51 protein-coding genes and 1 tRNA gene (1 of these 52 running past the window's edge) are annotated in these 57,671 nt (G+C 72.6%); 34 read left to right on the top strand and 18 right to left on the bottom strand.

The genetic code is table 11. The features are described from left to right. Together CGE01nite_RS10360 and CGE01nite_RS10350 are read right to left on the bottom strand one after the other, a co-directional pair. A protein-coding gene (locus tag CGE01nite_RS10360) for a tyrosine-type recombinase/integrase (RefSeq protein ID WP_229747264.1) crosses the window boundary here: on the bottom strand, nt 1-416 show its 5' portion. It extends 67 nt beyond the left edge of the window; only the first 416 of its 483 coding nucleotides appear in the window; the start codon lies at nt 414-416; its stop codon lies beyond the left edge, outside the window. Between the two features lie 258 nt (nt 417-674). Next, entirely contained in the window at nt 675-1,001 is a 327-nt protein-coding gene (locus CGE01nite_RS10350) for a hypothetical protein (protein WP_174773437.1), read from the bottom strand. Nucleotides 1,002-1,335: 334 nt separating this feature from the next. Between CGE01nite_RS10350 and CGE01nite_RS10345 the strand changes: the two genes are divergently transcribed. The 3 genes from CGE01nite_RS10345 to CGE01nite_RS10335 are packed head-to-tail and all read left to right on the top strand — an operon-like array spanning nt 1,336 to nt 5,143. Beyond that, nucleotides 1,336-2,688: a dsDNA nuclease domain-containing protein gene (locus tag CGE01nite_RS10345; RefSeq protein ID WP_170210940.1), complete on the top strand. Its 1,353-nt coding sequence runs from the start codon at nt 1,336-1,338 to the stop codon at nt 2,686-2,688. After that, the gene (locus CGE01nite_RS10340; protein ID WP_141370726.1) at nt 2,685-3,233 is read left to right on the top strand and encodes a hypothetical protein; all 549 of its coding nucleotides are present in this window, start codon (nt 2,685-2,687) and stop codon (nt 3,231-3,233) included. Before CGE01nite_RS10345 ends, CGE01nite_RS10340 begins: the two co-directional genes overlap by 4 nt. 8 nt (nt 3,234-3,241) lie before the next feature. Continuing rightward, nucleotides 3,242-5,143 (top strand): AAA family ATPase, encoded by a 1,902-nt coding sequence (locus tag CGE01nite_RS10335; RefSeq protein ID WP_170210939.1) that lies wholly within the window; start codon nt 3,242-3,244, stop codon nt 5,141-5,143. Between the two features lie 228 nt (nt 5,144-5,371). Here CGE01nite_RS10335 and CGE01nite_RS10330 read toward each other — a convergent pair whose 3' ends face one another. Next, the gene (locus CGE01nite_RS10330; protein ID WP_229747263.1) at nt 5,372-6,601 is read right to left on the bottom strand and encodes a Fic family protein; all 1,230 of its coding nucleotides are present in this window, start codon (nt 6,599-6,601) and stop codon (nt 5,372-5,374) included. Nucleotides 6,602-6,760: 159 nt separating this feature from the next. On the opposite strand from CGE01nite_RS10330, the gene CGE01nite_RS10325 reads away from it, so the two are divergent. From CGE01nite_RS10325 to CGE01nite_RS10310, 4 genes are all read left to right on the top strand, one after another. Continuing rightward, entirely contained in the window at nt 6,761-7,303 is a 543-nt protein-coding gene (locus CGE01nite_RS10325) for a DUF6882 domain-containing protein (RefSeq protein ID WP_141370722.1), read from the top strand. A gap of 193 nt (nt 7,304-7,496) precedes the next feature. Then, complete coding sequence (locus CGE01nite_RS10320) at nt 7,497-7,991, top strand: WapI family immunity protein (protein WP_141370720.1); 495 nt, start codon at nt 7,497-7,499, stop codon at nt 7,989-7,991. A 444-nt stretch (nt 7,992-8,435) separates the two neighbouring features. Further along, on the top strand, nt 8,436-10,592 hold the full coding sequence (locus CGE01nite_RS10315; protein ID WP_141370718.1) for a DEAD/DEAH box helicase: 2,157 nt from the start codon (nt 8,436-8,438) through the stop codon (nt 10,590-10,592). Between the two features lie 71 nt (nt 10,593-10,663). Next, on the top strand, nt 10,664-11,143 hold the full coding sequence (locus CGE01nite_RS10310; protein ID WP_141370716.1) for a methyltransferase family protein: 480 nt from the start codon (nt 10,664-10,666) through the stop codon (nt 11,141-11,143). Between the two features lie 30 nt (nt 11,144-11,173). Here the strand turns inward: CGE01nite_RS10310 and CGE01nite_RS10305 are convergent, their stop codons facing one another. From CGE01nite_RS10305 to CGE01nite_RS10285, 5 genes are all read right to left on the bottom strand, one after another. Further along, complete coding sequence (locus tag CGE01nite_RS10305; RefSeq protein ID WP_141370714.1) at nt 11,174-12,436, bottom strand: type II toxin-antitoxin system HipA family toxin; 1,263 nt, start codon at nt 12,434-12,436, stop codon at nt 11,174-11,176. Next, nucleotides 12,433-12,672, bottom strand: coding sequence for a helix-turn-helix transcriptional regulator (locus CGE01nite_RS10300; RefSeq protein WP_048342494.1), 240 nt, complete (start codon nt 12,670-12,672; stop codon nt 12,433-12,435). Before CGE01nite_RS10300 ends, CGE01nite_RS10305 begins: the two co-directional genes overlap by 4 nt. 92 nt (nt 12,673-12,764) lie before the next feature. Then, entirely contained in the window at nt 12,765-14,114 is a 1,350-nt protein-coding gene (locus CGE01nite_RS10295) for a M20/M25/M40 family metallo-hydrolase (RefSeq protein WP_141370712.1), read from the bottom strand. Nucleotides 14,115-14,126: 12 nt separating this feature from the next. After that, a complete protein-coding gene (locus tag CGE01nite_RS10290) occupies nt 14,127-15,557 on the bottom strand; it encodes an anaerobic C4-dicarboxylate transporter family protein (protein ID WP_048342496.1) in 1,431 nt (476 codons plus the stop codon). Nucleotides 15,558-15,581: 24 nt separating this feature from the next. Then, the gene (locus CGE01nite_RS10285) at nt 15,582-16,040 is read right to left on the bottom strand and encodes a hypothetical protein (RefSeq protein WP_141370710.1); all 459 of its coding nucleotides are present in this window, start codon (nt 16,038-16,040) and stop codon (nt 15,582-15,584) included. Between the two features lie 254 nt (nt 16,041-16,294). Between CGE01nite_RS10285 and CGE01nite_RS10280 the strand changes: the two genes are divergently transcribed. The 9 genes from CGE01nite_RS10280 to CGE01nite_RS10240 all read left to right on the top strand — a co-directional run bounded on the left by CGE01nite_RS10280 (nt 16,295) and on the right by CGE01nite_RS10240 (nt 25,784). Continuing rightward, nucleotides 16,295-17,092, top strand: coding sequence for a DUF4184 family protein (locus CGE01nite_RS10280; RefSeq protein WP_141370708.1), 798 nt, complete (start codon nt 16,295-16,297; stop codon nt 17,090-17,092). A gap of 167 nt (nt 17,093-17,259) precedes the next feature. Further along, nucleotides 17,260-18,363 (top strand): LacI family DNA-binding transcriptional regulator, encoded by a 1,104-nt coding sequence (locus CGE01nite_RS10275; protein ID WP_141370706.1) that lies wholly within the window; start codon nt 17,260-17,262, stop codon nt 18,361-18,363. 173 nt (nt 18,364-18,536) lie between these two features. Then, complete coding sequence (locus CGE01nite_RS10270) at nt 18,537-19,286, top strand: cupin domain-containing protein (RefSeq protein ID WP_141370704.1); 750 nt, start codon at nt 18,537-18,539, stop codon at nt 19,284-19,286. A gap of 129 nt (nt 19,287-19,415) precedes the next feature. Further along, nucleotides 19,416-20,453: a substrate-binding domain-containing protein gene (locus CGE01nite_RS10265; RefSeq protein ID WP_048342499.1), complete on the top strand. Its 1,038-nt coding sequence runs from the start codon at nt 19,416-19,418 to the stop codon at nt 20,451-20,453. Nucleotides 20,454-20,518: 65 nt separating this feature from the next. Beyond that, complete coding sequence (locus tag CGE01nite_RS10260) at nt 20,519-22,033, top strand: sugar ABC transporter ATP-binding protein (RefSeq protein WP_141370702.1); 1,515 nt, start codon at nt 20,519-20,521, stop codon at nt 22,031-22,033. Beyond that, complete coding sequence (locus CGE01nite_RS10255; RefSeq protein WP_141370700.1) at nt 22,026-23,069, top strand: ABC transporter permease; 1,044 nt, start codon at nt 22,026-22,028, stop codon at nt 23,067-23,069. The genes CGE01nite_RS10260 and CGE01nite_RS10255 overlap by 8 nt, the downstream gene beginning before the upstream one ends. After that, on the top strand, nt 23,066-24,085 hold the full coding sequence (locus CGE01nite_RS10250; protein WP_141370698.1) for an ABC transporter permease: 1,020 nt from the start codon (nt 23,066-23,068) through the stop codon (nt 24,083-24,085). The genes CGE01nite_RS10255 and CGE01nite_RS10250 overlap by 4 nt, the downstream gene beginning before the upstream one ends. Then, the gene (locus tag CGE01nite_RS10245) at nt 24,085-25,095 is read left to right on the top strand and encodes a DUF4432 family protein (protein ID WP_141370696.1); all 1,011 of its coding nucleotides are present in this window, start codon (nt 24,085-24,087) and stop codon (nt 25,093-25,095) included. Before CGE01nite_RS10250 ends, CGE01nite_RS10245 begins: the two co-directional genes overlap by 1 nt. 65 nt (nt 25,096-25,160) lie before the next feature. Continuing rightward, complete coding sequence (locus CGE01nite_RS10240; protein WP_048342502.1) at nt 25,161-25,784, top strand: DUF1349 domain-containing protein; 624 nt, start codon at nt 25,161-25,163, stop codon at nt 25,782-25,784. Between the two features lie 32 nt (nt 25,785-25,816). Here the strand turns inward: CGE01nite_RS10240 and CGE01nite_RS10235 are convergent, their stop codons facing one another. Continuing rightward, entirely contained in the window at nt 25,817-26,773 is a 957-nt protein-coding gene (locus tag CGE01nite_RS10235) for an SGNH hydrolase domain-containing protein (protein WP_048342503.1), read from the bottom strand. 214 nt (nt 26,774-26,987) lie between these two features. Here CGE01nite_RS10235 and CGE01nite_RS10230 point away from each other — a divergent pair, with 214 nt between their 5' ends. The 3 genes from CGE01nite_RS10230 (at nt 26,988) to CGE01nite_RS16965 (ending at nt 29,352) form a co-directional block, all read left to right on the top strand. Then, on the top strand, nt 26,988-28,601 hold the full coding sequence (locus tag CGE01nite_RS10230; protein WP_229747262.1) for a DEAD/DEAH box helicase: 1,614 nt from the start codon (nt 26,988-26,990) through the stop codon (nt 28,599-28,601). Between the two features lie 60 nt (nt 28,602-28,661). Beyond that, entirely contained in the window at nt 28,662-29,060 is a 399-nt protein-coding gene (locus CGE01nite_RS10225) for a hypothetical protein (protein WP_141370694.1), read from the top strand. Between the two features lie 148 nt (nt 29,061-29,208). Then, on the top strand, nt 29,209-29,352 hold the full coding sequence (locus tag CGE01nite_RS16965; protein WP_156186494.1) for a hypothetical protein: 144 nt from the start codon (nt 29,209-29,211) through the stop codon (nt 29,350-29,352). Nucleotides 29,353-29,422: 70 nt separating this feature from the next. Here CGE01nite_RS16965 and CGE01nite_RS10220 read toward each other — a convergent pair whose 3' ends face one another. After that, the gene (locus CGE01nite_RS10220; RefSeq protein WP_141370692.1) at nt 29,423-30,007 is read right to left on the bottom strand and encodes a TetR family transcriptional regulator; all 585 of its coding nucleotides are present in this window, start codon (nt 30,005-30,007) and stop codon (nt 29,423-29,425) included. A 137-nt stretch (nt 30,008-30,144) separates the two neighbouring features. On the opposite strand from CGE01nite_RS10220, the gene CGE01nite_RS10215 reads away from it, so the two are divergent. Continuing rightward, nucleotides 30,145-30,354, top strand: a complete 210-nt coding sequence (locus CGE01nite_RS10215; RefSeq protein ID WP_141370690.1) for a BldC family transcriptional regulator — start codon at nt 30,145-30,147, stop codon at nt 30,352-30,354. An 85-nt stretch (nt 30,355-30,439) separates the two neighbouring features. Next, nucleotides 30,440-30,844, top strand: a complete 405-nt coding sequence (locus CGE01nite_RS10210) for a transferase (protein WP_048341187.1) — start codon at nt 30,440-30,442, stop codon at nt 30,842-30,844. A 44-nt stretch (nt 30,845-30,888) separates the two neighbouring features. Here CGE01nite_RS10210 and CGE01nite_RS10205 read toward each other — a convergent pair whose 3' ends face one another. The 4 genes from CGE01nite_RS10205 to CGE01nite_RS10190 form a co-directional block, all read right to left on the bottom strand. After that, a complete protein-coding gene (locus tag CGE01nite_RS10205) occupies nt 30,889-32,871 on the bottom strand; it encodes a hypothetical protein (RefSeq protein ID WP_048341188.1) in 1,983 nt (660 codons plus the stop codon). Then, entirely contained in the window at nt 32,849-33,544 is a 696-nt protein-coding gene (locus CGE01nite_RS10200; RefSeq protein WP_048341189.1) for an ABC transporter ATP-binding protein, read from the bottom strand. Before CGE01nite_RS10200 ends, CGE01nite_RS10205 begins: the two co-directional genes overlap by 23 nt. Continuing rightward, the gene (locus CGE01nite_RS10195) at nt 33,544-33,840 is read right to left on the bottom strand and encodes a hypothetical protein (protein WP_141370686.1); all 297 of its coding nucleotides are present in this window, start codon (nt 33,838-33,840) and stop codon (nt 33,544-33,546) included. The genes CGE01nite_RS10200 and CGE01nite_RS10195 overlap by 1 nt, the downstream gene beginning before the upstream one ends. A 344-nt stretch (nt 33,841-34,184) precedes the next feature. Beyond that, nucleotides 34,185-35,612: a basic amino acid/polyamine antiporter gene (locus CGE01nite_RS10190; RefSeq protein ID WP_307722639.1), complete on the bottom strand. Its 1,428-nt coding sequence runs from the start codon at nt 35,610-35,612 to the stop codon at nt 34,185-34,187. 443 nt (nt 35,613-36,055) lie between these two features. Between CGE01nite_RS10190 and CGE01nite_RS16960 the strand changes: the two genes are divergently transcribed. The 6 genes from CGE01nite_RS16960 (at nt 36,056) to CGE01nite_RS10160 (ending at nt 45,723) form a co-directional block, all read left to right on the top strand. Continuing rightward, nucleotides 36,056-40,777 carry a PDDEXK-like endonuclease domain-containing protein gene (locus CGE01nite_RS16960; RefSeq protein ID WP_229747260.1) on the top strand — a complete coding sequence of 1,574 codons (4,722 nt, stop codon included), beginning with the start codon at nt 36,056-36,058 and terminating at the stop codon, nt 40,775-40,777. A 116-nt stretch (nt 40,778-40,893) separates the two neighbouring features. After that, nucleotides 40,894-41,181: a hypothetical protein gene (locus CGE01nite_RS10180; protein WP_141370684.1), complete on the top strand. Its 288-nt coding sequence runs from the start codon at nt 40,894-40,896 to the stop codon at nt 41,179-41,181. Between the two features lie 96 nt (nt 41,182-41,277). Continuing rightward, on the top strand, nt 41,278-41,955 hold the full coding sequence (locus CGE01nite_RS10175) for an SAF domain-containing protein (RefSeq protein ID WP_229747259.1): 678 nt from the start codon (nt 41,278-41,280) through the stop codon (nt 41,953-41,955). A 46-nt stretch (nt 41,956-42,001) separates the two neighbouring features. Next, the gene (gene mscL, locus CGE01nite_RS10170; RefSeq protein WP_053071583.1) at nt 42,002-42,565 is read left to right on the top strand and encodes a large conductance mechanosensitive channel protein MscL; all 564 of its coding nucleotides are present in this window, start codon (nt 42,002-42,004) and stop codon (nt 42,563-42,565) included. 227 nt (nt 42,566-42,792) lie between these two features. Next, the gene (locus CGE01nite_RS10165; protein ID WP_141370682.1) at nt 42,793-43,131 is read left to right on the top strand and encodes an FmdB family zinc ribbon protein; all 339 of its coding nucleotides are present in this window, start codon (nt 42,793-42,795) and stop codon (nt 43,129-43,131) included. 36 nt (nt 43,132-43,167) lie between these two features. Next, nucleotides 43,168-45,723, top strand: coding sequence for a penicillin acylase family protein (locus tag CGE01nite_RS10160; RefSeq protein ID WP_255318495.1), 2,556 nt, complete (start codon nt 43,168-43,170; stop codon nt 45,721-45,723). Nucleotides 45,724-45,760: 37 nt separating this feature from the next. Here the strand turns inward: CGE01nite_RS10160 and CGE01nite_RS10155 are convergent, their stop codons facing one another. Further along, the gene (locus CGE01nite_RS10155; RefSeq protein WP_048342421.1) at nt 45,761-46,396 is read right to left on the bottom strand and encodes a 5-formyltetrahydrofolate cyclo-ligase; all 636 of its coding nucleotides are present in this window, start codon (nt 46,394-46,396) and stop codon (nt 45,761-45,763) included. A 196-nt stretch (nt 46,397-46,592) separates the two neighbouring features. Between CGE01nite_RS10155 and galU the strand changes: the two genes are divergently transcribed. The 6 genes from galU to CGE01nite_RS10125 all read left to right on the top strand — a co-directional run bounded on the left by galU (nt 46,593) and on the right by CGE01nite_RS10125 (nt 55,049). Then, nucleotides 46,593-47,495: a UTP--glucose-1-phosphate uridylyltransferase GalU gene (galU, locus tag CGE01nite_RS10150; RefSeq protein ID WP_141370680.1), complete on the top strand. Its 903-nt coding sequence runs from the start codon at nt 46,593-46,595 to the stop codon at nt 47,493-47,495. Between the two features lie 26 nt (nt 47,496-47,521). After that, a complete protein-coding gene (locus CGE01nite_RS10145) occupies nt 47,522-48,757 on the top strand; it encodes a molybdopterin molybdotransferase MoeA (protein ID WP_141370678.1) in 1,236 nt (411 codons plus the stop codon). Continuing rightward, nucleotides 48,757-49,359, top strand: coding sequence for a GNAT family N-acetyltransferase (locus CGE01nite_RS10140; RefSeq protein ID WP_141370676.1), 603 nt, complete (start codon nt 48,757-48,759; stop codon nt 49,357-49,359). The genes CGE01nite_RS10145 and CGE01nite_RS10140 overlap by 1 nt, the downstream gene beginning before the upstream one ends. A gap of 204 nt (nt 49,360-49,563) precedes the next feature. After that, nucleotides 49,564-50,541 carry a hypothetical protein gene (locus CGE01nite_RS10135; protein WP_141370674.1) on the top strand — a complete coding sequence of 326 codons (978 nt, stop codon included), beginning with the start codon at nt 49,564-49,566 and terminating at the stop codon, nt 50,539-50,541. Between the two features lie 81 nt (nt 50,542-50,622). Continuing rightward, a tRNA-Ala gene (locus tag CGE01nite_RS10130) sits at nt 50,623-50,695 on the top strand. Between the two features lie 385 nt (nt 50,696-51,080). Then, entirely contained in the window at nt 51,081-55,049 is a 3,969-nt protein-coding gene (locus tag CGE01nite_RS10125) for an Ig-like domain repeat protein (RefSeq protein WP_141370672.1), read from the top strand. 168 nt (nt 55,050-55,217) lie between these two features. On the opposite strand, the gene CGE01nite_RS10120 is transcribed toward CGE01nite_RS10125, so the two are convergent. From CGE01nite_RS10120 to CGE01nite_RS10110, 3 genes are all read right to left on the bottom strand, one after another. Continuing rightward, nucleotides 55,218-55,643, bottom strand: a complete 426-nt coding sequence (locus CGE01nite_RS10120) for a hypothetical protein (protein WP_170210937.1) — start codon at nt 55,641-55,643, stop codon at nt 55,218-55,220. Nucleotides 55,644-55,970: 327 nt separating this feature from the next. Further along, entirely contained in the window at nt 55,971-56,513 is a 543-nt protein-coding gene (locus tag CGE01nite_RS10115; RefSeq protein ID WP_141370668.1) for an HAAS signaling domain-containing protein, read from the bottom strand. A gap of 14 nt (nt 56,514-56,527) precedes the next feature. Next, nucleotides 56,528-56,869: a PadR family transcriptional regulator gene (locus tag CGE01nite_RS10110; protein WP_141370666.1), complete on the bottom strand. Its 342-nt coding sequence runs from the start codon at nt 56,867-56,869 to the stop codon at nt 56,528-56,530. Between the two features lie 114 nt (nt 56,870-56,983). Here CGE01nite_RS10110 and CGE01nite_RS10105 point away from each other — a divergent pair, with 114 nt between their 5' ends. After that, nucleotides 56,984-57,607, top strand: a complete 624-nt coding sequence (locus CGE01nite_RS10105; protein ID WP_048343633.1) for a hypothetical protein — start codon at nt 56,984-56,986, stop codon at nt 57,605-57,607. Nucleotides 57,608-57,671 lie beyond the last annotated feature (64 nt).

Raw genomic sequence — 57,671 nt, 5'->3', positions numbered from 1 at the left:
GTGTGCCGGAGGTCGTGGATCGTCGTCCCCTCGACGCCTGCCCTCCGCGTTGCCTCCATCCACCCGGACCGCGCGCGGAAGTTGGTGTTCGTCCAGACACTCCCGGCCGGGCTCGAGAACAGGTACCCGCCCGGCGCGGTGAAGGCGACCCGCGTCCGCACGTACTCGTCCAGCGCCGCGGGCACCGGCACGGTCCGGGCCTGGTGCGTCTTCGTCGGCCCGAACACCGCCCCACTCGTCCGCTTGGCTGGGTCGATCCACGAGCCGGCGTCCAACTCGGCGAGCTGGTCGGCCTCCCAGCGCTTGGCATCGACCCGGCGCCCTAGCGACCGCTGAGCGTTGACGCGACCCTCGAAGAACACCTTCGCACGCCAGGTCACGTTCCCCGTCGGGTACGCCCGCCTGGTGACGGACATCAGCGCCGATTGACCGGCGTCGTTGGCTCGCGCTCGACCCACGTCGCCGGGAGGAGGATCACCGTGCCGAGGCGCCGGAACGGGATCTGCTGGTGCTCGACAGGTGGCACAGCGTCCGGGGCGGTACTCCGAGCACCCGCGCCGTGTCCTTCACGCGGTAGTACTGCCCGGGCCGGGCCGGGCCGGGGTGGCGGGGACGGTGTGCTGTGCGGTGGTGGTCATGACCTTCTCCTTCTGTTGGGTTGGGTGTGGCGGTGGTCAGCGACCGAGCACCGGTCCATCGGCGTACGACGGCGGCGGTGCGGTCAAGGGGTGCGGCGTGGGCTGTGGAGGCCAGGGGTTCCACGGTTGCTGTGGACGCACGGGCGGCACGATTGGCGCGGCACGGCCGGGGTGGTAGGTGTCCGACGTTTCAGTGGCGCTGGGCTCGGCGTGGCTGGACGCGAGGACCTGCTCGAGTACCTCGCGGCCCGACGACGGCGCGTGTCCGGGCAGGCAGTCCGGGTCGCCCTGGTCGACGACGACGAAGGCGCGGTTGGTGTGGCGGCCGCGGCTCATCGCGCCGCAGAGGTCCTCGCGGCCCATGCCCGGGGTGGCGATGGTGTGGGTCTCATCGACGGCCGCCCCAGGGCCACTCCTCTTGCACCGATGCGACGAACGCGGGCACGCGCCGTCGCTTGGGCCGAGGCCGCCCCATGAATTACCAGCTATAGCGGCCGGCTGAGACGCGGAGACGGCCCACCCCTACCGCGCCGTGCTAGTCGCGACCGGAACGAGCATGCGAGGAGGCCCAGACTCAGAACGAGAAGCAAGCGAACCGGCCACGGCGGCCGAGCCGAGGAACGCCCCGGAACCAAGTCTCCTTCTCGAGCACGCCGAACGACTAGCCTCTGGCCAACACGTCTGGAGGGGGAACCGGGTGACCGCGATCGACACGCTCACCGCTGCGTCACCGCCGGACGATGCCGGAGCCGACACAGCGGACCGCTACGACTGGCAAGCGCTCACCGCTGCGGTCGACGCCCTGTCAATGATCCTCGGGGCCAAGCGCGCCGGTCGATCGATCGAGGATGTGCTCGTAGTCTGCGAGTATCACGAGGACTACGTGCTATGCGACGGCGACTCGGTGCTGCTGGTGAGCGTCAAGCACCGGGAATCCGGTGCCGGAAGCTGGACGTTCGCTCCGCTCTTCACTGACGGCGGTCTGGCTCACCTCTTCTTACGTTGGTGCGCTCTCAGCGAGGACTCCCGGTGCCGGCTCGTGACAAATGTCGGCCTTCGGAATGGAGAACCGGCGCGGCTGAGTCAGATCTGCGAGCGGCTCCGAACCGCCGGCCCGGGTCCTCGCACATTTGAAGAGTCCGAGATGATCAGAAGCGCCTGCGCGCGGATCCTAGATGCGATTCCCGCAGACAAAGTCGTACCAGAATGGGCCGCACGGCTGCCCGCTGGCGGACGCTGGTCCCAAGTGTTCGAGGACGCCGTAACGAGATTCCTCGGTATTCTATCCTTCGACTGCGACCGCGTGTCGCGCCATCACCTGCCGGCCGCAGCGGCCGCGATGTACATGCGCCCGGTGCTCCAGGAGCTCGGGATCGACGACTCACTTGCTGATGCTGCGTGGGAGACCGTCAGTGGGCTCTTTCGCGAACGAATGCGCGGACGTACCACACCCGCTCGCGAAGCGATGGAGATCCGTATTAGGAGTCTGGCCGACCTAACCCCGGAGGCGAGAGAGTGCCACCGGGCCGAGGACCGCGCAATCGCGGGTGAAGACATTCTAAGAGCTCTCGCTATCGCGCGCGATGTTGCGATCCTGCCCGTACCCCGCGGACGGAGCATGGCCCCCACGCGGCTTGCCATCAAGCTCGTGAACGCTGGGTGTCACGACACGACGGTTCACGCTGCCGAGGCCGCCGCGAGACAGTGGCGGGAGTACGAACTAGACATGAACCTGCAGCCGGGTACGGCACAGGACCTCGCCCGCCTTAAGGTCCGCACGCTCCTTGCGGTATCGGATCTGCATGAACGATGCGCAGAAGGTGCAGAACAGGCCGACTACGGTCCAGTGATGTGGCGCATGATGCGAGACGTCGTTAGGGAGCCGCGACTTCAAGATGGCGGAGGGTTGTTCGTCGATGACGAACTTATCCTTGGGTTGGTGTGTGACCTGACGAGCGAGTGCAAGGTCTGGTTCAGTGACTACTTCGACATTGACGCTGGCCGCGATGCATTCCCAAACCGTCTAGAGGGCGAAACTGTGACGTCATGACTGAATCTTCAGACCTCGCAGCACTGCTGGGTCAAGAGGACCTGCTGCATCAGCAGTTGCGAGTCCTTCTCCTGGTTACCGCGGTCGCAAAAGAGCCGGGCAATGCCGGAAAACTCGACGGGTTGACTAAGCTAGCGAAACTTGACTTCATAGCACGCTACCCAAACTTGGCGGGCAACGTCGCACGCGAACTCGGCATAGATTCGCCGGACGTCGGAGGCAGTCCTCCAACGGCGACGCCGATGATCCGATACAGGTACGGGCCGTGGGATGACCAGTACTATCCGGTTATCGGAGCTCTGGTCGGGCGAGGTCTGGTTCGATACGCGGCCGGCAGGAAGGGGAGCGTCGGATTGGCCCCCACCGCCGCGGGAATAGAGATTGCGGCGCGGATGCGCAAAGAGCCTTCATGGGCGCAGGTTGCGTCGCACTACGATCAAGTAGCGCGTGCATTCGGAGGTCTCACCGGCAACAAACTCAAGCAAGCGATCTACAGCGCCCTGCCGGAACTACACGACATGCCTTATCGAACGGAGTTGAGATGAGGGCTCGGATGCGGCTCAACGCGCTGACGCTACATACAGCGCCTGGTCCAGTTCGTTACGACTTCCGCGGACCGCTGACCGTACTAACCGGCCCCGTCGGCGTGGGGAAGAGCTCGCTCTTCGAGCTCATGAAGCATGCGCTCGGGGGAAGTGCGCGGGTCGCACCGGTTGCACGCGACTTCGTCGAGTTCGTGGAACTTGAGCTAGATGTGGGCGATGAGCGGTACCGCCTCAGCCGGAACGTGCAGGGCGACAGCTCACGAGTTGGAGTATTTGACATGAAGGAACGGCGCGAGGTCGGCTTACTCCCAGTCGCGGCCAGGCCGGACGCCGAGGGCACAACTGTGGGCGCGCTGCTGCTTCGAGCTTTGGGCCTTCCTGACGATACGCATACCACGTCGGCAAAGCGCACGGCCAGGGTCACCTTCAACAATGTTTGGTCTTTTCTCTATGTCGAGCAGCGTGAGATCGACCGAAGCATCGCTCGAAACAACGATTCTTGGTCCGAGCCTGCCCGCAAGACGACCTTTGAACTTCTGTTCGGCTTAACAAACCGGGAAGTCCTGCGCCTGCGAAAGTCTCAACTGGACTGGGAACAGAGGCGCGAAGAGGCTGCGCGCGAGGAGCGGGCCGTGATCAAGTTCCTGGAAGACAGCAAGACGCGTAGCAGGGCGGAGGCGGCGGCACTCGCCGCAGAGAACGAACGGCGTATTGTTGATGCGCGGAGAAGACTTGCTGGCATTATGGAAGAATCTGAGAGCGTGCGCGGAGAAGTGGGCGTCCTCCGTACGCTAGTTCTACACGCGCGCAGGGAGCAGTCCCTGCTCGCTGAGGCGCATGGTGCTACACAATTGGAGCTCGGCGAGCGCAGGCACCTGTTGCGTTCCCTTGAGACTCGTTCGGAGGAACTTGGTAGAGGCGAGGCGGCGGCCAGTCTCCTCGGACCCATCGACTTCGTTGTGTGCCCCAGGTGCTCGCAATCCGTCAAGGAACGGCGCCCTCCCACCGGCGCATGTGTGCTGTGCCTTCAACCCGAGCCCGAGCCGACGGGCCTGTTGGAGCGCCGCGCCGCAGACGATCGCGAGCGGTTGGCCAGCCAGCTCGCAGAAGCGCGCGTGCTGGTGCAGTCCGCCGAAGCAGACCTTGCCGAGTACGCCGAGCGAATCGAAGTTGCGCAGGCGAACCTCTCGAACCTCGAGTCCGCGCTGGATGAGCAGACGAAGAGTTTTGTTAGCCCACGGCTCGCAGCAGTCGCAGAAGCGTCTGTCGAACTCGCCCGCGCCGAGACGACGGTGGGCTCGCTAGAGCAGGTGTTGCGGCAATGGGATCGGGCCGCCGACTTGCAGCGCGCGACCGTCGCTGCCGGCGAGGAAGTAGGGCGCCTCATCGAGGTCCGTCAGTGGGAGGAGGATAAGCTGGCGCGTACGCGTGAGCGCCTTCTAGCTGTGCTCAGTGAGAACTACGACGAGATGGTTCGCGCGCTGGGCATCCCGTCGGTCCAGGAAGCCTATATTGACGTCCGCAACTACCTGCCCTACGTGAACGGTGACCGCTTTGATCGAATAAGTACCGGTGGGATCATGACCAGCCTGGTAACGGCTTACTGGCTGGCGGTCGTGGCCACAGCGCTTCGGGAAGGAGTTGAGACTTACCCGACGTTGCTTATTGTGGACACGCCGAGGAAGTCGATCGGTGCGCAGAACGCCGATCTTGCCGATGAACTGTATAGGCAGCTGGACATCCTTGCTGGTGTCTATGGCGATCGGATGCAGGTGATAGTTGCGGATAATGATATACCGAGGGACATCTCGAAGCGCTGGCAGGAGATGCGGTTCGACTACCCCAGCCCGACGGTCCCTACAGTGGCCCACCCCGGCCCGTCCCGAGTCAAGCCGATTGATCAAGACTAGGCCTGAGGTGCTTCTGAGGGTGGCGTGCAGCGTTGTGGTCAGCGTGTGGTCAGCGAGCACCGTGGAACGGGGTCACCACGCGAACTGCCGGCATGTATTTCCGCAGGCTAGAGCGTTTCCACAATGCAAGATCGAACTCCTAAAGCAGGTGTCGGCCGTTCGGATTCGCCCTGGCGTGCAGACTGTTGAGTGGGTCACGCACTTGCGACCATGGCCCGCCCAGTTCCGCTAGCGACGGGAGATGTGCTGTGCGTACTGGTCGAGCACGTCCAGGATCCCCGAGTGCTGCCAGATGCGATTGCGCTTCATCCCGGTGCGTTCGGTCAGGACCCCGGCGTCGGTGAGTTGCGCCAGCGCTCGCTGCGCGGCGACCTCGTTCGTCCCGAGGCGGTCGACCAGCAGTCGCGCGTTGACCACCGGGTTCGAGACGAGCAGGGGAACGACCCGCCAGGCGGAGGCCTGCGACCTCAGCCGTCGAGCCGTCAGGGCCTCGCGGGCTGCGTCGACCTGAGCGGCCAGGTCGTCGACGAGTCTCTCGCCGGTGAAGGCCGCGTACCGACTCGCGCGGGTGAACTGCTCGACGATGGGCCGGGCGTCGCCACGGCGATAGGCGCCGAGGGCGGAGAAGTACGCCTCGGTGTCCGTCAGGAGCCCGGCCGATACGGGCGCCGTCGTGCGGGTCATGACGCCCTTGCCGCGCAGGATCGCGTGGACCAGCGCCCGCCCCGTGCGGCCGTTGCCGTCAGCGAACGGGTGGATGGTCTCGAACTGCGCGTGCGCGATGGCGGCCTGGACGATGACGGGCACGTCGTCGCGAGCCAAGTAATGGACCAGGTCGTCCATCGCCTGGGGCACCTGCTCGGCCTGGGGCGCGACGTGCGACGCGCCCCGCGGGCTGATCCTGCTCCGGCCGACCCAGACCAGCTCGTCACGGTACCTGCCGGCGTGCTGCTCCCAGCCTCGCTGCCGGCCCAGCAAACGGTCGTGCATCGCGAGGATGGCGCTCTCGTCGAGGCGGTCGGCGAGGGCGAGCGCGGCCTCCATCGTGCGGACGTTGGCAACGACGAAATTCGCGTTCTCGCTGCCGGCCTGGTCGATCTCGGCCAGGGCGAGCTGGCGGGCGCCGACCGTGAGGTTCTCGATCTGCGACGACGAGGCCGACTCGGTGCGCAGCAGGATCGACGACATCGGGCCGAGCGTCGGGCTCTCGGCGCCGAGCTTTGTGCTCGCGTACAGGTCGAACCGTGCGAGCGCTGCGGTCGCCTCGTCGACATCGGCCCCCAGGTCCGAGGGGATCGTCACGGAGTGGTCGGCGATCCGCGCGGGCATGCTCGACTCGTACGGACCCGACGCGCTCGAGAGCTGGGCGCGCGAGCTCATGCCGTCGATCTGCGCGAGCCAGGTGTGCGACTCCTGCGCCATCGCGGGAACCGCGAGGGGCTCAGCTTCCGTTGCCACATCCGAACTGTACTTACATTTTCAGCAAAAGTGTTAGTAAGGACGGTCACTCTCTCACGTCGGGCTCAGGGCTCGCCGCTCGCTCGAGCTCTGGAGCCCGAACGGGTGGCTCGAACAACGGCACGCCAATCCGACGGGAGGACCTGCGACTCTTCATGGATGGCACTCTTCCGACGCTCGCCAAAGCCCGCAGCGGCGACGCCACCGGCGGCTGACGACCTCGCGACTCTGCTGCTGGAGGGCGAGGACATGCTCGACCGACTGGCGGCGGCACACAGAGATCGGTGGGGCGCCGGATCGGCTGACTCGTGGTCGGTCGACCTGGGCGCAGGCACCATCGCGTGGACGTTCGCCGACAAGCGCGTCGTCGCACCCGTGCAGATCCTGGGCAGCTACGTCCAGTCATCGGGCTCGTGGCGGTGGGCCTGGTCGAACGAGAGGATCCCCGCGCGGGTCCGGGCGGACGCGGACCGGCTCCGTTCGTGGGGCGAGGCCGGCGGTCATACGGCATTCACGGGAGCGGAGCTCCAGGTGGACGAGCAGACAGCGATGACCTTGGCGGCGATCGCTGTCCGGGTCACGAGAGCGACTGGCTTCTACCGGGGTGATCACGGGGCGATCCCCTACATGACGTTCGGGGCAGTGACCATTGAGCCCAACGATGGTGCGCCGTCCACCTTCACCGTCAGCATCCCCGCGTAGAGGGCTCGCCGGGCAGTTACCAGCGCGCGGCGGAGGAGCTGTTGGCCTTGCTCGACGACGACGAGCTGGTCACGCTGGCCCAGATGCTGTGGAAGCTCAGTGCCGGACCTGCGGCCACCGCCGGGGGCTGACGGCGGGTGACGCGGATTCAGAGCGCCAAGTCACTCGACGGGTGCGATGCGAGGGAGGGAATGTGCGGCTGACGTCGTCTGACGGCGCGTGGGTCGAACTGCGCCCGGTGCGGTACCAGTCCGGACGGGGGAGGCCGCAGGCGGACGGCGGTTTCGACTTCGACGGCAACTGGGTGGTGATCGACGGCCACGTGCGCACCGCGGAAGGGGTCGAGTACTCGTTCCGTGACCCCTGCCTGCTCACCGATGACCTGCGGGAGATCTCGGGGTGGCTGAAGGCGGTCGCCGATCGTCGCGTGCCACCGACTCCATGGCCCGCGGACGAGGCGTCACTGTTGGCATTCACCGAGCCGAACATCGCCTTCAGCGTCCACGCCGACGTGGGGCGCGACATCCGGCTCAGAGTCCACCTCTCGCTTGAAGCCGGCCCACCATCGCGGGGATCGGACCGGCCCGGGCTCTATGAGTACTTCGTCGATCTCAGCCTGACGCCCGACGGCCTCGGCACAGCCGCGGAGGCGTGGGACATGGAGATCGCCGCATTTCCGCGACGGTAGCTGAGGCGACCGAAGCGTCGACTCGCGATTGGCGCTGGAAGCTGGGCAGGCGGGCGAGGTGTTGCACCAACTCGGGCTCGGCACACGAGTTGGGAGGTGAACGCGGGGCGGCGCTGCAGGCTGGTGGGTGAAACGCCCGTGAGCGTTGGGGCTCGTCGTGCGCGGCGGCGGTACGCTGCGCGTGGTGTGGTGATCGGGCAGGGCGATGAGTCCGCCCAGCGGTGATCCACCGAGGTGCGCCAGGTGGCGTGTCTCTCTCGGCATGAGCGCGGCCCTGTGGGCGGCGCAGGCTGGCTGCCGCGCTGTGACCCGGCGCCCGTTTCTGGGGCGCCCCGGCACACGTGGCCTTCGTCAGTGGGCTGACACGGCGTCGACCCGGTCTCGGGCGACTGCGGCACGGCGTGCCGCACCGCGGTTGCGGTGTGGCCGCTCGAAGGAGGAGATGTGGCACGTCCCAGCGGGCAGCGCGGGTCCGGTCGTGCGCGCACGGACTCCGGCGGGCAGCGTCGTCGTGCCCCTTCGCGTCCCGCTGAGAAAGAGCTGATCCCGGTCCTGGCCGAGGTCGCCCGTGACGTCGACCGGGCGGTGCAGAAGCCGCCGACGCGCCCCGTGGTCCGCACGAAGTTCCAGGTCGTGGCGCTGCTGGTGCGCGAGGAGCGCGCGCGGGTCATGGCGGACACGGAGATGGGTGGCGCGCGGCGCACCGAGCAGCTCAAGCGGCTGGACGGGGTCGCGACGATGCTCGCGAAGACCGCGGCCCGCGACACGTCCCTGCTGGCGCTGCTCGCCGACGACGCCCGGGTCACCGACGCGGCGCGTGCGTTCAAGGCGACGGTGATGCGCGCGGGCGGGATGGAGCCGCCCGACGAGCCGGAGCCCACCCCGCCGCCCGCACCGACGCCCACCGCCAACAACCAGGTGGTGCCGCGCTCGGTGATCTCGCGACAGCTCGCGAACCCGTTCCTGGCGCCGGACTTCGAGGCCGCGGCCGAGCGGTCCGCGGCGCGGGCCCGGCGACTGGCCGGGTGGGAGCTGCTCGAGCCGCTGTTCCGGTCCTTCGAGTACGCCGCGACGGGTCAGCCCGCGTGCATGGCGCTGCCCGAGCCGCGGCCGGTGCCGCTGCCCGCGGGGCGTGAGCTGATGCCGCACCAGGCGCAGGTGGTCGCCGCGACGTCGCGCGGGCACCGCACGTTCCTGCTCGCCGACGAGCCCGGGCTCGGCAAGACGGCCCAGGCCCTCCTGGCGGCGCAGGCCGCCGACGCCTACCCGCTGCTCGTCGTCGTCCCCAACGTGGTGAAGACCAACTGGGCGCACGAGGTCTCGCTGTGGACGCCGTTCCGGCGGGCGACCGTGGTGCACGGCGACGGGGAGCAGGTCGACGCGTTCGCGGACGTCGTGATCGTCAACTACGAGATCCTCGACCGGCACGTGGGCTGGCTGGGGGACTTCGGGTTCCGCGGGATGGTCGTCGACGAGGCGCACTTCATCAAGAACAAGTCCTCGCAGCGCTCCCAGCACGTGCTGAACCTGTCCGAGCGGATCCGCACCCGCACGGCCCGGCCGCTGCTGATGGCCCTCACCGGCACGCCGCTGATCAACGACATCGAGGACTTCCGGGCGATCTGGCAGTTCCTCGGCTGGATCGACGACGCCAAGCCGCTCGGCAAGTTGATGACCGCGCTCGAGGAGACCGGCCTGACGCCCGCGGACCCCGGCTTCTACGCCGCGGCGCGCGCCAGCGTGATCGACATGGGCATCGTGCGACGCCGCAAGGCGGACGTGGTGGCGGACATCCCCGCCCGCCGGGTCGCGGACCTGCCGGTCGAGCTCGACGGCGCCGTCGGCCGGTCCATCCGCGCCGCCGAGGAGGCGCTCACCAACCGGCTCGTCCAGCGCTACCGGGCGGCGATCGAGAACCGCGGCGACGGCGCGATCGTGGGCGGGATGATCGACCACGACCTCGTCCGACGAGTGGCGGCCGGCGAGCTCAAGGACTCCAGCTCGAAGGCCAGCGGCGAGAACGTGTTCACGATGGTCCGTCGGATCGGGCAGGCCAAGGCCGGGCTGGCCGCGGACTACGCCGCCCAGCTCGCGCGCAACGTCGGCAAGGTCGTGTTCTTCGCCAAGCACGTCGACGTCATGGACCAGGCCGAGCAGACGTTCGCCGACCGTGGCATCCGCTACGCCTCGATCCGCGGCGAGCAGACGACGAAGGCCCGCGAGAAGGCGATCACCGCGTTCACCGAGGACCCCGAGGTCGAGATCGTCGTGTGCTCGCTCCTGGCCGCCGGCGTGGGGCTGAACCTGCAGGTCGCGTCCAACCTGGTGCTCGCCGAGCTGTCCTGGACGGACGCCGAGCAGACGCAGGCGATCGACCGCATCCACCGCATCGGCCAGTCCGAGCCGGTCACCGCGTGGCGCATCATCGCCGCGCAGACCATCGACGCCAAGATCGCCGAGCTCATCGACAGCAAGTCGGCCCTCGCGGCCCGGGCGTTGGACGGCGCCGACGACGAGGACGCCTCGTCGTCCACGGACGTCCAGCTCGAGACGCTCGTCAGCCTGCTCACCGACGCCCTCACCACCGACACGGTGATCTGACCCGCGCACGCTCGATCTCATCCTGCGGCGGGCAGGGTGCTCGCGGGTCGCGGGTGCTGCCAGAGTGAGGCATGCCGCGTGCGGGAGTCGTCGAGTTCCGACTGTGGCCGCCGGTCGCGATCGGGGCGCCGCTGCTCGTCGGCTGGCTCGTGACCGCCGTCGCGGGTGACCCGGTGACGCTCGGCGGCTGGCGGGTCGCCGTCGGCTGGGCGCTGGTCGTGGCGTTCGCGGCGTGGAACGGCTGGGCGTTGTGGCTGTTCCGTCGCCACCGCACGGGCCTCCTGCCCGGCCAGGAGACGCGCGCGATGCTCGAGGACGGCCCGTTCGGCATCTCCCGCAACCCGCTGTACGTCGGCCTGCTCGGCCTCTACGTCGGCCTGGCGCTGCTGGTCCCGACGTTCTGGGGACTCGCCCTGTTCCCGGCTGCGGTGCTGCTGGTCCTGTGGGGCGCGATCCTCCCGGAGGAGCGGTTCCTGCACGAGGCCTTCGGCCCGCCGTACGACGACTACCGCCGCCGGGTGCCCCGCTGGCTGGGACCCCGCCGACGCTGACGACCGGGTGAGGCTCGGGCGTCGGCCGCGTCAGAGCGCGTTCGTGACGCGGAGCATGTGCGCGTCGACCGCCGGGAGCAGCCGTCGACGTAGCTCGTTGGCGGCGCCGTCCTCGTCGTCGACGCCCGACAGCGCGCCCCGGATCGCACCCGGGATGGAGTCCGCGAACCAGGCCGCCCGGTCGATCACGTCCTGCGCACTCAACCCGATCTCGTCGGCGAACCGCGTCCATTCTTCGCGGCCGATCCGGTCGATGCGGAACTCGCCTCCGACGCTCATCGACAGGACCCTGTCCGCAGGGCTGTCGTAGGCCAGACCGGTGGCCACGTCGTACAACGGCGCGAGCTCGACCTGCCCGCCCGCGAGCAGGAGTGCGTAGTTGCGGGCGTGGGCGTCTGGGGCGGCGACCACCGTGTTGAAGATGACCGCGTCCACGAACCGCTGCGCGTTGCGCTCCGCCTGGGTCCTGTTCCACGCGCTCTCGCGCAGCAGGTGAAGGATCTCGCGGACACCGGGTCCGCCGTACTCCTCGTACTTCTGCGAACGCCCGAGCGCCTGGCACACGTCCTCCTGGTGGACGCGTGTGAGGCCTGCGGCGTCGCGACGCCGGTCGAACCGCGTGACGATGACGGCGGGTTCAGTCTTGAACTCGACGTAGTCGGTGTCGGCTACGTCGAGCCCACACGCGGCGGCCGCACGCATCGTCACGTGCTCGACGAGCGCCTGGTACGCGAGCTGGCGGATCCCCGGTTTGAGGATGTGGCTGGTCGCCTCCGCACCCTTGGCCTCGAACCATCGTCCGCCCTCCCTGCGGAGGGCGAGCTTGTTCTGGGCTCCGCCGAGCGACCAGTGCTCGCCCGGCATCGTCCAGGAGGTTTCCTCGCTCATGCGGAGGGCGGCGAGGCGCTGCTCGATGTTGCCGTCGGCGACGGGCACGAGCTCACCCGCCCTGTCGATCGTCGCGTCGACGTCGTCGGGGAGGCAGAACTGCACGGCTCCCGCGCAGTCCTTGCCGATGGCTTCCAGCATCGCCAGGACATCGTCGGGATCGGCCCCCGTGTGGCGGGCGATCGCGGCCATGGTGGCGTTGCTCTCAGGCAGAAGCGCTCTGACGAAGGTCAGCACCGCGTCGCCGGCGTGCGACCGGCTGTCGGTCGGCAGCGAGAGCGACAGCGGTGTACGGCCGAGCTCGCGCGCGTCTTCCGTGTAGGTGAGTCGGATCGCTCCGGCGCGGGTGCGCTCGACGTGGCCGACGAGCCGACGCTCCAGGATGACGGCGAGCGTCGGGCTCATTCCTGCTCCCCGAGGTCGTCGCGGATCATGAGGGAGGCATCGAGGGCGTCGAGCACGCGCAGCAGTCTGGCCAGCTCGAGTCCAGGCCGATCGCCGCGCTCGACGTCGATGAGCCATGCTCGCGAGACGTCCGCTGCCTCGGCGAGCTGGGCCTGCGTGAGGCCGCGGTCGTTGCGCAGTCGACGCACGGCCGAGCCCAGCCGTGTGAGTGAGCGGGCGGGGAGGGTGCGCTCCATACGTGTCACAGTACCGTGACGCTGCAGCAATGTCACGGCTGCATGACATTGCTGCAGCGTCATAAGTATGTGACACCGCAGGAGCGGGGGGCCTACGACGAGCGGGCGGCCAGGTTCTGCAGGAGGAGCGCCTGGGCGACGACGAGGTGCTCGATCTCGGACGGGTCGACGCTCTCGTCGCTCGCGTGGATGCGGGACTTCGCGACGTCCTCGGGCCCCCACAGGATGAACTCGGCACCTGGCGAGGCGGTCTGCAGCGTGCGCAGCAGCGGGATGGACGCGCCGGACCCGGCCTCGCCGACGGGCTTGCCGTACGCCTGCTCGAGCGCGTCGCGCGCCGCGGCGTAGGCGGGTCCGTCGGTCGGGCACGTGAACGGGGGAGCGGCCTTGGTGCGGCGGACCTCGACCTGCGCGCCCCACGGCGCGTGCGTCTCGAGGTGGGCGACGAGCGCGTCGAGCTCGGTCTCCGGGTCGGACCCGGGGACGATCCGCATGGACAGCTTGGCGCGCGCCTCGGGGATCAGGACGTTCGACGAGCCCGCGACGCTCGTCATGTCGACGCCGATCGCCGACACCGACGGGTTGCCGTAGAGCCGTTGCCCGATCCCGCCGGTGCCGATGAGCGAGACGCCGTCGACCAGGTCGGCACCCGCACGGAACTGGTCCTCGGTGAGGTCCTCGCCCGTCCAGGGCGTGCGGGAGACGCCCTCGACGGCCACGTCGCCGGCATCGTCGTGCAGGGTCGCGAGCAGGCGCGCGAGGGCGATCATCGCGTCGGGCGTGGGCCCGCCGTAGACGCCCGAGTGCAGCGGGTGCTGGAGCGTCGTGACGGTGACCTCGCAGGCCACGTCGCCGCGCAGCGCGGTGCTGAGCGCGGGCTGGCCGACCTCGAGGTTGCCCATGTCGCACACGACGAACGCGTCGCACGCGAACAGCTCGGGGTGCGCCTCGACGAACGCCTCGAGGTTGCTCTCGGTCTCCTCCATGCCCTCGAGCACGAGCTTGACCGTGCACGGCGGGTGGCCGTCGAACACCTGGAGCGTGCCGAGGTGCGCGACCAGCCCCGACTTGTCGTCGGCCGCACCACGGCCGTAGATGCGCCCGTCGTCCTTGCGGGTCGCGGTCCACGGGTCGCTGGTCCAGCCCTGCTCGGGCGGCGCGGGTTGCACGTCGTAGTGCGCGTAGAGGAGCACCACGGGTGACCCGGGCGGGCCGGGCAGCTCGGCGTAGATCGGCGGGTAGCCGCTCGGGACCTCCATGAAGCGTGCGTCGGTGAAGCCGACCTCGCGGAACAGCTCGAGCGTGCGGTCGGCCATCCGGTGCACCGGCTCGGGCGGGTAGCCCGGGAACGCGACGGACGGGATGGCGACGAGCTCGGCGAGCCGGTCCAGCAGCGACGGCATCAGCGCGGCCGCCCGGGCGGCGACCTCCTCGGTCTGCATGACGTGCTCCTCCTAGTAGAAGATCGCGCCGATCGCGGCGCCGACGAGAACGCTCGTCACGGTCATGACGACCATGGGCAGGAAGAAGCTGTGGTCGAGCAGCTTGGTGCCGAGCTTCGTCGTGCCGGTCAGGTCGAAGTTCGCGGCGGCGATCTGCGTGCCGTTGGCCGGCAGCGTGTAGACGCCGTTCAGCGCGCCCGCCCACATGCCGGTGACGAGCCCGGGGGACAGGCCCGCCGCGAGACCGATCGGCACGATGGTCCGCGTGGCCGTCGACTGGCTCGTCGTGAGCGCGGCCACCAGGAACACGGCGAGCGCGAAGATCACCACGTAGTCGTTCACCCAGCCGCCGATCGTCTCGACGATCACGTCCTGGTGGGCGGTGATGAACGTGGCCGTGAGCCATGCGATGCCGAACAGGGCGATCGCCGCGACCATGCCCGCCTTGAACACCGACATCTCGGGGACGTCGCCGACCTTGGGCCGGCCGAGGAACAGGATCGCGACGCCCACCGCGAACATGACGATGATGATCGTCGTCGTCATGTCGATCGGGACGCTGCCCTCGCCCTCCACCTCGAACGCGGGCCGCAGGTCGGGGAACAGGCCCAGCACGACGATCACGACGACGCCCGCCAGGAACGCGAGCGCGGAGTTGCGCCCGCGCGTCGTGGACCCGGGCAGCGACCCGGCCGAGGCGGCCGATCCGGCCGCGCCGGCCGAGGTGCCCGCGTCGCCGGATGCCGGCGTCGCACTCGTCGCCGGCGCCGCCGACGCCGCGACGAGCTCGGCACGCGACGGCAGGAGCCCCGCCTCGATGCGCGCCTGGACCTCGGGGTCGTCGTCCAGCTCCTTGCCGACCCGGTTCATGACGAGCGCCGTCACGACGATGCCCACCACGCACGCCGGGAACGTCACGGACAGGATCTGCGGCAGGCTGAACCCGAACGGCTCGACGTCGGTCAACGTGAGCATCGCGGCCATCGCCGCCGACACCGGGGACGCCGCGAGCGCCATGCCGGACTGCACGACCGTCACCGTCAGCGGTCGCGACGGCCGGATCCCGTTGCGGTAGGACACGTCGTAGATCACCGGCAGCAGCGGGTACAGGATGTTGCTCGTCCCGGACCCGACCGAGAACAGGAACGCCGTCAGCGGCGCGATCAGCGTGATCTGCTTCGGGTGGTTCTCGATGACCCGCGCGGCGACGCCGACCATCCAGTCGACCCCGCCCGCCGCCTGCATCATCGACGCCGCGGTCACCACGGCCAGGATGATGAGCATCGCAGCGCCCGGCGGCTCACCCGGCGCCTCCTGGAAGACGAACACCAGGATCCCGACGCCCAGACCGCCCCACAGGCCGACCCCGACGCCACCGGCCCGCGTGCCCATCACGATGCACCCGAGCACCACCAACGCCTCGAGAACGAAGACCACGTCCACGCCGCTCCTCCTTCGTCCCGCCCGCTACCCCGCCTCGCACGGGGCGGCGAGGTCCTGCCGCAGGGTCTCGGCCGCGACCAGCACGGCGCCGAGCTGGTCCTCGACGAGCGGGCGCGCGGTGGTCAGCGCGTCGGGGCCTGCGGCGACGACGGTCGCGCGCAGGTCGGCGACCGCCTCGCGCAGCGTCGCGGCGTCCCTGCGCGCCGTCCCGTCCGCCGCCGCGACGGCCTGGGCGGCCTCGGCCTGCAGTGCCTCGAGCGCGGCCCGGGCCTCGTCGGCGGTGACCGTCGCGGGGTCCAGGTCCCGCACGGCCTGCGCAGCGTCACGCAGGCCCTCGACCTGCGCGCACACGTCGGTCGCCCTCGCCTGCTCCGCCTGGGACGCGCACCCGGCCAGCACGAGCCCGAGACCGAGCCCGACGAGCGTCGCACCGCACCGCACCCGACGGGTGCGGGCGAGCACGGCGTGACCCCGAGCCGTCATGACCGCTCCGTCCCCTTGCCCCGCTGCTGCGGGCCCTTGCCATTGTCCGGACGACGACGAACCCGCGACCTCACCCGTGCCGGGTGAGCACCGGCGGCGAGATCCAGGCCGTGCGGCTCGGGCTTGCCGGGTGCGGGACCTGACGTAGGCCGCGCGTGCCCTCGGCCGGGTCAGACCGTGGTCGGACCCGGCAGGGCCCGGATCGATGCTCCAGGACGACGCCGGGCGCCGCGCGCGCCGGTGATCCTGGGCGCATGCCGTTCACGCTGTCGCACGCTGCTGCCGTCCTCCCGCTCGCGCGCGGGCCGCTGGTCCCCGCCGCGCTCGTCGTCGGGGCGATGGCGCCGGACGTGCCGTACTTCGTGAAGCTGCCCCGGTACGCGGGTGCCTGGTACGAGCCGTTCGTCAACGCGACGACGACGCACCACTGGCCCGGTGCGCTGACGGTCGCGGTGCCGACCGCTGCGGTGCTGCTCGCCGTGTGGTGGGTGGTGCGGGCGCCGCTCGTCGCGCTCGTGACCAGGCAGCGGCCCGACGAGGACGGCACCGGCCCCGACGAGCGTGCGGGGCGGCTCGAACGCACCGGGTGGGTCGTCGCGTCGCTGGTGCTCGGCGTCGCGACGCACGTGCTGTGGGACTCGTTCACGCATGGCGACGGGTTCCTGGTCGAGCGGGTCGACGCGCTGCGGGAGCCCGCGTTCGGGGGGATGGACGTCGCGCGCGTGCTGCAGCACGTGAGCACGGTCGTCGGGCTCGTGGTGCTCGCGGTGTGGGCCACGCGGGCGTTCGCGCGGTGGCGTCAGCGCGGGGGTCGGGTCGAGGTGTCGCGCACGAGCGCGGCCGTGCTGGTGGGCGTCGCGGTGCTCGGGCTGGCCGCGGCGGGGCTCGCGGTGGCCCGGGGCGTCGCGCAGGACGAGCCGGTCGAGGCCGTGCTCGTCGGGATCGTCACGACGTCCGGCGCGGCGGTCGTCGGGGCCCTCGTCCTCTACGCCGTGGCGCGTCGGCTCACCGAGGGCGTGCAGGAGCGTGCGACGGACCGCGTCGACGCCTGACCAGCCGACCTGACCTGCCGGCCCGGGTGCGTGGCACGCGGAGAGCCCGTCGTCGGGTCCGGCAGGAGCTCCAGATCGCTGACCTGCGGCGATGCGGCAACGTGGGCACAGGTGGACGCGGGGTAGCATCCGGGCCGTAGCATCACGCCTGCTCTCCGCTCGCGTGGGTGCGGGAGCAGCAGGTCGACGACGACGATGCAGACGGACGGGGGCACGGCGTGCCGAAGGGCGCAGCTTCGAGGACGGACGGCACCGCCCGATCGGTCGGTGTCCGGGACGTCGCTGCGCACGCGGGCGTCTCGCTCGGGACCGTGTCGAACGTGCTCAACAACCCCGACCGCGTGGGCCCGGCGACGCGTGAGCGCGTCGAGTCCGCGATGCGCTCGCTCGGGTTCGTCCCCTCGCGCGCGGCGGGTCAGCTGCGCAGCCGCCGCTCGGAGCTGATCGGGCTCGTCGTGCCGGACGTGGGCAACCCGTTCTGGGCCTCGGTGCTGCGTGGTGTCGAGACCGTGGCGGACGAGGCGGGGCTGACGATGGTCATCGGCTCGACGCACCAGGACCCGGAGCGCCAGGAGCACCTGCTGCGTGTGCTGAAGAGCCAGGGCGTCGACGGGCTGGTGATCGCGCCGATCGTCGACCGCGCCGCGGACTGGGCGCCGTTCGAGGACCGACGGTTCGGCGTGGTGACGCTGGAACGGCAGGGCGCGGACTCGACCGGCGCGTGGGTGAGCCTCGACAACGTCGAGGGTGCGCGGCTCGCGATGTCGCACCTGCTGGACCACGGGCACCGGCGGATCGCGCTCGTCAACGGGCCGGCGTCGGTCTCGTGGTGCGCGGAGCGGCGTGCCGGCGTGGTGCTGGCGCTCGCGGAGCACGGGCTCGAGGCGCGCGACGTGGTGGTGGACGTCGAGGTGTGCGACCTCACGGTCGACGAGGGTGCGGCGGCGATCGCGCCGCTGCTCGACTCGCGCTCGGTGACCGCGGTGATGTGCGTCAACGACATGCTCGCGCTGGGCGCGCTCCTCGCGATGCAGGAGCGGGGCCTGCGGGTGCCGCAGGACGTCGCGCTGATCGGGTACGACGACGCTGACTTCGCCCCGGCGCTGAACCCGTCGCTGAGCACCGTGCGGCAGCCGTCGTTCGAGATGGGGGTCGCCGCGGCGCGCCTGCTGCTGCGCGCGGACGGCCGTGACCCCGGTGAGCACGTGGAGTTCGAGCCGCAGCTCGTGGTGCGGAGCTCGACCGCGCAGGTGACGCCCGCAGGCGTCTGACCTGCGCAGACGCGTCGTGATCCCTTGGTGACAGCGACTGTCACCGAACCGTGACCTCCCCTGCTTGACACCCGGCGACGGCACGGGGCACTCTTGAACCGGTTCAGAGAATGAACCGGTTCAAGCCCCTCTTGCGCCGCGCTCGTCGCGGCGCTCGATCCAATGGAGGATCCGTGACCAGGACGTCCGTGACCCGTCGCGAGTACGACGAGTGGCTCAACGAGGCGGCCAGCCTGGCCCACGCCCTGCGGTACCCGGTCACGCCCGAGATGGTGAACGACAGCGCCGGCATCATCTTCGGGGACGACCAGTATGACGCCTTCGAGAACGGCCTCTGGTCCCGCGAGCCGTACGAGGCGATGGTCATCTTCGAGTCGCTCAACGAGCCCGCCGTCGACGGCCTGCCCGCCGCCGGTGCCGCGCACGCCGAGTACTCGGGCCTCTGCGACAAGCTGATGATCGTCCACCCGGGCAAGTTCTGCCCGCCCCACTTCCACCAGCGCAAGACCGAGAGCTACGAGGTCGTGCTGGGCGAGATGGAGGTCTTCTACTCGCCCGAGCCGGTGCGCGTGGGCGACGAGGACGTGCTCGAGTTCCGCCCGATGCCGGACGGCGAGGCCTGGCCCGAGGGCGTGGCGCTGCCCGCCGGGCGCGAGGACTCCTACTCCCGGCTCACGAGCTACGTGCGGCTGCGCGCGGGCGACCCGAAGTTCGTCATGCACCGCAAGCACCTGCACGCCTTCCGCTGCCCGGCGGACGCGACGACGCCGCTCGTCGTGCGCGAGGTCTCGACGTACAGCCACGAGCCCACCGAGCACGCGCACGACAAGGCCGTGCCGCTGCCCTCGTGGGCGGGCCTGCACGACAACGCGTTCGTCGCCGAGGCCGCCAACACCGGCCGGCTCGCGACCGCGATCGTCTGACGCCGCGACCCCCTTGAGAACCAGGCGTCTCCGCGACCCGGAGCCGCCCCAGCAGGACCTGTCAGGCACCACCCGTTTCAGGCACCACCCGTTCCAGAGCACCCGAACAAGTCAAAGGAGACACCTCTCGTGCGTACCCTCACCCGGGTCATCGGCCTGAGCGCCGCTGCCGCCCTGCTCCTGTCGGCCTGCGCCAGCGGCGCCGACGACACCTCCGACGCCGGCACCACCGGCCCGAAGGACTCCGGCGCGTCGGTCGAGTTCGAGGCCAAGGACCCGCTGAAGATCGGCTACTCGGTCTACGACCTGCAGAACCCGTACTGGCAGTCGTACTCGGCAGGCGTCAAGGCCGGCGCCGACGAGGCCGGCATCGAGGCGATCGTCGTCGACCAGAAGTCGGACCAGAACGCGCAGGTCTCCGGCTCCCTCGACCTGATCAACCAGGGCATCTCGGGCCTCATCGTCACGCCCGTGCAGCCCTCGGCCCTGCCCTCGACGATCGACGCGGCGCACGCTGCCAAGATCCCGGTGGTCATCGCCGACATCGGCACGGCCGGCGACTACGACGGCTACATCCTGTCGAACAACTACAACGGTGGTGAGCTCGCCGCCCAGCACGTGATCGCCGAGCTCGGCGACAAGCCCGGCCCGCACAAGGTCGGCGTCATCGAGCTGCACGCGGGCTCGGTCGTCGGTGAGGAGCGCGTCGCCGGGTTCGTCGACACGATCAAGGCGAACGACGCGTTCGAGATCGTCTCGTCGCTCGACGGCAACGACACGGTCGACGGTGGCTTCGCCGCCGCGCAGGACATGCTCTCGGCCAACCCGGACCTCGCGGTCATCTACGCCGCGAACGACGACTCCGCGATCGGCGCCCAGCGCGCCATGGAGACGGCCGGCAAGTCGGTCGCCGACGGCTTCTACCTGATCGGCTTCGACGGCTCCGACGGCGCGCAGGACCTCATCAAGCAGGGCCTCATGAGCGCGACCGTCGCGCAGGACCCGTTCGGCCAGGGCAAGAAGGCCGTCGAGGCCGTGCTCGCGCTCCTCGAGGGCAAGGACCCGGGCTACGACGACGCCGCGGCCAAGACCGTCTTCTTCCCGGTCGAGCTCGTGACCGCGGAGAACCTGGCGGACTTCCAGGCCTCCCGCGCCTCGCAGAAGTGACCCCCGGTGAGGGCGGGGCCCCACCGGCCCCGCCCTCACCCGTCAACACGTCAGGAGGAACGTCGATGGCGGCACTGCTGCAGGTCGTGGACGTGGTCCAGGAGTACCCCGGGGTGCGGGCGCTCAAGGGCGTCTCGTTGGAGCTGGCGCCCGGGCAGGTGCTCGGGCTGGTCGGCGAGAACGGCGCCGGCAAGAGCACGCTGATCCGTGTGCTGGGCGGCATCGAGCAGGCCGTGAGCGGCTCGGTGCTCGTCAAGGGCACCGAGCGCACGTTCCGCAGCTCGGCCGAGTCGCAGGCCGCGGGCATCAGCGTCGTGAGCCAGGAGTTCCGGCTCGTGCCGCAGCTCTCGGTGGCCGACAACGTGTTCCTCGGGCACGAGCTGACCGGCGTGGGCGTCGTGGACCGGCGCACCACGCGTCGTCGGACCGCCGAGCTGCTCGACCAGCTGGGCCTGGACCTCGACCCCGACCGTCCGGTGTCGTCGCTGACCGTGGGCGACCGCCAGATGGTCGAGATCGCCCGCGCGCTGTCGCGCGAGTTCGACGTCCTCATCATGGACGAGCCGACCGCCGCGCTGAACGGCGCCGAGACCACGCGGCTGCACGAGATCGTGCGGCGCATCGCGGCGCAGGGCAAGGCCGTCGTGTACGTCTCGCACCACCTCGACGAGATCTTCGACATCTGCGCCGACGTGGCCGTGCTGCGTGACGGCGCGCTCGTCGCGCACGCCCCCACCGCCGAGCTCGACGAGGCCCGCCTGGTCGAGCACATGCTCGGCCGCAAGCCGCAGACGTTCGAGCGCGCGGCCGCGACCACCGACGAGGGCACCGCTCGCCTCGAGGTCGTCGGCCTGCGGGTGCCCGGCGTCGCCGAGCCGTTCGACCTCACGGTCCGCGGCGGCGAGATCGTCGGCCTGGCCGGGCTCGTCGGCTCGGGTCGCACCGAGCTCACGCGCGCGCTGTTCGGCGACCTCACCTCGGCCGGCGAGATCCGCGTCGACGGCAAGGCGGTGCGCCTGACCAACCCGCGCGAGGCCGTGCGCTCGGGCGTCTTCATGCTCAGCGAGGACCGCAAGGGCGAGGGCATCCTGCCGCACCTCGACGTCACCGAGAACGCGATGGTCTCGCGCGACCGCTCGACGCTCCCGCTGCTGCGTCGCCTGTTCCCCGTCCCGGCCGACGAGCGTGCGCAGTTCGCCAAGCTCCGCGCCGACATGCGCATCCGCGTCCCGCACGGCCGCCAGTTCATCGGCAACCTCTCGGGCGGCAACCAGCAGAAGGTGCTGCTCGGCCGGGCCCTGCTGTCCGGCTGCTCGGTGCTGCTGCTCAACGAACCGACCCGAGGCGTCGACGTCGGCGCCAAGGTCGACATCTACCAGCTCATCAAGCAGCTCGCGGACGCGGGCGTCGCGGTGGTCGTGTCCAGCTCGGACGCGCCCGAGCTCGCCGCGATCGCCGACCGGTGCGCCGTGTACTTCGCGGGCCGCCGCGTCGCCGAGCTGCGAGGCCGCGACGTGACCGAGGACAACATCGTCGGCGCGTCCGTCGGACAGACCGCGCAGGAGGCGACCCATGCCTGACACGACCCTCGCCGCGACGTCGACGGCGGCCCTCGTCGCCGACGAGCGCGCGCGCTCCGCCGAGCTGGCCCGCCGGGCCGACGCCCGGCGCAACCTGCTGCAGAACGCGGGCGTGATGATCCCGTTCGTCCTGGTGCTCGTCGCCGGGGTCGCGGCCGTCCCGAACTTCGCGTCGGGCTCCAACGTCACCAACATGCTCGTCAACGCGGCGATCCTCGCGATCGTCGGGTACGGCATGACGCTCGTCATCGCGGTGCGCGGGATCGACCTGTCGGTCGGCTCGGCGCAGGCTCTCGCGGCGTGCATCGCGGCGTCCGCCGTGAACTCGGCCGGTCCGCTCGTCGGCGCGGTCGTCGGCATCGCGGTCGGTGCGGGGCTCGGGCTCGTCAACGGCGTGATCGTCACCCGCCTGCGGGTCCCCGGCTTCATCGCGACCCTGTCGACCATGAGCGTGTTCCGCGGGCTCGTCCTGCTGTTCACCGGCGGCGCACCGATCATGATCGCCTCGAGCGGGTTCAAGTCCGTGGCCACCGGCTCGGTGCTCGGCATCCCGGTGCCGTTCCTCATCGCCGTGGTGATCGGCGCGGGTGCGTGGTTCGCGCTCGACCGCATGCGGTTCGGCAAGCACGTCGTCGCCGTCGGGGGCAGCCCCGAGGCGGCGGTCGACACGGGCATCAGCGTCTCGCGCGTCGTGCTCCTGTCCTACCTCGCGGCGGGTGCCGCGGCCGGCATCGGCGGCGTGCTCCTGGCCAGCCAGCTCGGTGTCGTCAACGGGTCGGTCGCGACCGGGCTCGAGCTGCAGGCCATCGCGATCGTCGTCCTGGGCGGCACGAGCATGGCCGGCGGACGCCCGCGGATCATCGGCACGTTCGTCGCCGCGCTCCTGCTGTCGATGATCAACTCCGGGCTCAACCTGCTCAACGTCCCGTCGTTCTACCAGTACGTCGCGCTCGGAGCCCTGCTGGTCTTCGCCCTGAGCATCGACGGTGCGCAGCGAGCGGCGGTCCGCCGCATGCTCGAAGGGAGGCTCTCGTGACCACCACCGTGACGACCCCGTCGGCGGGCGTCCCGTCTGTCGAGCAGGACGCGAGCCCGGGCGTCGGGCAGGTCCTGCGGCAGTTCGCCGGGCGCCAGTACCTCCTCGGTGTGCTCGTCGTGCTCTGCGTGGCGGTCGGGATCGCGCGGCCGTCGTTCTGGGGCTCGGGCAACGTGTCGAACGTGCTGTTCCAGGCGTCGTTCGTCGGCCTGGCGGCCTGCGGCATGACGCTCCTGATCGCCGCGGGCCTGCTCGACCTGTCGGTCGGCGGCGTGATCGCGGTCGCGTCGATCGCCGTGGCGACCGTGCTCCCGCACACGACGATCGGGACGGCGCTGCTGCTGGCGCTCGCGATCGGCGCGGTGCTGGGCCTGGTCAACGGCCTGCTCGTGACGTACGTGAAGATCGCGCCGTTCATCGCGACGCTCGGCACGCTGTACCTGTTCCTCGGGGCCGCGTTCATCTGGACCTCGGGCAAGGTCGTGCCGATCACGTCGAGCAACTACCGCGGCTTCACCACGGGCTCGGTCGGCTCGGTCCCCGTGCCCTTCGTCGTCTTCGTCGTGCTCGCCGTCGCCACCTACCTGCTGCTGCAGCACACGTACTTCGGCCGGACGCTGCGCGCGTTCGGGTCCAACGAGCGCGCTGCGGTCCTCGCCGGGCTGCCCGTGAACCGCACCAAGGTGCTCGTGTTCGTCGTCGCCGGGGTGTGCTTCGCGCTCGCCGGGATCTTCATGGCCGGGCGGCTCTCGTCGGCCGAGGGCAACATGGCCACGGGCTTCGAGATGAACGTCATCGCGGCCGTCGTGGTCGGTGGCACCGCGCTGCGCGGCGGACGCGGCACGGCGTTCGGCACGGTCGTCGGCGCCCTGCTGTTCGCGGTGCTCAACAACGCGCTCAACCTGCTGGGCGTCGCGTCCTACTGGCAGTACGTGCTGACCGGCGCGGTGCTGGTCGCCGCGATCGCGGTGGGTGCGCGCCGGTCGTCGGCGGCCGAGGTGCGGGGTGCCGGCTGATGGGGTTCGGCGCTGACTCGATGCTCGTCGACGAGTCGGTCCGCCGGCTCGTCGGCGCACCCGACCAGCTCGTGTCGGTCGACCGCCTGATCCGCGACGAGGGTCCGGGCCGCGGTGCCCCCGTGCTCGTGGTCCGCAACCCGTCCGGCATCTCCTTCGAGGTGCTGCTCGACCGCGCGCTCGACCTCGGCTGGGCCGACGCGCCCGGCCTGCCGCTCGCGTGGCGCTCGGCCCGCGGGCCCGTCGCCTCGTCGCGGTACGAGCCCCACGGCGCCGGGTGGACCCGCACGTTCGGCGGCGGGCTGCTGTCCACGTGCGGGCTGGCCTCCACGGGCGCGCCGTCCACCGTCGACGGCACGCACCACGGGCTGCACGGCCGCGTCGGGCACATCCCCGCGGAGAACGTGCGCTGGGGCCTGGTCGACGACGACGGCGCGCCGGCCGTCGAGATCACCGGGGACGTCGTCGAGGCCTCGCTGGGCGGCCCGTCGCTGCGGCTGTGGCGCCGGATCGTCGCGAGCGTCGAGCGGCCCGAGCTGCGCGTCGAGGACCTCGTGACCAACGACGGGTTCGTGCCTGCCGGCCACATGTACCGGCACCACCTCAACCTCGGCCACCCGCTCGTCGGACGGGGCACGGTGGTGACGGGGACGGTCGAGCCGTTCGCCGAGCGCGACCGTCCCGGCAAGCGCGGGCTGCCCTGGACGCTCGACATCGCCGAAGGCCCCGCACCCGAGGCGGTCGTGTACTGCCGTCCGTTCCCCGGTCCCACCGCGTGCGTCCTGGTCACCGCGCCGGACGGTCGGGCTGTCGAGATCGAGCAGGCCACCGACGGCTGGCCACTGCTCGTCCTGTGGCGCGACCCCACCCCGGGCGTGAACGTGCTCGGCGTCGAGCCGTCCACGTCGCGTGACGGCGGTCGCGCCCAGGCGGAGCAGGACGACGAGGTCGTCGTCCTGGAGCCCGGTGAGAGCCGGGCCTACCGCACGGTCGTCCGCGTCGTCGAGTGAGCACCCGGCCTGGTCGGTGCCGGATCTCGCCCCGCACACCCGTCAGCTGAGAGAGGATCCATCCCGTGAGCACCCTCGTCGTCCCCGGTGTCCCGCTGCCGCTCGTCCCGTCGTCCGAGTCCACGTGGGAGGTCGACGCCGACGGCCGCCTGCAGGTGACCGCGGCCCCGCTGAGCGACATCTTCGTCGACCCGGGCGCGGGCGACGGACAGGTCAACTCCACGTCCATGCTCAACGCGGGGACGCTCCTGGCCGCCGCACCCGAGGGCGACTTCCAGCTGAGCGCGCACGTGAAGGTGGACTTCGCGGCGACGTTCGACGCGGGCGTCCTGCTGCTGTGGCTCGACGAGACGCACTGGGCCAAGCTCTGCTTCGAGTACTCGCCCGCGGGGGAGGCGATGGTCGTCTCGGTGGTGAACCGGCACGTCGCCGACGACGCCAACGCGTTCGTCGTCCCTCGCCACGACTTCTGGCTGCGCGTCAGCCGGATCGACAACGTCTTCGCGTTCCACGCGTCGCCCGACGGCCAGGTCTGGTCGCTCGTGCGCGTGTTCAGCCTCGAGCGGCCCGGGGTCGCGCTGCGCGTCGGGTTCGAGGCGCAGTCGCCCACGGGCGACGGGTGCGCGGTGACGTTCAGTCGCACGCGGCTGGTCCAGGAGCGCCTGACGGACCTGCGCGACGGCTCCTGACTGCGCTGACCCCGGGGACGCCCGGCCGCGGGCTACCGCGCCCGGGCGTCCCGCAGCGCGACGTCGAGCTTGCTCGAGATCGTCGACGTGATCGTCTTGACGTACGTGTTCGTCAGGTGCGAGCCCTGCCGGTAGGCCAGCACGTCGCCGAACACCGCGCGGCACACCCCGCCGGGGCACAGCGTCGGGCGCAGGTTGATGATGCCGACGCCGCCCGCACGCGCCGCGGCGCGCTGCTGCACCGCGGCGGTCGCGCTCGTCGCGGAGAACGAGCACCGCCACGGGCGGTTCGGGTTCTTCGCGACGCAGGGGTACACGTCGCCCGTCGGCGGGCCCGGGTTGTCGAGCACGACGACGACGGGGATGCCCATCTCCTGCACCGTGCGCCACCGCGAGGCCAGGCCCTGCTCCATCGCCGTCTCGGTGGCCCGCGTCTGCCCGGGCAGCCGCCCCACGCTCATGTACTGGTTGGTGACGACGAGGTCGGGCTGGTGCCGCTCGAGCGCCTTGAGCGCCGAGCGGTTCCACGTGTCGCACGCGGGGTAGGCGGCGCCGCTGCGGTCGATCGACGCGTCGGAGAACGAGCACGCCGACTTCGTCATGATCAGCACGCGCCAGCCGCGCGCCTGGGCGATGCGGATGAACGCGGGCGCGTACATGCCCATCTTCGAGTCGCCCACGAGCGCGATCGTGTGCCGCGCGGTGGTCGTCGCGAACTCGCAGACGACCGCGCGCGTGCTCGCGGCGTCGGCGTGGCAGCGGCGGCCGGCCCACGGTGCGAGCGTCGAGCGCGCGTCGTAGTACCGGGGGTAGTCCTGCGTCGCCCTCGACGGGGTCGGCCGGTAGGTGCGCGTCGCCGCGGCGTCCGCAGCGGGCTCCCCGGTGGCCGCGAAGGAAGGTGCGGCACCCGCTCCGGCGGCGAGCGGCGCGGCCAGCGCTAGGCCGACGCACGCGGTCAGCAGGCGACGAGGAAGGGTTCCGGAGCGCACCCCACCACGATGACGCACCGTGCCGCGTTCCGTCGCATCGGAGGTCGCCACGCGGTCGGAAACGGCCGTGTGAGCAGCGTGACAACGGGTTTTCGCTGGTCATGGGGGAGACTAGGGGTGGCTCTGCGCGGCACATGGACCAGCGCGGGCCCGCGTCCTGGGTGTGAAAGTGCCTGGTGGGCGCCCCCTCGACGCCCGAAAGGCGACACCCTTCGTGACCAGTTTCTCCTCCCTCGGCGTGCCCGAGGTCCTCGTCCGCACGCTCACCGAGCGCGGCATGCCGGACGCCTTCCCCATCCAGACCGCGACGCTGCCGGACACCCTGCGCGGCCGCGACGTGCTCGGCCGTGGCCGGACCGGCTCGGGCAAGACGCTCGCGTTCAGCCTCCCGCTCGTCGCCCGCCTCGCGGGCCTCGTCCCCGGCACGACGATGGTCAAGCACGTGCCGAGCCGCCCCACGGGCCTCGTCCTGGCCCCCACGCGTGAGCTCGCGACGCAGATCGCCGCGACCCTCGAGCCGCTCGCCAAGGCCGCGCGCCTGAGCGTCACGACGATCTTCGGCGGCGTCTCGCAGCGCCCGCAGGAGTCCGCGCTCAAGGGCGGCGTCGACATCGTCGTCGCGTGCCCCGGGCGCCTCGAGGACCTCATGAAGCAGGGCGTCATCTCGCTCGCGGGCGTGCAGGTCACCGTGCTCGACGAGGCCGACCACATGGCCGACCTCGGCTTCCTGCCCGGCGTGAAGCGGATCATGGCGGCGACCGACAAGCGCGGCCAGCGCATGCTCTTCTCCGCGACGCTCGACAACGGCGTGGACAAGCTGGTCGCGGCGTTCCTCAGCGACCCGCTGCGCCACTCGGTGGACACCGACCGCTCGCCGGTCTCCGCCATGACGCACCACGTGCTGACGGTCGCGGACGCCGACGACAAGCGCGACATCGTGCAGCACCTCGCGTCCGGCACCGGCCGCCGCGTGCTGTTCACGCGCACCAAGCACGGCGCCAAGAAGCTGGCCAAGCAGCTCACCACCGCGGGCGTGCCCGCCGTGGACCTGCACGGCAACCTCGGCCAGGGAGCCCGCGAGCGCAACCTCGAGGCGTTCTCCACGGGCGCGGTCAAGGTGCTCGTCGCGACCGACATCGCGGCGCGCGGCATCCACGTCGACGACATCGAGCTCGTCGTGCACGTCGACCCGCCCGCCGAGCACAAGGCGTACCTGCACCGCTCGGGCCGCACCGCGCGCGCCGGCTCCGCTGGTGACGTCGTGACGATCGTGCTCCCCGAGCAGATCTCGGAGGTCCGCACGATGACGCGTCAGGCGGGCATCAAGGCGACCCCGCAGGCCGTGCGCCCCGGCGCCCGCGTGCTCACCGACCTCGTCGGCACGCTCGCGGCGCCCGTCAAGCCCGTCGCCCGCCCGACGACGACCGCGCCGACCGGCCGCCGGCCGCAGACCGCCGGCGCCGCCGCGGCGAGCACCGAGCGTCCCGCCGGGCGTGCGCGCCGTCGCGGGGGCAAGGGTCGCGGCGACGCCGCGGCGCGCAACGGTGCTCCCGCGGCCCAGACCCCGCGCGGGCGTCAGGGCGGCGCACCGGCCACGAGCGGCCAGGCTGCACGGTCCGGTTCTGCCCGATCCGGTTCTGCCCGGTCCGGTTCCGCCGGGGGCGGTGTCGTGTACTCGTCCAGCACGGGCGGCTCGTCGTCGTGGGGCTCGTCGGGCTCGGCGGGCTCGTCCGGCTCGTCGGCCGGCCGCGGCGGCGGTTCGCGTCGTGCCGGTCGCGCCGCGGGTGCGCCGGCCGCGCGTGGCGGGGACCAGCGCCGCCAGGGCTGAACCGCGGTCGCCGGGTAGCCGCCCGTTGTCGTGGCCGCCCGCGGGTGCGAGGGTGACCGCATGGTCTCCCACGCGCCCGCGGCGCCGCAGACGACCGCCGCCCGTCCCGGGTGGGTGCTCGGGCTGTGGGCGCTCGCGGGGCTGTGCCTGTCGTTCGTCGTCAGCGTCCTCGGGGTGTTCCTCGTGCCCGTCGGGCTCGCGCTCGCCGTCGTGCTGGTCGTGCGTCGCCGTGCGTCCGGGTGGCCCGCGGCGCTCGTCGGTGCCGGCCTGCTGCCGCTGTGGGTGGCGTGGGAGAACCGCGCGGGCCCGGGCGAGGCGTGCACGTCGACCGCGACGAGCCAGAGCTGCACCGAGCTGTTCAGCCCGTGGCCGTGGGCGGCGGTCGGCCTCGTCCTCGTCGTGCTGGGCGTGATGCTCGTCGTCCGGACCGGTCCGGCCCGGCGAGACCGCGCGGCCTGACCCGCACCGCCGCACGCCCGCGCGAGACCACCCGACCAGGCGACTCGCCGGTCGCGACGCGCCCTGACGCGCGCAGAGCGGCCTTTGGTCCCAGGCGCCGCCCCGCCGCGCAGGAGTAGGTCTAGGGCATCACAAGGAGGTGATGCCGGTGTTCTCCATCGGGGCGAAGCCGGGTAAGGGCAAGTTCTTGGACGCGTGTGGTCACACCGTCGAGCTCAACGACGACGAGGCGCTCCCGCCGTGCCCGCAGTGCGAGCACAGCGCCGAAGTGAGGTGGTGGAGACTCATCTGAGCCGGCGCCCGCCGCCCGGCGTGACACCCGGCGTCCGGCGAGCGGTTGCTGCGCCGCGCGGTGGCTGAGGTCAGGCGATCGGCCAGACCTCAGCCATCGCCGCGTCGAGCAGCTCGGCCAACGGGCGCTCGCCGTCGCAGGCGACCCACGCCTCGCGCGCCGACTCGAAGCACGCCACGGCGACGGCGGCCTGGATCCTGACGGTCTGCTCGGCCTCGTCCGGCCTGCGCTGCTGGATCGCGGCGACGAAGCCCTCGCGCCAGAGTCGCATCTTGAGCATGTGGCGGCCGTACAGGTGGGGCGTCGTGTACAGCAGGCGCAGCAGGGGGAGCGCGAAGTCGTCGGTGGTCGTGCTCTCGACGAAGGCGTCGAGAGCACGACGGATCGCGATCCAGGTGGGCTCGTCGGCCGGCCTGTCGACGAGCAGCTGCGTGGTGTGCGTGCGCCAGTGCGCCGACAGGCGCTCGAGCACGTCGTCCTTGGTCGAGAAGTACCGGAAGAACGTGCGCTCGGACATCCCGACCGCGACCGCGATCTTCTCCACGGGGGTCTCGTCGAAGCCGTTCGCGATGAAGAGCTCGACCGCCGCGCGCGTCACCTCGTCCTGGACGGCACGGCGCTTGCGGTCTCGCAGCGAGGTCTCCTGGTGGGGCATAGGTCTCACTTTAGAGCAAAGGGGTGCAGATTTCGCCCGTTCGTGTCATATTTGTCAGTGACTGACAGATCGGGACGGCCGGTACACCGTCCCGCCACGACGAGGGCGGTCCGCACGCCGCCCCGGGGGGAGACACCATGACTGACGCACGCCTCGACGAGGCCGAGCTGCTGACCCCGCACGAGGTCGCGAGCCTGTTCGGCGTCGACCCGAAGACCGTCACGCGCTGGGCGCGCGCCGGCCGGCTCACCGCCATCCGCACCCTCGGCGGCCACCGCCGCTACGTGGGCGCCGAGGTCCGCGCTCTCATCGCCCCCCGCACGTCGCCCCGCACCCTGTCCGCGTAAGCGCAGCCTGGGCCCAGCGCCTGCCGCGGCTCTCCGAGCGAGCGGTGGGAACATCGGGCGGGGTCGAATCGTTCTTGTCGACGCCATGAAGAAACGATACGAAGAGCTCGAGACCGAAGACGGCGTGACCGTCCGCTACCGCCGGCACGACAACGGCGGCGGACTCGTGGCGATGGCCGCGACCGTCGATCCCACCACCTATGTCGCCGAGACCGCCTGGGTCGACCCGGGCGCGACGATCGGCGGCGGAGCGCACATCGGGGCCCACGTCTGGGTCGAGCCCGGTGCGGTCGTCGGACCGCACGCGCAGCTCGGCACGCACGTGCACGTCGGGCGCGGCGCCGTGATCGGGTCGGACGCGCGGCTCGCGACGCGCGTCTCGGTCGGAGCCGGCGCGCACGTCGCGGACGACACACGTGTCCCCGCGGAGGCGGTCGTCCCCGCACGGACACAGGTCACCCCCGCGACCAGCCACACGCTCGCCGCCTGAGGCGCCGTGGCGCGGCCTGACCGGCCGTTCGCGGCGCGTGCGCGTCACAGGTCGGCGAGGGACCCCGGCGGTGCCGGGCGACCTCCGGCCACCCACGCCACGGCTGCGACGAGCGCGATCGCGGCGACCGCAGGCAGCACCGCGGCGCCGACGACCGCGGGGTCGAGCATGTCGGCCGTGCCCGCGTAGGCGACGGCGGTCCAGCCACCGAGGACCCCGACGCCCACGCCGACCGCCGTGGTGACCAGCACGGGCGCGGCCATCTGCGTGACCGCGACGACGCGCATGGCCCGCCGCGGCGTGCCGATCGCACCCAGCGCGGCGGTGGTGCGCCGCCGGGACCACCAGACCTCGAGCAGGCACACGACCAACGCGGCGCTCACCAGGCCCGTGCCGACGGCCAGCCCCGCCCGGACCACACCCGTCTGCTCGTCCGCGTAGGCCACCAGGTCGGCGTCGTCCGCGCCCGCCCGCAGCACCAGCTCCGGGAGCAGGCGGTGGATCCGGGACGTGACGGCAGCCGCGGTCTCGTCGGACACCGCGAAGGTCACCCACCCGGCGTCGAGGCCCGTCCACGGTCCGTCGCTCGCGTCCGCGCCCGTGCGCTCGACCGTCGCGACGCTCAGGCCGAGGCCCGCGAGCGCGTCCCGCTGGGCCGCGGTTGTCGTGGACAGGTCGACCTCGATACCCGCCGAGGGTCCGTGCGCGTCGCGGTCGAGCGCGACCAGCAGCCCCGTGCCGTACGCGCTCGTCATCACGAGCACCGCCGCGAGCGCGGCGCACCTTCCCGTCGCGTGCGCGTGCCAGCCCGCGCCGCGCAGCCCGAGCCGGACGTCGGGCCGGGTGGCGCGCGCAGCGAGCCGGTCGGCGAGCCACGTGGTCACCGTGTGGACCGCGTGCGGTGCGGCGACCACGACCGCGAGGGCCGCGGTGCAGCTTGCGACCATCGAGGCCACGACCGCGGAGTCCGGGGCGCCCTGGTCGCCCGGGTGCGACGCGAGTCGGACGCACAGCCACGCCAGGCACGCCGCGGCGGGCACGCCGAGGACGTAGCCGAGCAGCGCGACGCGCGGGCTCGGCAGGCGGTGCTGCCGGGTCCCGCCGGCCTGGGAGCGCATGGTGCGCCGCGCGACGACGAGCACGACGAGCGCGACCGTGACGGTCAGCAGCACCTCGAGGAGCACCGGCACGGCGCCCTGCTCGGGGAACCAGCGCCGGCCGAGCAACCCGCAGGACCCGAGCCAGGGGTGCACGACGCGCGCGGCGGCGACGCCCGCGCACGCGCCCACGACGGCGACGGCCGCCATCTCCCACCCGAAGACCCGCGCGCACCGGCGCGGGCTCATCCCCGCGAGCACGAGCGCACGCGTGCGGGCCACCCGGGCACCCGCACAGGCCCGCACCCCGAGCGCGAGGAGCAGCGCCGCGGGGCACACGACGAGCACGGTGATCTCGGTCGCCCGCACCCTCGCCGGGGTCGAGGACGTGACCACGGGCCCGCCGAACGCGATGACGGGCTCGGCCGGCAGCGGCGGCGAGCCCGCGGGCAGCACCGTCCAGGACACGAGCTCGTCAGGGCCGGTCAGGCCTGCCGCGCCGATGTGCTCGGGTACGACGCCCGGCACGCTCACGTCCGGGTGCTCCAGCAGGGCGCGGCTCAGGGCGGGCGACACGATCGTCTCGCCCGGGCGCGGCCAGCGCACGAGCCCCGGAGGCAGCGGGGCGTCGTCGCGGGTGCCCGTCACGACGGCGTGCGTCCACGGCCGACGCCCGAGACGGTCATCACTGACGAGGACCCGCAGCTCGGACGTCGTGGGTGCACCGGGCCCCGCCACGACGCGCGTGCGCGCCGCGGCGGCCGAGGCCGCGTCCGCGCTCACGCGCGGCACCGTCGTCCCGACGAGCACCCCGAGGACCGCGAGCGCGACCCCGACGGCGAGCACGGTGAGCCGCACGGCCTCCGTGCGCCGGCCCCCGCGCACGAGCCGAAGCGCGAGCCGCAGGTCACCCACCTGCTGCTCCGACACCCGCCGCGACCCGGCCGTCGACGATGCGCACCTGCCGCGCGCAGCGCGCCGCGACCTGCGGGTCGTGCGTGACGAGCACGAGCAGCGAGCCGCACCGCTCGACCTGCTCCAGGAGAAGGTCGAGCACGATCTCGCGGTTGGTGGAGTCGAGCGCGCCCGTGGGCTCGTCCGCCAGCACGACCGACGGTCGGGCGGCGACGGCGCGGGCGACGGCGGCGCGCTGCGCCTGCCCACCGGAGACCTCGCTGGGCCTGCGGCTGGCGCACGTCGTGAGCCCGAGCTGCGCGACGACCTCCGCGACCCGGTCCCGCACACCGCGCCTGCGCATCCCGGCGAGCTCGAGCGGCAGTGCGATGTTCTCCTGGAGGCTGAGCTCCGGCACGAGGCCCGAGGACTGCAGGACGAACCCGACCTCCCGCAGCCGGAGCTCCGCGCGCTCGTCGTCGGACAGGCGGTTCAGGTCGCGACCCGCGACGACGACCCGTCCGCGCGCAGCGGGCTGCAGGCCGCCGAGCGCGTTGAGCAGGGTCGACTTGCCCGCACCGGACGGCCCGGTGACGGCGACCGTGGTCGCAGCCGGCAGCGTGAGGTTCACGGACGACAGCACGGGCTGCCCCCCGAGGTCGACGCACAGGCCCTCGACGACGAGCGCGTTCGTCGCGGGATCGTCCACTAGCGGTTGACCACTCGAGACTTGCACTCGTCCCAGAGGACCTTCTCGTGGCAGAGCTGGAGCGTGAACTGGTCGGCGTAGCGCACGTCGCCCGGGCTCAGGGACTTCGCGAAGTTGACCGTCTCGGTGCCTGACTTGTCCCAGATCGAGACGTAGCCGTAGCCGTCAGACTTGGCCTGCAGGTGCGCGTCTCCCTTGGTCACCGAGAGGGTTCCAGTGATGCGCGTGTAGTACAGGCAGGACCCTTGCACGCAGTCGTGGGCTCCGTAGAAGAAGTTGTAGCTCCCGTTCGTCACGGTTGCACCGGTGACTGAGATGCTGGCGTACGACCCGGAGCTCGCTGCCTGCGCGGCGGCTGCTCCGATTCCCGTCAGCGCAACCGTGGTCAGAATGATGGCGATGTGCCGTCGCATGCTTCCCCCTGTGTTCGGTTGAGGTCTGCGCCCAAGGCGTAGAGCTCGGCTCCAGCGCGCGCAGCTGCGCTGAAACCGGGAGGAACGTAGCAGAACAGGGTCCCCGCTCGGGGGCGCTATGACCAGCAGGTTTGCTGGGAAGAGCTCTGAGCAGGCGCGTCGGTCGGGTGCTTCGGCTCGCCCGACGGGCGCGGCGCTCCTGACCTCCCACGTCGGGTGGGGCGCACCTACAGCGCGATCAGTCCCGTGAACAGCGCGACGAGGCCCGCGGCCGCGCCCAGCAGGGAGACGGCGAGCACGACGCGCTCGCGGGGGGAGAACCAGCGACGGCCCTGCTCGCCGCGCGTGAGGACGAACAGCACGGACGCGGGCGCGTAGACGACGAACACGACGAGCAGGTGGTCGATCCCGGCCGCAAACAGCAGCCACGCGGTGTAGAGCGTCGCGAGCGTCGCGACGACGAGCTGGCCGCGCGGGCTGCGGTCGCGGCGGAGCAGTCGCACGCCGTACGCGGCGGCGAGCAGGTAGGGGATGAGCACGAGCGCGCCGGTGAGCTCGAGCGCGAAGTCGAACGCGCGCTCCGAGGCGAGCGTGAGCAGCAGCACGGCCTGGGCGAGCGCGGTGGACATCAGGAGTGCGGGCACGGGCGCGTCGTGCTCGTTCGTCGTGCGCAGGAACCGGGGCATGTCCCCGTCGCGTGCCGCGACGAACAGCACCTCGGCGGCCATGAGCGTCCACGCGAGGTACGCGCCGAGCACGGACACGACGAGGCCCGCGGAGACGAACGTGGTGCCCCACGAGCCGAACGCGGCGTCGAGCACGCCGCCCATCGACGGCTCCTCGAGCTGCGCGATCTCGTCGGCCGGCAGGATCCCGTAGGACACGATCGTCACGGACGCGAACAGCGCGAACACCGAGCCGAACCCCAGGAGCGTGGCGCGCCCGACGTCCTGGCGGCGGCGCGCGTGGCGCGAGAACGTGCTCGCGCCCTCGACGCCCAGGAAGACGAAGACGGTGACGAGCATGGTGCCGCGCACCTGGTCGAGCAGCGTGCCCGAGCCGGGCGAGCCGCCCCAGTTGTCGGCGAAGACCGCGGGGTCGAACGCGACGACGGCGAGCACGACGAACACGACGATGGGCACGAGCTTGGCGACGGTGACGACGCGGTTGACCGCGGTGGCCTCCTGGATGCCGCGCCGGACGATCGCGAAGAACAGCCACAGACCGGCGCTGCCGACCGCCACAGCGAGGAACGTGTCGCCCGAGCCGAGCGCGGGGAACACCGCGCCGAGCGTCGAGGTGATCAGCACCCAGTACGTCACGTTGCCGACGCACGCGGACGCCCAGTACCCGAACACGGAGAAGAACCCGAGGTACTCGCCGAACCCCGCCTTGGCGTAGGCGTACACGCCCGCGTCGAGGTCGGGCCGGCGCACCGCGAGCATCTGGAACACGAGCGCGAGCATGAGCGTGCCGGCGCCCGCCACGCCCCACGCGACCAGCGCGCCCGCGGCGCCCGTCGACTGCGCGAACTGCCGGGGCAGCGAGAACACCCCGGCGCCGACCATCGACCCGACGACGAGCATCGCCATGGTCGGGACGCTCAGCGTGCTCCGGGTGGGCGCGGTGGTGCCCGCGGTGGCCATGACGTTCATCCAACACCCGGCTCCCGGGCGGCCGCTGAGACGTGCGACCTACCGTGCGGGCTCCGGCCCGTGGCATCCGTTGCGTCGATCACCTGGGTCCCTCGGCCGTTGACCTGGGGTGCTGTGCCACTCGGGTGAGGGAGCGAACGGCACCTTCGTGACATTCTGCGAAATCATGGACTGGACGGTTGACCAGCAGCTCAGGTATGACGCATGATGACTCCCGACGGTGCGCATCGCCTGCCCCCTGCGCGGTGCGCACCGTTCTTACGTCCGAGAGGCGGCCGCGATCATCCGCGGCCGCCTCTCGCGTCTCCGGGCCCGGTCGCCGAGCGGGGCCGTATCGATGCGAGCCGCGCGATCATGCGGATCGTCACCACTGAAGGCGGACAACTCGTGCGCCCTCGGCGCGTCACGGCCGAGCCTGACACGCCAGCGCTTACCGTCGCAGAGTGACCGTCCCCGCGCGTGCCTCTGCCACGGGAGCCGGCTCGGACCACGGGCCCGGCCCTGACGAGGCCGACCCCACGACCACCCCGACCGCCGGACCCGCCTCGGGCGACGCGTCGTCGGCCGACGAGCAGACCGGCGGACCTGTCGCGCTCGTCGAGCCCCCGTCCGACGCGGAGCTCGTCGAGAGCGCGCTCGCCACGTGGCGCGGCTCGCTCGTGGAGGCCGCGGGCGGCTCGACGCTCGCGGACATCGACCTGCTCGGCGAGGCCGCGCTCGACCTGTCCGCCGCGCACCCGTCAGGCATGGCGCAGCTCTTCGCGGGGCGCGAGACGCGCCTGTCGAACCTCGTGCGCGAGGGTGCGGCGCTCTCGGCCGCACGACGACGAGCCCGCGCGGTCGGCTCGCGCGCAGCGGCCTACGAGCAGCGGTACGGCATCGCGCCCACGTCGCTCGCGATCGGCGTCGCGACGTGGACGGAGCGCACCGCGGGTCAGGTGGGGCAGGACGACGTCGTCGCCCTCGCGAGCGTCACGCGCGCGCAGTCGCCCGCCGCGTCGCCCGACCAGGCCCCGGCCGAGCCCCGCCGGCTGCACGCGCCCGTGCTGCTGCGACCCGTCGCGCTGCGTGCCCGCGGCACGGGGGAGAGCGACTACGAGCTCGCGCTCGAGCCGTCGCTCGAGGTCAACCCGGTCCTGGCCCGCGCCCTGCGCTCGCGCGGGGCCCTGCTCGACCCCGCGGCGGTCGCGCGCGGCGCGTTCACGCCAGGCGGGTTCGACCCGCGCAGCGCGCTGCAGCGGCTCGCCTCCCTCGGCGAGGCCGTGCTCGAGGACTTCGCGATGACCGAACGCGTCGTCGTCGGCACGTTCGTCCACCCCGGCCAGGTGCTGGTCGACGACCTCGACAACCTCGCCGCGGGCGCCGCGCACCACGAGGTGCTCACCGCGCTCGCGGGCGTCGAGGCGGACCTCGCGCGCCTGCACCAGCCACTGCCCGCCGTGGTCGAGGGCGACCGGGACCCCGCGCACGAGCGCGGCGTCGGCGACCTCGACCCCGCGCAGCAGCACGTGCTCGACGTCGTCGCGACCGGGTCGCACCTGTTCGTCGACAGCCCGACGGGTGCGGACGAGTCCGGGACGATCGCCGCGATCGTCGCCGACGCCGCAGCCGCCGGACGCACCGTGCTCTACGTGCCCGGCCACCGGCGGGCGGCCGTCGCGCTCACCGAGCGGCTCGCGGCGCACGGCCTGCACGACCTGCTGCTCGACATCGCGCCCGAGGCGGGCTGGCGCACCGCGGCGACCCGCCGCCTGCTGGGCGCGATGACCGTCGAGGCGCCCGTCGTCGACGTGCGCGGCGTCCAGGCCCTGCGCTCGGACCTCGTGGGCCACCGCGAGGCGCTGCGCGGCTACGTGACGAGCCTGCACACGCCCCGCGAGCCGTTCGGGGTCTCCGCCTACGACGCGCTGCAGCACCTCGCGCGGCTCACCTCGACCCGGCCCGCACCCCGCACCAGCGTGCGGCTCACCCCCGACGTGGCGAGCGCGCTCGACGACGCCACGCGCTCCCGCCTCGCGGCCGACCTGCGCCGCGCGGGGGAGCTCGGGGCGTACTCCGTGCGGCCGGGGGACACCCCCTGGTACGGCGCGGACCTGCGCACGCACGCCGACGCCGACGTCGCGCGTCGTCGTCTGACGCGCCTGCTCGACGACACGCTCCCGCGCCTCGCCGAGCGCAGCGTGCAGGTCGACACCGAGACGGGCCTGCTGCCCGCCGAGACCGTCGACGCCTGGGGCGAGCAGCTGCGCATGCTCGACGGCGTCCGCGCGTCGCTCGACCTGTTCCTCCCGATCGTGTTCGAGCGGACCGCCGCCGACCTGGTCGCCGCGACCGCGACCAAGCAGTGGCGGGCCGAGCACGGCGTGACCATGGGCTTCTGGCTGCGGCGCCGGCTGCGGCGCCAGGCACGCGACATGGTGCGTCCCGGACGCCCCGTCGCCGACCTGCATGCCGCGCTCGTCGAGGTGCAGGCGCGGCGCGAGATCTGGCAGGCCCACTGCCCGAGCGGCGGCTGGCCGCGACTGCCCGAGGGGCTCGAGGCGCTCGAGAGCGAGTACCGGGGGATCCGGGAGGACCTCGAGGCGCTCGACGAGGTGCTCGCGACGACCCCGGCAGGCGCCGGTCTGTGCGCGACGCCGCTGACCGCGCTCACCGAGCGGCTCGCGCGCCTGCGCGGCACCCAGGACGCGCTCGAGACGCTGCCGGACCGCACCGGCCTGCTGCACGGCCTGCGCGCCGCGGGCCTCGGCGACCTCGTCGACGACCTCGCCGAGCGGCGCGTCGCGCCCCAGGCCGCACCCGCCGAGCTCGAGCTCGCGTGGTGGAGCACGGTGATCGAGCAGATCCTCGCGCAGGACCCCGCGCTCGCGGGCTACGACGGCGAGACGCTCGGGGCCATGACGGCGCGCTACGCCGAGCTCGACCGCGCGCACGTCGCGAGCCTCGCGCTGCCCGTCCGGTCCGCGGTCGCGGCGCAGGTCAGCGCCGTGCTGCGCCGGCACCGCGAGCAGGCCGAGGAGCTGTTCGCCGAGCTCGTCGAGGAGCGCATCACGTCGCTGCGCGACACGTTCGCGCGCTACCCCGACGTGGTGCGGCGGCTGCGTCCCGTGCTCGTCGCGAGCCCCATGCTGGTGCCGCAGGTGCTGCCCGCGTCCCGCACCGTCGACCTCGTCGTGCTCGGTGCCGCGGCGCACCTGTCCACCGAGGTCGCGCTCGCCGCGCTCGCCCGGGGGCGGCAGGTCGTCGTCGTCGGCGACGCCCGGTGCGCGTCCGGCAGCGCGGTGCGCGAGCTCGCGGCCGTCCTGCCGCGCGCCACGCTGCGCGCCGACTCCGTCGCGCGCGACCCGTACCTCACCACGTTCCTCGCCGAGCACGGGTACGGCGACGCGCTCGTCGCGACGCCGCTGCCCACGAGCCGGCCGCTGGTGCGCCTCGAGGTCGTCGACGGCACCGGCATGCCCGGGCAGACGTCCGGGGTGGTCGAGACGACGACCGCCGAGGTCGCGCACGTCGTCGACCTCGTGCTCGAGCACGTGCTGAGCCGCCCCGAGGAGTCGCTCGCGGTCGTCACGGTCACGCCGGCGCACGCGGAGGCCGTCCGCGAGGCCGTGCTCGACGAGGTCCGCACCAACCCCGCGCTCGCCGCGTTCTTCGACCCCGCGCGGCCCGAGCCGTTCGTCGTCACCGACCTCACGGGCGTCGCGGGCCTGCACCGGGAGGCCGTGATCCTGTCGCTGGGCCTGGGACGCACGCCGCACCGCCGCGTGCTGCACACGTTCGGCGCCCTGTCCGGCCCCGGCGGCGCCGCGCTCCTGCTCGACACGCTCGGCTCGACACGGCACCGGCTCGTCGTCGTCTCGTGCTTCGGCGCCGACGACCTCGACACCGAGCGCCTGCGCGGCGACGGCCCGCGCCTCCTGCACGACCTGCTGGCGTTCGCCGCCGAGCGCGGCACCGGCCAGACCGCTCCCGCGTCGCACGCCGTCGACCCGGACCGTCTCCTCGTGGACCTCGCCGAGCGCCTGTGGCGGCACGGCCTGATCGTCGAGCTGGACTACGGCGTGCCCGGCGGGCAGCGCATCCCGATGGTCGTCGGGCACCCGTCGCTCCCGGGCCGGATGCTCGTCGCGGTGCTCACGGACGACGAGGCCTACGTCGCCGAGCCGAGTGTGCGCGTCCGTGAGCGGCTCACGGCCGACCGGCTCGAGCGGCTCGGGTGGACCGTCGTGCGGGTGTGGTCCGCCGCCGCGTTCCTCGACCCCGACGCCGAGGTCGACCGCATCCGTCGGCACGTGCACGCCGCCGTCCCCGCGCCGGTCGAGCCCCGCACCGGGACCGCCGTGATCGGCCTGCCGCAGTCGTGGACCGACGACGAGCGTGCGCTGGGCGCCGAACGCCCGGCACGCGCCGCCGCTCGGGACGCGGGGGCGCTCGCGGCCGCGACGACCGGCGTGCCCGCGGACGTCGTCGGGCAGGCCGTGGTGCCCGCCGCCGAGATCGTCCCGGCCGCGGATGCCGTCCCGTCCACCGGGGGTATCCCGGCTACGGATGCCGTTCCCTCCGTCGGAGGTGTCCCGGACCTGGATGCCGTCGCCGCCTCCGAGGTCGTCCGGCCCGAGCAGGTGGAGAGCTCGCCGACCGCTGCGACCGCAGCCGAGGCCGCGGCCGTCGGCCACGCCCCCGTCGGCAACGGTCGACCGGAGAACGAGCCGGTCGAGCACACGGCCGAGGCCGAGCCCGCGGCTGACGAGGCCCGGGGCCGTGCGCGCCGACGCCAGGGGCGCGGTCGCAAGTCCCGCGCGCCGATGCCCGAGGTCACGCGCAGCACGACGTCCGCCGCCATGACGACGCCCGGTGGTGCGGCGACGGCTCCCGACCCCACGGTCGAGGCCCCGCCCGTGTCGCGGCCCCTCGCGGTCGTCCGCTCCGAGCAGCCCGCGCTGCCCGTGCGGACGCTCCCGCGTCCCGACGTGCGCCGCGGCCTGCCGATCGCCGCCTACAGCGACGACCAGCTCGACGACCTCGTCGCGTGGCTGACGTCGGACGGCGTGGAGCGCACGCGCGACGACCTTGCCGCCGAGCTGCGCGACGAGCTCGGCGTCACGCGTCGCTCGTACCGCATCGACACGGCCGTCCGCGCCGCCATCGCCCGCGCGCTGAGCTGACGGCTCCCGCGCCCGCCCGGTGGGATGATCGGCGTATGGGCGGCGACCACCACGAGCGAGGGGCAGCGGGCGCGACGGGGGCTCCCACGCCGACCGCGCGTCGGCCGCGTCGGGCCGTGCGCCCGTCGGGCACCGTCGGCACCGACGAGACCGTGCTCCGCAGCGCGTTCCCGGCGCCGCCCGCCCGCACGGCCGGCGCCCCGACGTCGGGCGCTCCGGCATCTGCCGCCTCCACGTCGGCCACCGCGACGCCCCTCGCCGGGACGACGGCTGCCCCGGTGCCGGACCGCTCGTCGGATGCGCTGCTCGCGGCCCGTAGCGCCGACGACTCCGACCTCGGCTGGGGCGGCGGCCGCGACGACAACGACGACCGGCTGCGCCAGGACAAGCCCCCGCACTGGTAGGCGCGACCCGACCCCAGCCCCGAGCGGGGTGCGGTCGTCCACAGCGCCGGCCGCGTGGGTCCCGCGACCTCGGGACGCGCGCCTAGCGTCGCCCCCGTGCGGGGATGGGTGGACGGCGGGGTACCGCCGCTGGAGCGGCGCAGGCGGCCGGTCAAGGTCGCGTGGCGCGGGGTGCTGTGGCGGTGGCGCTTCGTCGTGGCCGCGCTCGGCGTGGGGATCGCGGTGTCGTCGGCGCTCCAGGTGCTGCGACCGCCCGAGCCGCAGACGCAGGCCGTGGTCGTCGCGGCGCGCGACCTGCCGGCGGGGACGACCATCGCCGCGACGGACGTGCGCGTCGCCCGCGTCCCGGCGGGCCTCGCGCTCACGCGGACGACGACGAGCACGCACGAGGTCGTCGGCGAGGACGTCGCGGTGCCCGTGCCGGCCGGGCTGCCGGTGGTGCCCGGGCTGCTCGCGTCGGGCGGGCTCGTGGGACCGCCCGGGACGGTCGTCGCCGCGGTGCGGCTCGCCGACCCGGCGATGGCCGCGCTCCTGCGGCCCGGCACGCGCATCGACGTGCTCGCCGCCGCCGCCGAGACCGGGACGCAGGGCGTGGTCGTCGCGCGGCATGCGCTCGTGCTGCCGGTCCCGCCCGGCGCGCAGGACCAGGGGTGGTCAGCAGGGCTCGCTGGCGGCGACTCGGCGCCCGTGCTGGTCGCGGTCTCGCCCGACGAGGCGGCCGCGTTGTCAGGTGCGGCCGTTTCCGCCTTGCTGTCCGCGGTCGTCGTGCCATGATCGAACGTCGCAGTGGCCACGGCCGCTCAGCTCAACGGAGGTTCACGTGACTCAGTCCCCGCTCGGCTCGGCCACTACCACCCTCGGTTCCGGGGCGAAGGGCCTCGGCAAGGTCTTCGAGGGCTTCAAGGACTTCATCGCACGCGGCAACGTCGTCGACCTCGCGATCGGTGTCGTCATCGGCGCCGCGTTCGGAAACGTCGTCAAGGCGGTCGTCGAGGAGTTCCTCAACCCGCTCATCGGCTGGATCTTCGGGCAGCCAGACCTGAACAACCTGTGGAGCATCGGCCCGTACACGTGGGGCGACGAGGGTGGTAACCCGATCCGTGTCGGAGTGATCCTGACGCAGCTGCTGACGTTCCTGCTTACCGCAGCGGCGATCTACTTCCTCGTCGTCCTGCCGCTCAACAAGCTCGCTGCCCGACGCAAGCGCGGCGAGGAGCCCGAGCCCGCGGCGCCCGCCGAGGACATCCTGCTGCTGCAGGAGATCCGCGACCTGCTGGCCGCTCGCCCCACGCCGGCGCTGTCGGCCGACGTCTCGAACCCGCCCACGATCAAGCCGGCGGACGGCCCCAGCGCACCGCCTGCGCCGCCCGCCCCGACCGTCTGACGCCCGCCCGACCGAGGACCGCCGACCCAGCGCCGGCGGTCCTCGGTGCGCCTGGCCCGGACTCGGCGACCCGCCGCGGGCGCACTCCGGGATCGCCGAGGGAATGGGCGGGTTGCGGACGCCGTTACCATTGGCACTCGGAACGTGCGAGTGCCAGGCGGCGCGACCCGCGTCGGTCCCCGGTGGCCACCGCACGAGACACACCGAACGAACCCTCAGGAGACCCGGTGCCCACCTACTCGTACGCGTGCACGGCGTGCGGCCACGCCTTCGACATCCACCAGTCGTTCTCGGACTCGTCCCTGACGGTCTGCCCCGAGTGCGAGGGCAAGCTCCGCAAGGTCTTCTCCTCGGTGGGCGTGGTCTTCAAGGGCTCCGGCTTCTACCGCAACGACGCGCGCTCGGGTGCGAAGTCGTCGTCGGTTCCGGCGGTCCCGTCGGAGAGCGCCAAGCCGGCGGCGAGCACGGCGTCCGCGTCGTCCGCATCGACCTCCGGGACGACGTCGAGCAGCTCGTCCTCGTCCTCGACGACGAGCGCCACGGCCGCGGCTCCGGCTGCCTCCTGACGGCGAGGGTCCCGAGGCGGCACTACCCTCGCAGACGTGCGTAGCCGTGCCTTTCGTCTGACTCTCCTGTCCGTCGCCATCGTCCTGGTGGTGGCGCTCGTCGCGTCCGCGGTCGCGGCGTTCGTCGTCGTGCGTCGCCCGTTGCCGCAGGTGGGCGGGTCCCTCGAGGTGACTGGCCTGCGGGACGAGGTCACCGTGACGCGTGACGCGCGCGGGGTCCCGACGATCACGGCCGACAACCCGCACGACCTGTTCCTCGCGCAGGGCTACGTGGCCGCGCAGGACCGGTTCTTCGAGATGGACTACCGCCGGCACGTCGTCGCGGGGCGGCTGAGCGAGCTCGTGGGCGAGAACGACGACGCGCTCGAGGCGGACAAGGTCATCCGCACGTTCGGCTGGCGCCGGGTCGCCGAGCGTGAGCTGGGGCTGGTCGAGGACACGACGCGGGCCGCGCTCGAGGCGTACGCGCAGGGCGTCAACGCCTACCTGGACGGCAAGGCGCCGTCGCAGATCGCGGTCGAGTACACGGTGCTGGGGCTGCAGGTCGACGTCGACGCGCCCGAGCCGTGGGACGCGGTCGACTCGCTCGCGTGGCTCAAGGCGATGGCGTGGGACCTGCGCGGGAACTACGACGACGAGCTCGCGCGGGCCCGGGCGTACGCCTCGGTCCGCGACGTGACGCGCGTCGACGAGCTGTTCCCCGCCTACCCGTACGACCTCAACGCCCCGATCCTGAGCGCGCAGGACCTGGCGACGCCGGAGCTGGCCGCAGCGACGGCGACCTCTCTGGACCTCGACGACTCGGGCCTGCAGGGCGCTCTCGACAGCGCGCAGCGGGCGCTCGACGCCGTGCCGCACCTCGTCGGCGAGGGCGAGGGCGTGGGGTCCAACTCGTGGGTCGTCGCGGGTGAGCACACCGCGAGCGGTGCGCCGCTGCTGGCCAACGACCCCCACCTGGGCATCTCCGCCCCGGGCATCTGGACGCAGGTGGGCCTGCGCTGCGCAACGGTCGACGACGCATGTCCGTACGACGTCTCGGGCTTCTCGTTCGCCGGCTTCCCGGGCGTGGTGATCGGCCACAACGCCGACCTCGCGTGGGGGCTGACGAACCTCGGCGCGGACGTCACGGACTTCTTCCTCGAGCGCGTCGAGGACGGACGCGCGCTGCGCGGCGACCAGACCGTGCCGCTGACGGTCCGGAACGAGGTCATCAAGGTCAACGGCGGCGACGACGTCTCGATCCAGGTGCGCCAGTCGGCGCACGGGCCGATCATCTCGGACGTGATCGACGTCGACGCGGTCGCGCGTGCGCCGCTCGCGGACGGCATCACCGGTCGCCAGTACGAGGTCGCGCTCGCGTGGACCGCGCTCGCGCCGGGACGCACCGCGGACGCGGTCCTCGCGATGGACACGGCCCGTGACGCCGAGGACATCGCGCGCGTGGGTCGCCTCCTCGACGTGCCGTCGCAGAACATCGTCTTCGCGACGACGGACGGCCACATCGGCTACCAGGCGCCCGGGCGCATCCCGGTGCGCAACACGATCGTCGGCGCTGTGCCCTCGGACGGCACGTGGCCGCGGCCCGGGTGGGACCCCGCGTACGACTGGCAGGGCTACGTGGACCCGGAGGTCATGCCCCGCGCGCTCGACCCGGTCGAGGGCTACGTCGTCGCGGCGAACCAGGCGGTCACACCCGCGGGGGTGGGCCCGTTCCTGACCGACGACTGGGACTACGGCTACCGCTCGCAGCGGATCGGCTCGCAGCTCGCGTCCGCGATCGCGGCGGGGGAGAAGATCAGCGTGCAGGACGTCGGTGCGCTCCAGAACGACCAGCACAACCCGTACGCCGACGTCCTGGTGCCGTGGCTCCTGCGGATCGGGATCGTCGACACGTTCGAGGACGACGGCCAGCAGCTCCTGCGGTCGTGGGACCGCGTCTCGAGCGCCGACTCGGCCGCGGCCGCGTACTTCGCGGCGGTGTGGAAGACCCTGCTCGAGCTCACGTTCGCCGACGACCTGCCCGACGGCGACCTGCCCGACGGCAGCTCCCGCTGGCTCGAGGTGGTCCGTGGCCTGCTCGACGACCCGGCGTCGCCGTGGTGGGACGACCGCACGACCCCCGGGCTGCTCGAGGGTCGCGACGAGATCCTCTACCAGGCGATGATCACGGCCCGACTGTCCCTGACGCAGCAGCTCGGCCGCGACGCCGGCTCGTGGCGCTGGGGGCGCCTGCACTCGGCCGCGCCCGAGCACCCGGTGCTCGGTGGCGCGTCGATCCCGGGCCTGGTGCGAAACTTCGTCAACCCCGACCCGATCGGGGTCGGGGGCGGGCCGTCGATCGTCGACGCGACCGCGTGGGACGCGTCCGAGGGCTACGCGGTGACGGCCGGGCCGTCGATGCGCATGGTCGTCGACCTCGGTGACCTGGACTCCTCGACGTGGGTGAACTTCACCGGCTCGTCGGGTCACCCCGCGAGCCCGCACTACAGCGACCAGTTCGGCCCGTGGGCGGCGGGGGAGACGTTCCCGTGGCCGTTCACGTCGGCCGCGACGACGGCCGACGCGGTCGACAGGCTCACGCTGCACCCGTGACCGGGCGCCCGTCGGCGCCGGCCGGGGGCGCGGGGGCTCAGGAGGTCAGGGGCACCCAGCGCTCGGGCGTGGCGTAGGCGTCGACGCGACGGTCGTGCGGCTCGCGCGGCAGCGGGTCGAGCGTCGCGTCGTGCACCTCCTCGGGGAACACCACGGCGACGACGAGCGCGTCGGCGCGGGCGTGCTCGAGGGCACGGTCGTACCAGCCGCCGCCCTGACCGAGGCGGCCGCCCGCGGTGTCGACCGCCAGGGCCGGGGCGATGATCACGTCGGCGTCGGCGAGGGCCTGCGCGGAGAGCGTCGGACCGCCGGGCTCGGGAGGACGTCCCGGAGCGCGTTCGCGCAGGTCGTCGGCGCCGGCGTACTCCGCCCAGCCGCGCTGCAACCCGGCGCCGAGCACGGGCAGCAGGATCCGCACGCCGCGCGCCGCGAGGCGCTCGAGCAGGACGGACGTCGCGGGCTCGGTCGCGCGCGCGGCGTAGACGGAGACGCAGCGCGCGGCGGCGACCGCGGGGATCGACTCGACGACGTCGGCGAGGGCCGCGGCGGCCTCGTCGCGGCGGCGCTGCGAGCGGTGGGCGCGGGCCTTGCGGATCGACGCGCGGAGCTGCTCCTTCTCCTCCTCGGGCTCCGGTGCTCCTGCGCGGTTCGACGAGTCGGCAGCGCTGCTCATGGCACCAGTGTCGCAAAGGATCGGGCCGGCACCGTCCTCCGGGGTGCCCAGGCCGGCTTCGTCGGGGCCGGTCCGACGGCCGGGCGTGACGTCGTCGTGAACGCGTCCGGAACCGCGCACGGCGATCCGTCGACGTAACCCACGCCACACTCGCTTGCCCTGGGCGGGGCGCGCGGTGCGCGGCTAGCGTTCCGACATGACGATCCACAAGGCAGTCATTCCCGCCGCCGGTCTGGGCACCCGCTTCCTGCCGGCCACGAAGTCGACGCCCAAGGAGATGCTCCCGGTCGTCGACAAGCCCGCGATCCAGTACGTCGTCGAGGAGGCCGTCGCGGCCGGTCTGGACGACGTCCTGCTCATCACCGGTCGCTCGAAGCGCACGCTCGCCGACCACTTCGACGCGGTCCCCGAGCTCGAGGCAGCGCTGGAGGCGAAGGGCGACACCGAACGCCTCGCCAAGGTGCGCGAGTCCACCGACCTCGCGCACGTGCACTTCGTGAGGCAGGGCCAGCCTCGCGGTCTGGGCCACGCCGTGCTGCAGGCCAAGCACCACGTGGGCGACGAGCCGTTCGCCGTGCTCCTGGGCGACGACCTGATCGACGAGCGCGACGCCCTGCTGACCCCGATGCTCGAGATCCAGGAGCGCCTCGGCGGATCGGTCATCGCACTGCTCGAGGTCCCGGCCGAGCAGATCTCCTCCTACGGCTGCGCGGCGGTCGAGCCGCTCGACGGCGACGAGGACGCGGACACCGTGCGGATCACGGGTCTCGTCGAGAAGCCCCCGGTCGACGAGGCGCCGTCGAACCTCGCGATCATCGGCCGCTACGTGCTGCACCCCGCGGTCTTCGACGTCCTCGAGCAGACCGCTCCGGGGCGCGGCGGGGAGATCCAGCTCACCGACGCCCTCGCGACGCTCATGGACATGCCTGCCGAGCGGGGTGGCGGCGTCACGGGTGTCGTGTTCCGCGGACGCCGGTACGACACGGGCGACCGCCTCGACTACCTCAAGGCCGTCGTCCGGATCGCGGTGGATCGTCCGGACCTCGGCCCCGACTTCAAGGACTGGCTCGTCCAGTACGTCGCGGGCAGCAAGGCCTGACCCCTGGGGCGGGGCACAATGCCCGCATGAGATCGGTCCAGGACCACCTGGCGGCCGTGCTCGCCGCCGTGGGGCCGGTCGCGCCCCTCGACGTCGCGCTGCACGACGCGACCGGCTGCATCCTCGCGCGTGACCTCGTCGCGACGAGGGACGTGCCGGCCGTCGCCGTCGCCGCGCGCGACGGGTACGCGGTCGCGGCGCACGAGACCGCGGGCGCGGGCTACGACAGCCAGCTGACGCTGCCCGTAGCGCACGACGTGCGCGCCGGCGGTCCGTCGGGGCTGCGGCTCGCTCCCGGCCAGGCGGTGCGCGTGTCGTCGGGCGCCCCGCTACCGCTCGGTGCCGACTCGGTCGTGCCCGTCGAGGAGACGGACCGCGGCGCGGCGCGATTCGCGATGCAGCGCCCGGCCGTCGCGGGCCAGCACGTGCGGGCCGTCGGTGCCGACGTCCGCACCGGCGAGGTCGTGCTCACCGCCGGCACGCGTCTGGGGGCGCGCCAGCTCGCGCTCGCGGCGACGCTCGGGCACGGTCGCCTGCACGTGCACCCCACGCCGCGAGTCGTGCTGCTGTCGGTGGGCGACGAGCTCGTCGAGCCCGGCAGCGCGCGGCCCCCGGAGGGCGCGGTGTTCGAGACCGACGGCCACGCGCTGGAGGCCGCGGTCCGGGACGCCGGGGCCACGCCCGTGCGCGTCGGGATCCTGCCCGACGACCGCGGCACGCTGCGCGAGGCGCTCGACGACCAGCTCGTGCGCGCGGACCTCGTCGTGATCACCGGCGGGCTGTCCGAGCTCGTCGGCGACACCGTGAAGGACGTGCTCGCGACGCTCGGCACGGTCCGGCTCGACCACGTGGCGATGACGCCCGGGTTCCGGCACGGGTTCGGCACGGTCGGCACCGAGCTGGGCGCCGACCGCACGGTGCCGATCTTCGCGCTGCAGGGCGACCCCGTCGCGGCGCAGGTGTCGTTCGAGGTGTTCGTGCGTCCCGCGCTGCGGGCCATGGCGGGTCACTCCGAGCTGTACCGGCCGAGCGTCGCCGCGCGCGCCACGCACGGCTGGACCGCGCCGACGGGCCTGCGGCAGTTCGTCCCCGCGACCGTGCTGGGCTCGCCCGAGGAGGGCTACCGGGTCACCGCTCTGGGCGACCCGCTCGCACCGACGGTCAGCGCGCTCGCGCACGCGAACGCGCTCGCGGTCGTCGGCGAGCAGGACACCACCGTCGCGCCGGGGCAGGTCGTGCACTGCCTGGTGCTGGAGGGCTGATGGCGCACGGCTGGCCGGCGGTCCTCGTCGACGACCTCGTCCGCCTGCGGCCGCTGCGCCGCCGGGACGGGCCGGCGTGGCTCGAGCTGCGCGCGCAGAACCAGTCCTGGCTCGAGCCGTGGGACGCCACCAGCCCCGTGCCGGTCGACGGCCCGCGGCCCACGTTCGCGCAGTTCGTGCGCACCCTGTCCGCGCAGGCGCGCTCGGGCACGAGCCTGCCGTTCGCGGTGGACTACGCGGGCGAGCTCGTCGGGCAGGTGACGGTCTCCTCGATCACCTACGGCTCGCTGCGGTCCGGCGCGATCGGGTACTGGCTCTCGGAGCACGTCGCCGGGCGCGGCGTGATGCCTGTGGCGGTGGCCCTCGCGGTGGACCACTGCTTCACGACCGTAGGGCTGCACCGCATCGAGGTGAACATCCGGCCCGAGAACCGGCCGTCGCTGCGCGTCGTCGAGAAGCTGGGCCTGCGCGACGAGGGCGTGCGCGAGCGGTTCCTGCACATCGGCGACCGCTGGTGCGACCACCGTTCGTTCGCCCTCACCGCCGAGGAGGTCCCCGACGGCCTCCTGGCCCGCTACCGCGCCACCCGCCCCGCCCCCTGACCCGCGCTCGTCGCGTCGGCCGGCCCCTTCCGCTGCCGCCCGGCCGGCGGCTTCGGCAGGGCTCCGACGAGGTCGGCACTCTCGTGCGGGATCGGCAGTCCGGAGGCGCGATCTGGCGGGGGTGTGCCGAACTCGTCGGGATGCGCCGTGCGACACGCCGGACGCGTGCGCGACCAGGGGGGTGCACCGCCCTAACGTCGGGGCGTGAAGGATCTCACCGGACCGATTGCGCTTGCGCTCGTCGGCCTGTGGGTGGCGTACCTGGTGCCGCACAAGCTGCGGTACCGGCAACAGCTGGTGGAGTCCCGGGTCGACGACCGGTTCTCCGACGCACTGCGTGTGGTCGCGGTCAGCGACCGCCCGGGTCGCGCCCGGGCGCAGGCGCCGGTGACCGGACCCGACTGCCGACCTGCCGGCACGCCGGGGTTGCTGACCCCCGGCAGAGGGGTGCTCGTGGCAGCGACGAGCACCGCGACAGGAGGCAGGACCGTGGACCGACCCACAGCGCAGCACGACAGGCTCACCGCCGAGTTCGCGCGCCGCACCGCGCAGGCTCGTGCGCAGCACGCGGCCGCCACCGCGCGTCGAGGTGCCGCGGCCCGGCGCCGCGGCGTGCTCGCGACCTCGCTCGTGATCCTCACGGTCGTCGGTGTCGTGGTCGCCGCGGCCGTCCCCGCCGTGACCTGGGTCGCGGGAGCCGTCCCCGGCGCGCTCCTGACGACCGTCCTGGTGCTCGGCCGTCGCGCCGTGGTCGCCGGGCGTGCGGCCGACGCCGCGTTCGCCGAGCGCATGGCCGAGGCCGCGCGCGCCGCGCAGGAGGCGCGGGCCCGTGCCACGCGCGCCCTGACCGGTGCGACGCGCGCCGTCCCGCAGCCCACCGTGACGGGCCACGCCGTGCGCCCGTCGGACTCGCCGACCCAGATGATCGCGCGCGTGGTCGTCGACGACTCGTGGTCCCCGGTCCCGGTGCCCAAGCCCACGTACTCGCTCAAGCCCGAGGCGCCGCGCCGCGAGCCCGTCGCGCTGCAGAACCTCGAGGGTTCGACGGCGGCGGCCGTCGCGTCGCCGGTGGTCGAGTCGACCCCGGCCGCCACCGTGCCCGCCGAGGTCAGCGCGCCGGCGACCACCGGCTCGATCGACCTCGACGCCGTGCTCGCGCGTCGTCGTGCGTCGGGGCAGTGAGCCTGAGCGGCGTGTCGACCGACCCGACCGACTCGATTTTTCTTGGGGCGCCTGCGTGGGCTAGTCTGTAGCCCGCTTCAAGGGGCTGTGGCGCAGTTGGTAGCGCGTCTCGTTCGCAATGAGAAGGTCAGGGGTTCGAATCCCCTCAGCTCCACCCATGTCGAAGGGTCCGGCCAGACGGCCGGGCCCTTCGTCGTTCCCGATCCTCCCGCGTGTGGCCCGACGCGTGCCCTGCCACGGTCACGGCGAGCTCGGTCGCCGGTCATGCCGCTCGGCGCACCAGCGCCGCCTCCTGGGTGATTCGGTAGTAGTTGCTCCGGGCGCGTAACGCGCAGAAAACATGCTCCGCACATGATTTACGCGCTGGAAATGTGCACCTCATCTAGCGTGCGCGCCGCTTCGTAGCGTCGGCGTCGGTCCCGTTCGCCCCCGTCGGGACCTCCCGGAAGCAAAGGAACGACGTGCGAACCTCGACGCGCTCGAGCCGACTCACGGCGGTTGCCCTCGCCGTAGCGCTCACCACAGGAACACTCACCACGGTGGCCACAGCAGCGAACGCTGCCGCCACCCCGACCACGAACGGTGAGGTCGCCTCCGGCGACAACTGGACCGTCACCGACCTCGGCGGCATGTACGAGGTCACGCTCGACCTCGACCGTCCCTTGGAGATCCGCAGCGACGCCCCCACGCTGCTGGTCGACGGCAAGGCCGTGGGCCTCGCCACGGAGTCCCCCTCGGGCCGCACCCTGACGGCCCTCACGGACGACGCCTCCGTCCTCACGGCGAAGCGCGTGACGGCCGGCTGGTTCAGCGACGCCGGGACGACGTCGGTCAAGCCCGCCGACGTCGACCCCGCGCCGGAGCCCGAGGACATCGACGACGCGCCGCAGGGCACGCCCGACCCGTCGGTCCCGGGCGAGTACTCCTACACCAAGGCGCTGTACTCCTTCGGCAACCAGGCCATCGAGCTCGCCGGCATCAGCGGCATCCGTGGAGAGGTCGAGGGCAAGGTCTACCTGCCCGACATGGACGAGGCCGCGCCCGTCGTGCTGTTCCTGCACGGCCGGCACACGTCGTGCAACGGCGCGGGCAGCAACCCCGCGCGCTGGCCCTGCCTGCCCACGCAGACCAACATCCCGAGCTACGCCGGCTACGACGGCGCCGCCGAGGCGCTGGCCAGCCACGGCTACGCGGTGATCTCGATCGGCGCGAACGCGATCAACGCGAACGACAACCAGCTCGCGCTCGACTACGGCGCGCAGGCGCGCGGCCAGCTGATCCTCGACACGCTCTCGATCTTCGAGGACGCGAACGAGGGGAAGTCGACGACGCTGCACGACGCGCAGACCGACGCCGACGTCACGCTCGCCGACGCGCTCGCGGGAACGGCGGACCTGCCCGCCGCGGCGCTCGACGACGACATCGTCGAGCTGACGCCCGCCGACCTCGTCGGCAAGCTCGACTTCTCGCGCATCGGCCTCATGGGCCACTCGCGCGGTGGTGAGGGCGTCACGTCGGCGGCCACGCTCAACGCCGGCCTCGACGACCCGTTCGACATCGTCTCGATCCTTCCGCTCGCCCCGGTCGACTTCGGCCGCATGACGACGCCGAACATCCCGACGATGCTGCTGCTGCCCTACTGCGACGGCGACGTGTCGAGCCAGCAGGGCCAGCACATGAACGACGACTCGCGCTACGCGTTCGACGACGACGTGCTCCGCACGGACGTGTGGGTCATGGGTGCGAACCACAACTTCTTCAACACGGTCTGGACGCCGTCGAAGTACTCCCTGTCGACGTCCGACGACTGGTCGGGCACCAACGCCACCTCGGCCCGCTCGACCGACTCGGTCTGCGGCACGACGGGCGCGGCGGTCGACACGACCATCCGCCTCACCGACGACGAGCAGTACGACACGGGCACGACGCTCATGGCCGGCTGGTTCCGCCTGACGGTCGGTGGCGAGGACGAGTTCCTGCCGATGTTCGACGGCTCGGGTGCGAAGGTCGACTCGATCAAGGACTTCGACATCCGCGTCTCGGCGACCCAGCCCGCCTCCGCCCGCTCCGACATCGCGACGTTCACCACGGCGGGTGCGGTGCGCACGTACGGCACGGCCACGGCCACGCTGTGCGCGTCGATGTCGGGACGCGCGGTCCCGCAGGTCCTGCCGTACTGCTCGACGACGCTCGCCTCGGCGCAGCTGCCGCACTGGACCTCGGTCCGCTTCGGCGGTGACGTCCCCGCGAGCCCGATGACCCGCATGCAGTGGACCAACGGCACGGGCGAGATCCGCGTCTCGGTCCCGCGCTCGGCGCGTGACGCCTCGGCGCACGAGTTCCTCACGCTCAAGGCCTCGCCGGACGAGTCGGTCGCGTACGGCGCCGGCACGGACCTGACGGTGACTCTCGTCGACGGCACGGGTGCGACCTCCACCACGGCGGTCTCGGCGCTCAACCCGAATGCCCTGGTCCGGCTCCCGCAGAGCACGCAGAACCCCACGACGCTGGGCAAGATCGTGCTGCACGAGGTCCGGCTCCCGCTGGAGTCGGTGGACATCGACCTGACGGACGTGCGTGAGGTCCGGATCAAGGCGGCGGTCGGCCTCGGCGACTCGGTCAGCGGTGGCGTGTACCTCACGGACCTCGCGTTCGCGTCGTCCGCACTCGGCACGGCCACGGCCACGACCGAGGTCACGGTCAACACGGCGCCCGTACGGGTCGAGGAGGGCAACGGCCCGGACGAGGCACTCGTCCCGGTCGTCCTGTCGAAGCCCGCGACGAAGCCCGTCACTGCCTACGTGTCGGTGATCGGCGGCACGACCGCGACCGCCAAGGCCGGGATGCAGATGGCCAAGGTCGTCTTCGCCCCGGGCCAGACGTGCACCACGGTCCCCGTCGCCACCTATGGCGACGCGGCGGCGAGCTCGGCGGCCACGACCACCTACACGGTGTCGGTGACCAACACGAGCAACGCCGTCATGGGCACCGACGCGTTCGCGCCGCTCGTCGTCCGCGAGGACGACGGCGTGACGGCGGGGACCCCGGCCCCCGCGTACGGCGTGCAGGGTGACCCGTGCGCCGAGCTCTCCGCGACGGTCGGCACGCTCACCCCGGGCGTCGAGAAGGTCGGCCCGGGCGAGACCGTCACGGTGACGGGCAGCGGGTTCCGCGCGGCCGAGTCGGTCGCGTTCACGCTCGGTGGCGTCCCGGTCGGCTCGTTCGTCGCCGCCGGCGACGGCACGGTCACGGCCGCGCTCGTCGTCCCGCAGGACGCGGCGCTCGGGACCGCCGAGCTCACGGCGCTCGCCGCGGGCTCGGGCCGGACGGCCACCGGCACGGTCTCGGTGCTGGCGCCCACGTCGACGACGCTCTCGCTCGCCCCGGAGCTCCCGGGCATCCTCGAGCCGGTCACGCTGACGGCGGCCGTCGAGGGTGTCGAGGTCGCCGGTGAGGTCACCTTCCTCGACGGCGAGACCGTGCTCGGCACGGCCGACGTGGTCGAGGGCGTCGCGACGCTCGAGGTCGCCGACGGGTTCGCCGCCGGTGAGCACGCGATCACCGCGACGTTCGGCGAGACGGCCACGGCCGCGTCCTCGTCGTCGCAGGTCGTCTCGTTCCTGCTCGCCAAGGGCCTGTCGACGATCGCGCTGGCGCTCGGCACGTCCGACTCGGTGTACGGCACGCCGGTCACCGGGGTCGTCGCGGTCGGCGGTTCGACCACCGGCACGGTGACCCTCACCTACGGCTCGACGTCGCAGCGGCTCACGCTCGTCGGCGGGTCGGCGACGGTCGCGCTCCCGGCCGGGCTCACGCCCGGGTCGTACACGGTCTCCGCGACGTTCGACGGCACCGCGAAGGTCGCGGCGAGCGGCACCGTCTCGGCCGACGTGACGATCGCGAAGCGGGCGACCGCGGCGGCCGCCACGGCTCCGACGTCGGTCACGGTCGGCGGCAAGGTGTCCGGCACGGTGACGCTGTCCGGCGGGATCGCCGGCACGAAGCCGAGCGGCAAGGTCACCGTGCAGGTCAAGAAGGGCACCGGTGCGTGGTCCACGGCCACCACCGCGACCCTGACCAGCAAGGGCACCGCGTCGTACTCCTTCACGGCACCGACGAGCACCGCGACCCTCTCGGTCCGCGCGGTCTACGCCGGTGACGCCCGCTACGCCGCGTCGACCTCGTCGGCGACGGCGGTCAGCGTGGTCAAGAAGGTCACGAAGACGTCGGTCTCGGCCGCGTCGAAGGCCAAGCTGCGCGCGAAGATCTCGGCCACGGTCGCGGTCACCCCGGCAGCGTCCACGGCCGGCGCCTCGGTGAAGGTCTACACGAAGCAGCAGGGCGGTTCGTGGAAGCTCGTCACCACGGCCACGCTCGGCGCCAACGGCAAGGCCACGGTCTCCGTGTCCGGCACGGCCGTCGGCACGCTGCAGATCAAGGCCGTCTACGGCGGCAGCGGAACGCTGTCCGCCAGCACCGGGACGGACGCTGTGACGATCACGAAGTGACGATCGCGAAGTGACGATCACGAAGTGACGCGAGTGCGTTGACGCTCGCGTCGACGACCAGCACGACGAGGCCCCGGTTCCCCCGATCCGGGGCCTCGTCGTGCGTCGGGTGCGGCTGCCCCCTGCTCAGCCGCACCCTGCCTCACGTACTGCGCAGGGGGCGCGACGTCATGCGGTCCTCTGCGACGGGCACGAGCCCCCGCACAGGAAGGGTGCGACGGTGTACTGCGCGCCGACGTTGCCGCGCAGCAGCCACGACAGGACGAGCGCGGGTGCCGTCCGGGCGGTGTGCCGCCAGCCCGGGCCCACGCGCACCAGCGGTGCGTGACCGCAGCGGCGCGTCACGCGCGGCAGGACGGTGACGGCCGCCGCCGGGTCGTTGCTGGTGCCGATCTGGTGCGTGCCGAGCTCGCCGGTGAGCTCGACCAGGAAGCACGTGCCCTCGCCGGGCACGGCGCGGACCACCTGGGCCAGGCGCGTGTCGGTGACCTCGAGCGTGACGATCAGGGCCTCGCCCGAGTCCAGGCGGGCCAGTCGCGGCCCGAGCTCAGCCGCCGGCAGTGGCGTCCAGCGGTCGGGTGCGGAGGCGGACATCACCAGGAGCTCGCGAGCGGGTTCGCGTGCGGCCCAGGCGGAGGGGACGGTGTCTGGCACGGTGGACCGTGCGGTCGGGCGGTGCACGGGGACTCCTTCAGGTCGCGGCTGCGGAGCGGGTCGTCCGACGCGGCCTCGCAGCCGGGGTGCGCGTCGGGTGGGCGGCGTCACGGCGTGGTGCGTGCCGCCGGTGGGTGCTGGGATCCCGCACCGCGCAGGACGAGCGCGATGCGTTGGTGCAGCGGCAGCGCGAGCAGTGCGCGCCGTTGCAGGTACGCCGCCCGGCGGACGGCCCGCGTGGCGTCGGCTGACCGCTGGGCGGCCACGTCAGCGCTCGGCCGCGGGCTCACTGTGCACCGGGCCGGGTTCGGGGGAGCTGTCGCCCACCGCGATGAGCAGGAGGCCCAGCACGGTGCTGAGCACGAGCGTCGTGCCGGAGACGACGAGCGCGGACCAGGCGAGCGTCGAGCGGCCGCTGGGCCGCCGCACCCGCAGGATCGCGACGACGAGCGCCACGAGCGCGAGCGGGATCGCGACGAACGGGCTGAGGAACAGGGTCAGCACCGCGACGAGCGAGGCGACGAGCGCTACCAGTGCGCCGGGGTCCGCCCTGCCGGGCGCAGGCGCGGCGGGCAGGACCGTGACCGCCGGCGGAACGACCACCGGGGTGGTGCCCGCGGCGATCGCGTCGACCGAGCCGAGGCCGGCGAGCACGCGACGCACGTCGTCGGACGTCGGTTCCTCCCCGAGCGCCTCCTCGAGGTGCTCGCGCACCGCGTCGAGCGTGTCCTGGTGCTCGCGCGGGTCGGACCCGACGAGGGCGCGGTCGAGGTCCGCCAGGTAGGCCTGGACCAGCGGGTGCTCTGACATGGGTGTCGTCCTTGTCATCGGGACTCTGCCAGCACGGTGTCGACGTCCTGCCGGAAGGGTTCCCACGCACGGGTGAACTGCTCGAGGGCCGGTCGTCCGTCCGGGGTGAGCTCGTAGTACCGGCGCGGCGGACCGCTCGTCGACTCCTGCCAGGTGGTCTCGACCCAGCCCAGCCGGCGCAGCCGGGAGAGCAGCGGGTACAGCGTGCCCTCGCTCGCGAAGAGCACCTGGTGACGGGACAGACGTGTCGCCAGCTCGAGCCCGTACGCGCGGCCGGAGTGCAGGCAGGCGAGCACGCAGTACTCCAGAACCCCCTTGCGCAGTTGCGTCAGCAGCGCGTCTGACTCTGCGGCCATGTGGGGGAACCTAGCAGTCTCTTGCTGCGCAAGGTAGTGATTGTTGCAAAGAACTCTGCTTTGGTAGGAACCTGCGGCGGCCAGGGCCGTTCGTCGACCCAACAAGGGGGTTTCGTGCACCACGTGAAGAAGCTCGTGACCGCGGTGCTGACCGCGGCGCTGCTTGTCGCCGGAGGCTCTGCCGCACGCGCCGAGGACACGGTCGGCGACGACCTCGACCCGCAGCTCGTCGCGTACCTGGAGACCCTGACGCCGGCGGAGCGCGAGCAGTTCCTCGCGACGCTGCTCCCCGCGACCGTCGACGTCGTGGTCGGGGCGCAGGTGCCGACCGACGGCGCGGCGGTCAGCTCGCTCCTGACCGCGCGCCTGACCGGCCTGCGCGTCTCGCCGCTCGCGACGGGCTGCTGGTCGCAGCGTTGGACGTGGGCGCCCAAGGCCGCGGCGGGCAACACGCTCTACACCTACTACCACGTCGGGTCGTGGTGCTCGTCGGGGAGCTCGGTGACGAGCGCGCGCATCGCCGACTACGGCGGCGAGACGTCCACGCCCGGCTGGGACTACGAGGGCGTGATCGCGAGCGGCAAGGGAGTCGTCTCGAACGAGGGCCGCTCGTACTCGAAGCACAAGTTCGAGCTCCGGGTGGGCTCGTGGGTGGTGCAGACCGCGACGCCGTGCGGCCGGGTCAAGGGTCGGTCCTCCGGGAGCTCGACCGCGGACGCGACCTGCGGGATCTACTGACGCCCCGCTCGCCGCAGCGGGTGTGGGTCGCGACGGCGGCCGACCGGGAGGGCGGTCGGCCGCC

This window comes from Cellulomonas gelida (assembly GCF_006538725.1).
Classification (GTDB): Bacteria; Actinomycetota; Actinomycetes; order Actinomycetales; family Cellulomonadaceae; genus Cellulomonas; species Cellulomonas gelida.
This window is presented reverse-complemented; position numbering and strand designations above follow the sequence as displayed.

What these genes read in the sequence shown, in the direction of transcription:
- CGE01nite_RS10350 (WP_174773437.1), bottom strand. Translation starts at nt 1,001, where the DNA reads ATGGGCCGCGAGGACCTCTGCGGCGCGATGAGCCGCGGCCGCCACACC.
- CGE01nite_RS10340 (WP_141370726.1), top strand. Translation starts at nt 2,685, where the DNA reads ATGACTGAATCTTCAGACCTCGCAGCACTGCTGGGTCAAGAGGACCTG.
- CGE01nite_RS10335 (WP_170210939.1), top strand. Translation starts at nt 3,242, where the DNA reads ATGCGGCTCAACGCGCTGACGCTACATACAGCGCCTGGTCCAGTTCGT.
- CGE01nite_RS10325 (WP_141370722.1), top strand. Translation starts at nt 6,761, where the DNA reads ATGGCACTCTTCCGACGCTCGCCAAAGCCCGCAGCGGCGACGCCACCG.
- CGE01nite_RS10310 (WP_141370716.1), top strand. Translation starts at nt 10,664, where the DNA reads ATGCCGCGTGCGGGAGTCGTCGAGTTCCGACTGTGGCCGCCGGTCGCG.
- CGE01nite_RS10305 (WP_141370714.1), bottom strand. Translation starts at nt 12,436, where the DNA reads ATGAGCCCGACGCTCGCCGTCATCCTGGAGCGTCGGCTCGTCGGCCAC.
- CGE01nite_RS10300 (WP_048342494.1), bottom strand. Translation starts at nt 12,672, where the DNA reads ATGGAGCGCACCCTCCCCGCCCGCTCACTCACACGGCTGGGCTCGGCC.
- CGE01nite_RS10295 (WP_141370712.1), bottom strand. Translation starts at nt 14,114, where the DNA reads ATGCAGACCGAGGAGGTCGCCGCCCGGGCGGCCGCGCTGATGCCGTCG.
- CGE01nite_RS10285 (WP_141370710.1), bottom strand. Translation starts at nt 16,040, where the DNA reads ATGACGGCTCGGGGTCACGCCGTGCTCGCCCGCACCCGTCGGGTGCGG.
- CGE01nite_RS10280 (WP_141370708.1), top strand. Translation starts at nt 16,295, where the DNA reads ATGCCGTTCACGCTGTCGCACGCTGCTGCCGTCCTCCCGCTCGCGCGC.
- CGE01nite_RS10260 (WP_141370702.1), top strand. Translation starts at nt 20,519, where the DNA reads ATGGCGGCACTGCTGCAGGTCGTGGACGTGGTCCAGGAGTACCCCGGG.
- CGE01nite_RS10255 (WP_141370700.1), top strand. Translation starts at nt 22,026, where the DNA reads ATGCCTGACACGACCCTCGCCGCGACGTCGACGGCGGCCCTCGTCGCC.
- CGE01nite_RS10245 (WP_141370696.1), top strand. Translation starts at nt 24,085, where the DNA reads ATGGGGTTCGGCGCTGACTCGATGCTCGTCGACGAGTCGGTCCGCCGG.
- CGE01nite_RS10225 (WP_141370694.1), top strand. Translation starts at nt 28,662, where the DNA reads ATGGTCTCCCACGCGCCCGCGGCGCCGCAGACGACCGCCGCCCGTCCC.
- CGE01nite_RS10220 (WP_141370692.1), bottom strand. Translation starts at nt 30,007, where the DNA reads ATGCCCCACCAGGAGACCTCGCTGCGAGACCGCAAGCGCCGTGCCGTC.
- CGE01nite_RS10215 (WP_141370690.1), top strand. Translation starts at nt 30,145, where the DNA reads ATGACTGACGCACGCCTCGACGAGGCCGAGCTGCTGACCCCGCACGAG.
- CGE01nite_RS10210 (WP_048341187.1), top strand. Translation starts at nt 30,440, where the DNA reads ATGAAGAAACGATACGAAGAGCTCGAGACCGAAGACGGCGTGACCGTC.
- CGE01nite_RS10190 (WP_307722639.1), bottom strand. Translation starts at nt 35,612, where the DNA reads ATGAACGTCATGGCCACCGCGGGCACCACCGCGCCCACCCGGAGCACG.
- CGE01nite_RS10155 (WP_048342421.1), bottom strand. Translation starts at nt 46,396, where the DNA reads ATGAGCAGCGCTGCCGACTCGTCGAACCGCGCAGGAGCACCGGAGCCC.
- galU (WP_141370680.1), top strand. Translation starts at nt 46,593, where the DNA reads ATGACGATCCACAAGGCAGTCATTCCCGCCGCCGGTCTGGGCACCCGC.
- CGE01nite_RS10145 (WP_141370678.1), top strand. Translation starts at nt 47,522, where the DNA reads ATGAGATCGGTCCAGGACCACCTGGCGGCCGTGCTCGCCGCCGTGGGG.
- CGE01nite_RS10140 (WP_141370676.1), top strand. Translation starts at nt 48,757, where the DNA reads ATGGCGCACGGCTGGCCGGCGGTCCTCGTCGACGACCTCGTCCGCCTG.
- CGE01nite_RS10120 (WP_170210937.1), bottom strand. Translation starts at nt 55,643, where the DNA reads ATGTCCGCCTCCGCACCCGACCGCTGGACGCCACTGCCGGCGGCTGAG.
- CGE01nite_RS10115 (WP_141370668.1), bottom strand. Translation starts at nt 56,513, where the DNA reads ATGTCAGAGCACCCGCTGGTCCAGGCCTACCTGGCGGACCTCGACCGC.
- CGE01nite_RS10110 (WP_141370666.1), bottom strand. Translation starts at nt 56,869, where the DNA reads ATGGCCGCAGAGTCAGACGCGCTGCTGACGCAACTGCGCAAGGGGGTT.